The organism is Pseudothioclava arenosa (assembly GCF_002358085.1).
Lineage (GTDB): Bacteria > Pseudomonadota > Alphaproteobacteria > Rhodobacterales > Rhodobacteraceae > Pseudothioclava > Pseudothioclava arenosa.
On sequence record NZ_NTJD01000004.1, the window covers coordinates 223,556 to 279,285 of the forward strand.

Here is a 55,730-nt window from a genome sequence, read left to right on the forward strand (position 1 = left end):
CGCAGCCCGACAAAGACGCGCCCCTTTTCGGTGTAGCGGATCGCGTTGGAGATCAGGTTTTGCAGGATGCGGCGCAGATAGGCGCGGTCCGAGAGCACGCTGGCCTCGACCGGGCGGATCACCAGCTCCAGCCCCTTGAGCGCGGCCAGCGGGGTGAATTCATCGCGCAATTGCCGGAACAAGGGTCCGAGCGCAATCGCCTCGACCGTGACCGAGGCATTGCCGGATTCGAGCCGTGAAATATCAAGGAGCGCGCCCAGGATCGCCTCGACCGAGCCAAGCGCGCTTTGCGCCTTGTCGAGCGTGCGCGCCGAAGATCCGCTCTCGATCTCGTCCGAGAGCGAGGCGAGGTAGAGCTTGGCCGCCGAGAGCGGTTGCAACAGGTCATGGCTGGCGGCTGCCACGAACCGCGCGCGCGAAGCATTGGCGCGCTCCGCCTGCGAAAGCGCGTCTTCGAGTTCGAGCGTGCGCTCCATCACCCGCGCCTCCAAGGTCTCATTCGCGCGCGACAGCGCCGCCAGCGCCGAACGCTCGGCCGAGACATCGTCGAGCGACATCACGAACCCGCCGTCTGGCAGTTCCTGCGCAAAGATCGCGTAGATCTGCGCGCCGCCTTCGCGTGTCACCTCGATCGAGAAATTCTCTTTCCGGCGCACCGAGCGCACCCAATCCGCCAGCCGATAGGCCGAAAGCCCGGGCGGGAACACAAACTGCCCCTGCACCTGTTCCAGAAGATGGTCGAAATGCATGCCTTCGCGCAGCCGCGTGCGCGGCAGCGTCAGCATCTCGGAAAGCCGCCCGTTCCACCCCAGAAGGTGCAGCCGCGCGTCGAAAATGCACACGCCCAGCCGCAGATGTTCGAGCGTCGCGCGCAGGATCTGCGCCTGATCGTCCAGCATCCGCCCGCGCGCGGCGCGCTCGGCCCGGATCAGGTCGGTCACCTCGGTCTGCAAGATCACCGTGCCGCCGTCGCGGGTGCGGTGTTCAGAAACCTGCACCCAGCGGTCGCGGCCCATCTTCTGGGTCAGGATGAAGTGATGCTCTTCATGGCGCCGCCGCCGCATCGCGATCCAGTCGGCGGGCGTCATCCCGTCGGCCATGCCCAGATGCATCGAGCCTGCCGCAAGGTCGAGATAGGATTCGAACGTCAGCCCCGGCACGAGATGGTCGCGAATATCGGGCAAGAGCGCGTTGAACCGCGAGTTGCACATCACCAGCACATCCTGCGCATCAAAGAGCGCAAAGCCCTCCTGCACGGTCTCGATCGCGGCGGCGAGGTTCTGGCGCGCGGCCTCTTTCTCGCGCGTGGCGTCAGCGAGCTGCGCGTTCGAGGCATTGAGCAGATCGAGCGCGCGTTCGAGGTCGCGGGTGCGCGCGCGCACCTGATCCTCGAGCATCGCGGCGCGCTGGAACTGCGCATAGGCCGCGCCGCGATCCTCGGTCATTTCCTCGGCATGGCGGATCAGCACCTCGGCGATGCGCAGCAATTTCTCGTTCTGGCGCGCGACGCTGTCGCCGGGCGCGATCAGCGCGCTGAGCGCGGGGGGCAACGGGCCGTTCATGCGACGCTCTCGGGCGGGTAGAAGGCGACGCCGGTCAGGGTCTGGTTGACATGCATCGCGCCGATCTGCTCGCCATAGGTCGAGAAGCCCGCGACCTGGTGGCGCGCGAGGATGCGCGAGACCTCGCCGGTCTTTTGCCGCCCCTCGGCCTCGATCCGGCGAAAGATGCAGTCAAACCCCAGGATCGCCGAGGGCGCGCGTTGCTGCGAGAGCCGCGCAAGCTCGGCCTCGAGATGGGTGGCGATGTCTTCGGGCTCGGCCAGTGTCAGCACCACGCCCTCGTCGATCGCGGCGAAGAAACACAGCGAATGATCGTCGCCCGCATGCTGGATCGCGCGCACATGGTGGCGCCCGCCCGCCCGCACCAGCACCGGATGCGCGGCGAAGACGACGCTCGAAAGCTGGTCGGCCGGCACGCCGACGAGGCGCGCATATTCCAGCGCGGCCGGCTCGTCATTGATCCGCGCGACGATGCGGTTGGCCGGATCGGCCGAGGTCACCACCATCCGCGCCTCGGAGGCATGCATGTGATCGAAGGAGAAGGACCGCGCCTCGCAGGCGCTGCGCAACAGGCAGAGCACAGCGGCATTTTCCAGAATGCGCCCGTCGCAGAACAGGAGCGTGCGCTCGAACGCGCCGCCATCGCCCGCCGAGCCCCCGACCATCGGCACCGGCCCAAGCCCGCCCGACAGCGCCGCGACCAGCGCGTCCTCCTGCCCCGACAGACCATCGACCAGAAGGATCGCGAGTTCATTGCGATGCTGCTCGGCGCGACGCGCGAGCGCCTGACGCGCGGTCAGCAGATCGGCGATCAGCGCACGGGTATCAAGCCGGTCGAGCCCCTCGATCACCAGCGTCTCGACCGCGAAGCCCGGCGCCGGGAAGGCGAAGGCCACGATCCGCCCCTGCACATAGCCCTCGCCGGTGATCTCGCCCGAGGTGGTGCAGCCGCAGATCGCCGCGCGCGGAAACCGCGCGCCCGCCTCGGACACCAGCGGCTCCAGCGGCAGCGCGGGCGTCACGAACAACAGCACCAGCGAAAACGGCCCCGGCCCCAGCGTCTCGGACAAGGCGCCCAGCGGGTCCGCGACATCGGCAGGCACGCAAGCGCGGCGCGGACAGAACGCCCGCGCCGTTTCCGAGTAACTCCCGGTGTCGGCTCTCTCCCTTTCGGTCACGCATTCCTCCTCTGAGTGACCCCCGGCTATCCTATCCCTCGCGCAGCCCCTCCGGCAATGGCCCCATCGCCTGCGCCTCGCGCGCGATCAGCACGGCCTGAGTGCGCGAATAGACCCCGAGCTTGCGCATGATCGCGGTGACATGCGCCTTTACGGTGGTTTCCGCGATCGACAGATCATAGGCGATCTGCTTGTTCATCTTGCCTTCGCAGATCTGCTCGAGGATCTTGGCCTGCTGCCGCGTTAGCTGGCTGACGCGCCGGATCGCCTCGTCCTGCGGGCTCATGCCATTGCCCTCGGCCAGCGCGTCGCCGGTGGATTCGGGCACGAAGATCTCGCCCCGCGCGATCACCGAAAAGGCAGTGCGGAACAGCTCGCGGCGCGAGTGCTTGGGCACGAAGCCCGCCGCCCCCGCCATGATCACCGAGCGGATCACCCGCGGCTCGTCGATCGACGAGACCACCACGATCGGGCGCTCGGGCGCGGCCTGCCGTAGCCGCATCAGCCCGTCGAGCCCGTTCACATCGGGCAGGTTCAGGTCGAGAATGATGACGTCGGGCGTGGCGCCTTCTTCGAGCCGGTCAAGCGCGACCTGAAGCCGGTCGGCATGCTCAACCGTCTCGATCCCGGCCACCGCCTGAAGCGTCATCGCCAGCGCATCGCAGAACAGCGGATGGTCCTCGACGATCAGCGCCGAGTGGAACTCCGCCTTGGTGCCGCTGAAGAGGGGCCGGTCTTGCATCTGCGTCCTCGTGAGGTTGATCTTTCTGTTCTCATGCTACTCCGGGCGGGGCTTGGGGCGATACTGTCCATAAGTCTAAGACCAGGAATTTCCGCCCATCGGCCTGCCGGAAACGAAAACAGGGCGCGGGTTTCCCCACGCCCTGTCCTGTCGCGCCGGTTGGAGGATCAGTTGGCCGAGGCCAGCTGGCGCGGGAGTTTGAAGGTCCAGACGGTGGCGCCCTGGTTCAGGTAGTTAACCTTCTTGGCCACTTCGCCACCCCAGAGCGGCACAGCGCCACCCCAGCCCGAGACCACCGAGACATATTGCTCGCCGTCCTGTTCCCAGGTGATCGGCTGGCCGACGATGCCCGAGCCGGTCTGGAACGACCACAGCTTTTCGCCGGTCTCGTCGTCGAAGGCGATGAACTCACCCTCGGGGGTGCCGGTGAACACAAGCCCGCCCGCGGTGGTCATCACGCCGCCCCAGAGCGGAGCCTCGTTCTTGAACTCCCATTTCACCTCGCCGGTCATCGGGTCCATCGCCTTCAGCGAGCCGATGTAATCCTCGAAAAGCGGCTTGATGGTGAAGCCCGCGCCCAGATAGGCCGCGCCCTTCTTGTAGGAGATCGGCTCGTTCCAGATGTCCATGCCCCATTCGTTCGAGGGCACGTAGAACAGGCCGGTCTTCTGGCTGTGCGCCATCGGCATCCAGTTCTTGCCGCCGAGGAACGAGGGCACCGCAAAGACCTGCTGGCCCTTGCCGCCTTCGGCCGCGGCATCGGGCGCGCCCGGACGGTTCTCTTCGTTGTAGATCGGGCGGCCGTTTTCATCGATGCCTTGCGCCCAGGTGATGTTCTTCACGAAGGGATGGGCCGAGATGAACTTGCCGTCTTCACGGTTGAGCACGTAGAAAAAGCCGTTGCGGTCGGCGGTGGCGAAGCGCTTGTTGCCGTCCTTGTCGACAAAGGCCACGACCTCGTTCACGCCGTCAAAGTCCCAGCCCTCGCGCGGCGTGGTCTGGAAGTGCCATTTGATCTCGCCGTTCTCGGGGTCGATACCGAGACGCGAGGCGGCATAGAGGTTGTCACCCGTGTTGCCTTCGACGGGCGTGCCCGCGTTGCGCAGATGCGAGTTCCAGGGTGCGGGGTTGCCCGCGCCAAAGACCAGCGTGTTGGTGTCGGCGTCATAGGAGCCGCCCAGCCAGGTCGCGCCGCCGCCGGTTTTCCACATATCGCCCGGCCAGGTCGCGTTCAGCGTGCCGGTCATCGTCGAGGGCTCGCCCTTGTAGGTGCCGACATGGCCTTCGATCACCGGACGGGTCCAGACCAGCTCGCCGGTCTCGGCGTCACGTGCCGCCACTTCACCGACGATGCCAAACTCACCGCCCGAGTTGCCGGTGATGACCAGACCGTTCACGATCAGGGGCGCCGCCGTGTAGGAATAGCCTTCCTTGTAATCGGCGATCTTCTTGTTCCATTTCACGTCGCCCGTCTTCAGGTCGAGAGCCACGATGCGCGCATCGAGCGTGCCGAAATAGATGTTGTCGCCATAGATCGCGCCGCCACGGTTGATCACGTCGCAGCAGGGCAGGATGCCCTCGGGCAGACGAGCATCGTATTGCCACAGCTCCTTGCCCGACTTCAGGTCGATCGCGAACATCCGCGAATAGGACCCGGTGACATACATCACCCCGTCATGCACCAGCGGCTGGCTTTCCTGGCCGCGCTGTTTTTCGCCGCCCATCGAGAAGGCCCAGGCCGGGACCAGGTTCTGGACGTTGTCCTTGTTCAGGATTTCGAGCGGGCTGAAGCGCTGCAGATCGCGCCCCATACCATTGGTCAGCACGTTCTCGGTGCTGGTCTGATCAGTGAGCAGGTCCTGCTCGGTCACACCGGCCTGAGCAACACTGCCCAGAGCGGTCATTGCCACGACAGTGGCCAAAACGAAACGGTTCATCGCTTCCTCCCCTTGTTCGGGCCACCGGCGGCAAAGGCCATGCCGGGGCTGTCCAAGAAGTATCGGCGCCGCGCCGCGGGCGTATATTGTCCATTGGTCTTACGACCCTGCCGGGGCGCCCTGACACGCGCCGGGCAGGCATGCGAAAGGGCGGCACGAAAGGTGCCGCCCTTGTCGAATGCCGGGGCCTTTTCGGAGACCCGCGCCTTACTTGAGGGTCGAGAGATAGGAGGTGATGAAATCCTGCACCGTCGGATCGGTGATGCCCACGTGGCGCATCTTGGTGCCCGGCACGAAGGCGTCGTTATCTTCCATCCAGGCCCGCAGCGCGCCCGTGGTCCAGACGAACCCCGCCCCGCCAAGCGCCTCGGAATAGTCATAGCCCTCGAAGACGCCCGCCTTGCGCCCGACGATCCCGTCAAGCAGCGGGCCATAGCTCGGGTCGGTCGCATCGACCGCGTGGCAGCGGCGGCATTGCGCGTCGAACAACGCCTCGCCCGCCTCCGCCTTCACCCGTTCGAAAGTGTCAGCCATCGCCGGCGCCGCCGCCAGCATCGCCAGAATTGCCGGTGCAATCAGTTTCTTCATCGCTCGTTCTCCTGTCGCTGAAGCTCGGCGCCAAGATCGCGCCCATCGCCCGCACCTTGCTTGACCTGCATCAACGGCGCCTTACGACTTTAGTCGCGAAACCCCCGAAATCAGGCCGATTTACGACCTATGGACAAGGCCCGCGCGGCTCAGGACAGCGGGATATAGCGCCATTCATCGGCGTCGGGCGTCACCTCGTCGAGGTCATAGCCCGCGCCCTGCAGCCGCCGCGCGACCGGCAACCCCGCCTCGGCCGCCCGGTCGATCAGCGCGCGCCCGGCCTCCTCGTCGCGCATCACGCCGCGCCCGCGCATCAGGTCGAGCCCGAAGTTGAACTGCCCGACCGGATCGCCCGCCTCGGCCGCGCGCCGATCCCATTCGGCGGCGGCTTTCGGGTTCATCGGCGCGCCAAGCCCGTTTTCATCGAGCTGGCTCATCCAGGTCATCGCCGCCGTCCAACCGTCATCGGCGCATTCCAGAAACAGATCGCGCGCCATCTCATGGCGGCCCGATTTGGTGATGAAATAGCCCGTTGCGCAGATCGCCATCGAGGTCTCGCCGCGCTCGATATTTTCCATCATGCGGTTGAGCGAAAGCTCCTCGCGGTTCAGATCGCCCAGTTGAGACAGATCCTCTTCGGCCATGGCGGGGCCGGCAAGCCCTGCGCAAAGGCATAGAAACATCAGCTGACGCATGATCTCCTCCCTCGATACGCGTTTCACAAAGCCTAGCACGGACCGGCTGGATTGCCGCGCAAGCTGTGGTCGCAAGGGGTGTTAGACATAGGTCGTATTGCGCCTGCGACCCCGCCCGCGCAGCATGGTTTTGCAGGGCTTTGCGCGCCCCGCAGCGGGAGGAATTATGCGCAAAATCACGATCTTCAGCGCCGTTCTTGCGGCATGTGCGGGCGTGGCGCAGGCCGAAGCCCTGCGCATCGACTGGCTGGAGCGGCTGGTAACGCCGCCGCCGGTTCTGTCGAATATGCAGGCCACACCCGATGATCTGGGCCACGCGGGCGTGGTGCTGGGGCTTGGCGATATCGCGACGACGGGGCGGTTTACCGGGCAGGACTATGAGCTGAGCAGCACGCGCATCGCCCCCGAGGATGATTTCCTGCCAGCCGCGCGCGCGCTTCTGGCGGATGGGGCGCGGGTGCTGATCGTGAAGGCCCCCGCCGAGGACCTGCTGGCGCTGGCCGATCTGCCCGAGGCCTCAGGCGCGCTGATCTTCAACACCGCCGCCCCCGAGGACGCGCTGCGCGGCACCGACTGCCGCGCGAACCTGTTGCACACGCTGCCCAGCCACGCCATGCGCGCCGATGCGCTCGCGCAGTTCATCGTACTCAAGCGCTGGGGCAAGCTGGTGCTGATCGCGGGCACGCATCCCGAGGATCAGGGCTTTGCCGCCGCACTCCGGAATTCGCTGGCGAAATTCGGGCTGACGCTCGGGGCCGAGAAGACCTGGGCCTATGACGCGAACATGCGCCGCGCGGCCGCCGCCGAGGTGCCGCTCTTCACGCAGGACCTGCCCGAGCACGACCTGTTGCTGGTGGCCGATGAGCTGGGCGATTTCGCGCGCTACATCGCCTATAACACCTGGTTGCCGCGCCCGCTCGCAGGCTCCGAAGGCGCGCAGCCCGTGGGCTGGGCGGGCGTTGTCGAGCAAAACGGCGCGGCACAGTTGCAAAACCGGTTTCGTGAATTGGCCGGGCGCGAGATGGCGCCCGAAGATTACGCCGCCTGGGCCGCGATCGCCGCGCTTGGCGAGGCCGCGACACGCGCAGGCGCCACCGATTCTGAGGCCCTGCGCGCCTATCTTCTGTCGGACCGGGCGCGGATCGGCGGCTTCCTAGGCCGCCCGCTGAGCTTTCGCGACTGGAACGGCCAGATGCGCCAGCCGATCCCGATCGTGACCGAACGCGCGGTGGTGGCGCTCGCCCCCTTCGAGGGGTTCCTGCACCCCGGGAGCGAGCTGGACACGCTCGGCAGCGACCGCCCCGAAACCGACTGCACCGCCTTTGGAGACCCGAAATGATCCGCGCGCTTTTGCTGACCACATTGCTGGCAGGCCCCGCCCTTGCTGACGAGATCTGGGTGACCAACGAGATGGACGACACCGTCAGCGTGATCGACGCAGAAAGCCTTGATGTAATCGCCACCTACCCGACCGGTGAACGCCCGCGCGGGGTGACCTTTTCGCGCGATTTCAGCCGGCTCTACATCTGCGCCTCCGACAGCGATGCGGTGCAGGTGATGGACCCGGCGACGGGCAAGATCCTGCACGAGCTGCCCTCGGGCGAGGACCCCGAGCAATTCGTCGTCGCCCCCGACGACCGGCTTTTGTACATCGCCAACGAGGATGACGCGATCACCACCGTGGTCGATACGCAAAGCCGCAAGGTGGTCGCGCAGATCGACGTCGGCGTCGAGCCCGAGGGCATGGGCATCTCGCCCGACGGGCGGCTGCAGGTGACGACCTCGGAAACCACCAACATGGCGCATTGGATCGACACCGAGACCCACAAGATCGTCGCCAATTCGCTGGTCGATCCGCGCCCTCGCCACGCCGAGTTCAGCCCCGACGGGCGCCAGCTTTGGGTGAGTTCCGAGATCGGCGGCACGGTCACGGTCTTCGACACCGAAACCAAGGCCGAAATTGGCAAGATCGGGTTCGCGCTGCCCAATATCCGCGCCGAAAAGCTGCAACCCGTGGGCATGGTGTTTTCGCCCGATGCGACCCGCGTCTTTGTCGCGCTGGGCCCGGCGAACCATCTGGCCGTGGTCGATGCGCAAAGCTTCGAGGTCGAGCGCTACATCCTCGTCGGGCGGCGCGTCTGGCACATGGCGATCTCGCCCGACCAGACCCGGCTTTTTACCACCAATGGCGTCTCGGGCGATGTGACGGTGATCGACCTCGCCACGCTCGAGCCGCTCAAAACCATCAAGGTCGGCCGCTTCCCCTGGGGCGCCGCCGCCCGCCCGACCCCGTGAGGCCCCTATGAAACACGCCATCCTTTGCGCCGCCCTTCTGTCCGCCCTGCCCGCCCTCGCCGACGATCACGCCGCCGCCCCAGCGGGGCTTCTGGCGGGCTCGAACAAGACTGATCTGCCCGAGGTGATCCTGTCTGTGGGCGAGCCTTTGGGTGGCCCCTGGACGCTGAACTCGGGGCAGTATTACGAGGTTGAAATCACCGCCGACGGATCGGGCGAAATCGGGCTGGAGGGCGCCGGGTTCTTTCGCGCGATCTGGGTCGATGAGGTGGTGATCGAGGGGCTGGAGGTTCGCCCCTACGGGCTGCATTCGATCGAATTCGACCGTGCGGGCACGATGGAGATCGGTTTTGTCGCAGTGAAACCCGGCCGTTACAGCCTCGCCCTGCCGGGCGCCAGCGGCCCCGACCAGCGGCTGGAGATCGTCATTGAATGAGGTGCTGCGCATCCGGGGTCTGAGCCATGACTGGGGCGCAAAACCCGCCTTGCGCGACATTTCGTTCACGCTCGAACGCGGGCGCTTCACCGCGCTGCTTGGCCCGAATGGCGCGGGCAAATCCACGCTGATTTCGGTGCTGACCGGGCTGATCCGGCCCGCGCCCGGCGTCGTTACCGTGATGGGCCATGACATGAGCCGCCACGCGCGCCTCGCACTTGCGCGGATGGGCGTGGTGTTTCAGCAACCGACGCTCGACCTCGACCTGAGCCTGCGCGCGAACTTGCGGCTCTTCGCGGCGCTGCACGGGCTGTCGCGGCGGGCGGCGGATAGGCGTATCGACGAGGTGCTGGAGATCCTCGACATCGGCGCGCGGGCCGAGGAAAAGCTGCGCGCGATGAATGGCGGGCATCGGCGACGGATGGAGTTGGCGCGCGCGCTGATTCCCGCGCCCGAGCTGCTGGTGCTGGATGAACCGACGGTGGGGCTCGATGCAGCGGCGCGCGCGGCGATCACGGCGCATGCGCATCGGTTGGCGCAGGCGGGCACGGCGGTGTTTTGGGCCACCCATCTTGCCGATGAAATCGCGCCCGAGGATGACGTGATCTTGCTCGATCGCGGCCGGCTTCGGGCCAATGGCCAGGCCACTGAGCTGGCGGGCGATACCCCCCTGGCCGAGTGGTTCCTGCGCGAGACCGGAGGCGCCCCATGCCCCGCCTGAGCCACGCCCTGCGCGCACTTGCCGCCATCGTCTGGCGCGAGATCCTGCGCTTTGCGCTGCAACGCGGGCGGTTTCTGTCGGCGCTGGTGCGCCCGCTGGTCTGGCTCTTCGTCTTTGCTGCCGGGTTTCGCGCGGCGCTGGGCCTCTCGATCATCCCGCCCTATCAGACCTACATCACCTACGAGACCTATATCCTGCCCGGGCTCTGCGCGATGATCTTGCTGTTCTCGGGGATGCAAAGCTCGCTCTCGCTGGTGCATGAGCGAGAAAACGGCGCGATGCGGCTGATGCTGACGGCGCCCTTACCGCGTTGGTTTTTGCTGGCGGCAAAGCTGATCGCAAGCGCGGTGACCGGGCTCTTGCAGGTTTTCGCTTTTCTTGTGATTGCGTGGGCTTACGGGATAAAGCTCACGCTGACAGGCTACCTTCTGGCGCTGCCCGCGCTGGCGCTTGCGGCGCTGATGCTGGGGGCGCTGGGACTGTTTCTGTCGGCGACGATCCGGCAACTGGAAAACTTCGCCGGCGTGATGAATTTCGTCATTTTCCCGATGTTTTTCCTGTCTTCCGCGCTCTATCCGCTGTGGAAGATGCAGGAAAGCTCGCCCTTGCTGGCCGATATCTGCCGGGTGAACCCGTTCACCCATGCGGTCGAGCTGATCCGCTTTGCGCTTTACGGCCAGTTCAACGCCGCGGCGCTGGGTTGGGTCGTGCTGGCGCTGATCGTGTTTTTCGCTGGCGCGCTTTGGGGTTACGAGCCGACTCGCAGCCGCGCTTCGGGCTGAACCAGCCGCGCCGGACGGCCCTCAAGATGCAGGCGCCGCGTCGAGAGCGCCGCAAGCTCCTCTTCGCTATGCGAGGCAAAGATCACCGCCGGGCGGGTCTCGGCGATCAGCGCGCCGGTCAGCGTGATCAGCTCTTCGACGCGCTCGCGATCGAGCGATGCAAAGGGCTCGTCCAAAATCAGCACCTCGGGGCGGCCGACGAAGGCGCGCGCGATCGCCACGCGCCGCGCCTGCCCAAGCGAAAGCTGCCCCGGCCAGGCCCGCGCCTTGCCTTCAAGCCCGACACGCTCAAGCATCGCCTCGGCCACCTCGGGGCGGCATTGCGTGGGAATGGTGATGTTGTCGATCACGCGGCGCCAGGGCATCAGCGTCGGCGACTGGAACACCATCGCGCGGTTCTGCGGCGCCTCCAGTCGCCCGTTGAAGCGCGGGTCCAGCCCCGCCAGAATGCGCAAAAGCGTGCTCTTGCCGACCCCGGACGCACCCGACAGGCCCAGCACCTCGCCCGGCTCGATCCAGAGCCGCATCTGGCCGAGGACAAGCTGCGCGCCGAAGGTCTTTTCCTGCAAGTCGAGCGAAATCATGTCTGCCTCCAGGCCGCGACGCGCCGTGACAGCGGCGCCAGCACCAGCCATTCGACGCAGAGCATGACCGCGATGAAAGCCAGCGCATGGGCGATCACGCCAGCGATGTCGAACATTTGAAAATCAAGATGAAGTCTGAACCCGATCCCATTGGAACGGCCCAGGAATTCCACGACAAGAACGATCTTCCAGATCAATGATATCCCGCTGCGCGCGGCCGCCATGAGATGCGGCGCAAGCTGCGGCAAGATGATGTGACGCAGCCGCGCCATGCGGCCCATCCGGTGCACGCGCGCCATCTCGGAGAGCCCCGGATCGAGCACGCGGACACCCTCGCGCAGCATCACCGCCACCAGCGGGATCTTGTTCAAGGCAACCGCCGCGATCGCCGCCGTCTCGTTCAACCCGATCCAGAGATAGCACAGCACGATCGTCACCAGCGCGGGCACGTTCAGCGCCACCGTCAGCCAAGGGTCGAACCAGCGATCCGCGCGGCGCCAGAGGCCAAGCGCAAGGCCAAGCGCCACGCCCGCCCCCATCGCCAGCGCAAACGACAGGGCCACCCGCCCCAGCGTCGCGCGCAGATCGGGCAGCATCGCGCCGCCGACGATCCCGTCCCAGAGCCGGGGCAGCACGAGGCCCGGCCCCGGCGCGCGCAGCGGATCACCGACGAAATGGGAAGCCAGAGCCCAGAGCCCCACCAGCGCCGCAAGCGAGGCGGCCCCGCGCAGGACATCCGCGCGCGAGCGCAGGCTGAGCGCGGGCCAGGGCTTGCGGGCGGGGCGCGATGCGACCGGCGCAGCGAAAAGACCGCCCCGGGGGGGCGATCCATCGCAACCGGTGCTATCCGCGCCCCCGCCCATCGTCTCAGAACGACAGGAAGGTGCCCGAGGGCAGCGTCGGATCGGCGCCGACCAGATCGGCCCCGCCCAGCTCGGCCATCAGCGCGAGCATCTTGGCGGCGGCGGCCTCGTCAACCGGAGTCGCAGCCGGAATGCCGGCGACATAGCCCGCCTTCAGCGCCTCGAACTGGGCCTCAGACTTGGCGTTCATCATCGGGCGCAGGCGCTCGAAGGCGGCGGGGTCATTCGCCAGCATCTCCTTGGCGGCGCGCGACGCCCGCGCAAAACCCGCGACCAGATCGGGGTTTTCCTCGACCAGCTTGCCGGGCAGCACATAGCCCAGGAGCGGCGTTTCCGGGTCAAGCCCCAGCGCCTGCGAGGCCTCGGCCACGGGCAAGAGCGTCTGCATCCCGGCGGCTTCCATCTTGGCCATGAAATGCCAGAAGTTGATCGCCGCATCGACCTCGCCCGACAGCGCCGCCTGCATGATCAGGGGCGGCGCGCCAAAGACCTGCTCGGTCTCGGCGGCAAGATCAAAGCCGTCGCGCGCAGCATAGGCGCGCAGGATCAGCCAGCTTTTATCGAGCGGTCCGCCCGCGATGCCGATTTTCTTGCCCTTGAGGTCCGCAAGCCCCGAAATCCCCGCTTCGGGGCGCACCATCAGCCCGCCCACCGATTTCGAATAGGGGATAAAGCGGTAATCCTGCCCCTGCGCACGCATCCGCGCGACCCAGACCCAATCGTTCACGATCGCATCGACCGCCCCGGCCTCAAGCGCCACCGACGAGCCCGATTTACCGGCGACCGGCGTCACCTCGAGGGTGAAGCCCTCGGCCGCGTCCAGCCCGTAATGGCGGATCGTGTCGAGCTCCCAATTCACAGTGCCGCCTTCCAGCGCGGCAATCTTGATGACCGGCGTTTCAGCGCGCGCGGCGCCCGCGAAAAACGCCCCAATCGCCAATGCGGCCAGCGCATTGCTCCAGAACTTTCCCATGGTTTCCTCCCTTGGCGGGCCAGACCGGCCCTTGCCTCAGCCTAAGCCGCGCCCGCCCCGCCCGCCTATTCGACTAAAGGCCAATAAGCGGGGGGCCGACCCGCGACCAAGGTCGAATGGCGAGGCAAGACGCCCCCGCGTTAAGCAAGAGGCAAGCGATGAATTCAGGGAGGAAACCATGCCCAAGACCCGTCACACTCGCCTTCTCGGCACCGCTCTGATCGGGCTCATGCTGCCGCTGCAGGCGCTGGCCCATGGCGATGTCTCGCCGCAGCCGATCAACACCGACGCCCTGCCCGACGTGGGCGAGGAATGGCTGACCGAAAACCCCTATCGCGCCGCAGCTGTCGGCGATGAGGTCTGGGCCGCGGCGGTTCAGATCGGGGATTCGGGCTTCAACCAGAACTGTGCGCGTTGCCACGGTCTGGGCGCGGTTTCGGGCGGCCTGGCCCCCGACCTGCGCTATCTCGAAGCCGAGGAATATGGCGACGAGTGGTTCATGGAACGCTTCCAGCACGGCTACACTCAGGACGGCACTACCAAGATGCCCGCCTTCGGCGAGGTTCTGGGCCAGAAGGCTGGCTGGGCGATCCGCACCTATATCGAGACCCGCCCCGATGACGGCGCGCTCGACGATCACGCGACCCGGCTCAAGGCGATCCTGACCGAGCTGGAATCGGGTTCGGGCGATGGCGCGGCGCTGAAGGCCGAACTGACCGAGATTGCCGCGACGATCCCGACCGCCTCGGGCGCGCCGGTGGCCGATAGCGCGGTGTCGCGCGCGGCCCATGCCCTGAGCGAAGACAACGCCAGCTTCAAGCATGCGGCCGAACTGCTGACCATCGGCCTCTCGGCGGCGGAATAAACCATGGCGGGGCGCGGCTGGCAGATCGCGGCGCTTACAACGGCAGGGTGGCTTGCTGCCCTGCCCGCCTTTGCCGCCTGCGAAGACGTGCCCCCCGAACAACGCCTGCAAAATACCGCGCCGCGCGACATCGGGCGCTCGCTCGACCGGATCCGCGAAGAGGGCTGGATCGAGATCGCCGTCTATGAGGATTTTCGCCCCTGGTCCTGGGAAGAGGCCGGCAAGCCGCGCGGTATCGACGTCGAGCTTGGTCGCCTGATTGCCGAAGATCTGGGCGTCACGCCGCGATTTCGTTTCGTGCAGGCGGGCGAGACGCTGGATCAGGATCTGCTGAACTATGTCTACAAGGGCGCGACGGTGGGCGGGCATGTCTCGAACCTGTTTTTGCACGTGCCCTATGACGTCGATTACGCCTGCCGCTTCGATCAGGTCACCTTCACCGGGCTTTATGGCGAAGAGCATCTGGCGATTGCCTATCGCAGCGACGATTACCCCGAAAAGGGCCCCGTGCCGGCTTATTTCCGCTATGACACGGTGGGGGTCGAGAATGACTCGATCTCGGATTTCTACCTGACCGGCTTTGCGCGCGGCCAGACTGCCGACAAGATCAACCGTTACACCACGACCGGCGCGGCGATGGCGGGGCTCGCGGCGGGTGAGGTGATGGCGGTGATGGGCCCGCGCGCCGAGCTGGAGGCCGCGCTGGCGCCGGGGCTCACGCTGCACGAGCCACCCCTGCCCGGGCTTGCGCGCTCGAAATGGACGCTGGGGCTCGCGCTGTCGTTCCAGCATCGCCCGCTGGGCTATGCCGTCGATGACGCGATCGCGGCGGGGCTGGCGGATGGGCGGATCGCGGCGATCTTCGCCGATTATGGCGTGAGCTTCACCCCGCCGCTGCGCTAGGGTTACAGCCGCCCGAGGTTGCCCTCGAAATCCACGAGCCAGACCCGGCCAAGCCCCAAGGCCCGCGCCGCGCGCCGCATCGCGGGCCGTTCCAGCAGAATAAACCCCGTCGCCGCCGCATCAGCGAGCGCCGCGCTTTCGGCCTCGACCGTCACGCTCGACCAAAGCGGGCGCTGCCCACGCGGGCCGAGGATATGGCTCTGCCCGTTCGGGAAAATCAGCGCCCCGGGCGAGGAGGTTGCCAGCGCCCGGCCCGGCCCGAGGCTGATCTGCCCAAGCCCGCCCGCCGCAGGGTCCTCAAGCCCCAGCCGGAACGCGCCACCAAGGGCCTTTTGCTCGCCGATATCGACCAGCATCTCGCCCAGACCCGCGCGCGCCAGAAGCGCAGCAATCCGATCTGTCGCCAGGCCCTGCGCCAGCCCGTTGAAGGTCAGGGCGCCGCCTGTGGACAACTCTATTTCCCGCCCGATCTGAATGTCTTGAACGCAGCAAGTCATCCTCGATTCGCGCAGCATTGCACCTGCAGCATTTTCCGCCCAGAGCGGCTGCACGCCGGGCTCGAACGCGCCCTCGGTCGCGCGGTTCACACGCTGCGCCAAAGCCAGCGCGTCGCGCAGCATTTCCGAGCCCGAAACGACCCCGTCACGGTTCAGACGCGTCAGCTCGGAGTCGCGCTGAAGCGAGAACACCGCCTCGATCCGCGCGATTTCGGCGCGCACAGAGGCGATGACCTCGGCGGGCGCCGCATGGCCCCGGATCGCGATCCGCGCTTCGGCGCCAAAGGCGCGCCCGCGCCACTCGCTTGCGCGGGTAGCCGCTGGCAGCATCGCCCCGGCCACCGCGCCCGCGAGAATATTCAGAAACCGCCGCCGCTTCATGCCCGCCCCTTTTCGCGTTTTGCCTTGAGCACGAGCGGCACGCATTGCGCCGGGTCATCATGGATCGTCACGCAATCAAGACATTGGAAACATTCGGAATATCGGATTTCACCGCTACGCGCGATCGCGTCATAGCGACAGCGCACGCGGCACAGCTGACAGGGGCTGCCGCACTCGGCGCGGCGCGGAATCCAGCGGCGCAGGCGCAGCATGCCTCCGATCCGCATCAACGCGCCTAGCGGGCAGAGCGAGCGGCAGAACCCCTTGAACCAAACCGCCGAGGCCAAGACCCACGCCGCCGCCCAAAGCGCATAGGGCCAGGGCCGCGCGAATTGCATGGTGATCGCGGTCTTGAAGGGCTCGATCTCGGCCATCGCTTCGGCCTGTTCGGGGGCGACAAAAGCCGTCGCGATCAGCCCGATCAGCGCCACCGGCCCCGACCATAACAGCGCGCGCCGCAGCCGTGGCGGCGGCTCCCATTCGGGCAGGCGCAGGAGGCGGCCGAGATGATGGGAGAACTCCTGCAAGGCACCAAAGGGGCAGAGCCAGCCACAGAAGAACCCGCGCCCCCAGAGCACAAAACCGACAATCGCCGCCGCCCAAAGCACCAGCGAGAACGGGTCATAAAGCAGCACTTCGAGCCCGCCGCCCTGCACCACCCCCCGGATCACCGCCAGCGGCGTCACGATCGAGAGCTGCCCCTGCCCCCAGAACCCGACAAACCCCGTCATCACCGCCAGAATGCCGAGCCGGATCGGCGTGAACCAACGCAACCCCGCCAGCCACGACTGCCGTGCCAAAAGCGCGAACAGCAGCACCAGAGCACAGCCAAGCGCGATCAGGTCGGTGCGGCGATTAACCAGCGCGTCGGCCCAGGGCGGGCGCTGCACGGGGGCCTCGGGGCGCAGGAAGAACCGCTCGGGCAGGCCCATCGCAAGGGAGAAATGCTGCGAGCCGATCTCGGGCTGGAACATGCCATGGGCGCGCACGGCCTGCAGGCTCAGCTCCCAGTCGCGGGCGGGGTCGAAGCCCAGCCGCCGGTCGAGCCGCAAGATCATCTGCCGCGCGTCCTGCAGCTCGGCGGGCAAGGCAGGCGACAGCTCGGGAAGGATGTCGGCGTCGCGCAGCGCCAGCGGCAGCCCGTCTTGCGCGGCCGCCACCCGGTCGGGCGCGGTATTGCGCACGAAATCCTCCGACACCAACCCATGCCGCCCCGCCTCGATCAGCAAGATCAGCTCGTCATCGGGGGCGCGGGTCGCAAACCGCGCGATCTCGGCCTGCGTGTCGGGCGCGAGCACCAGCCGCGCCAGCGCCGGCGGGCCGATGTCGATCGCATAGAGGTCGAGATAGGGCGCCTCGGGGTCGGCACGGGCCTCGGGGTCGTCATCCGCCCATTTCGTGCCCGCGAAGGCCGCGTCCAGCTCGGCATTGGTCACGCGCAGATGCCGCACGAGGCCCTGCGCCAGCGCGCCTTGCCAATCGAGCGCCTCGTCGTGATCGGGATCGGGGCGCGCGGGCGGCCCCGCGCTGATGCCTTGCAGCTTTTCGCGCGCGACCGTAAGCGTCGCCGCCAGAATGCTTTCATGCGCGATCCGCACGCTCGCCGTCGCCTTGGTCACCCCGTCCAGATAGACCAGATCCGAGCCATCCCCGCCCGCGCCATAGGGCGTGCCCACGACCAGCGGCTCGTTGATCGAATGGCCGCGATACTGGCCGAGAAAGTCGCGCAGCGGTGCCTCACCCAGCCCCGAGACGAAGATCGGTTCATGCTGCGCCAGAAGCCGGGTGTCGATGAATCGGCCTTCGAGGTCGAGCAGCACGAGAATGTCGATCGGCTGGCCGGAAAACCCCGGCAAGGGCGCGAGCGGGCCAGTTTCAAACACATAGCCCGCCTCGCCACCGCCCGAATTCAAAAGCTGCCAGACGCCCTTGTCATTCACCGCCTCCCCCAGTGCGTAGGGCGCGACGATCAAGGGCTCGATCTGGTCGCGCGGCAAGGGCTCCGCCCGCAGCGGAGACACCAAGGCCAGAACAAGAAGAACCACGCGCAACATGCGCCCAGAGTAGCGCGCGCGTTTTGGGGCGATATTCGACCTAAGTCGCGGTCAGGTAATCACATCCGGGCCCGCGCGGCCGGTGCGCGCGCGAATGCCGACGATCTCTTCGGTGGCCACGATGATCGGGTCGAGCGCGGCCTGCGGGTCTTCGTCCAGACCCTCCGGACCCGGCACGTAGCGTTCGAGATAGACACGCAGCGTCGCGCCTTCGGTGCCCGTGCCCGAAAGCCGCAACACCACGCGCGAGCCGCCCTCGAACAGGATGCGGAACCCCTGCCGCGCCGAGACCGAGCCATCGACCGGGTCGGTATAGGTGAACTCGTCAGCCCCGGCGATCACCAGCCCCGAGACCGCCCGGCCCAGCAAGCCGGAAAGCCGGTCGCGCAGGTCGTCGAGCATCGCAGTCGCGACATCGGTGGGCAGCGCCTCGTAATCGTGGCGCGAGTAGTAGTTGCGCCCGAACCGCGCCCAGTGATCGGCGAGGATCTCGGCCACGCCCTGCCCCCGCGCGGCGATGATATTGAGCCACATCAGCACCGCCCAAAGCCCGTCCTTTTCGCGCACATGGTCCGAGCCCGTGCCGAAGCTTTCCTCGCCACAGAGGCTCACGCGGCCCGCATCCATCAGGTTGCCAAAGAATTTCCAGCCCGTGGGCGTCTCGTAGCAGTCGATCCCGAGCGCCTCGGCCACACGGTCCACCGCCGCCGAGGTCGGCATCGAGCGCGCAACGCCCTTGAGCCCGCCGGCATAGCCCGGCACCAGATGCGCGTTGGCGGCAATCACCGCGAGGCTGTCGGAGGGCGAGACATAGCACCCCGGCCCGAGGATCATGTTGCGATCGCCGTCGCCATCCGAGGCCGCACCGAAGTCGGGCGCGCCCTCGCCCATCAGCTCGGCCATCAGCTCATGCGCCCAGGTCGGGTTCGGATCGGGATGCATGCCGCCGAAATCCGGCAAGGGCGTTTCATGCACGACCGTGCCGGGCGCGGCACCCAGCCGGTTTTCAAAGATCTCGACCGCATAGGGGCCGGTGATCGCGCACATCGCATCCATGCGCATCGTGAAACCTTCGTGGAAAAGCCCGCGCAGGGCCTTGAAATCAAAGAGTGTCTCCATGAGATCGGCATAGGCCAGAACCGGATCGACAACCTCGACCACCATCGCGTCCAGATGGCTCTCGCCGATCGCGGTCAGGTTCACATCGGGCGCCTCAAGCTTGCGATATTCGGCGATCTCCTGCGTGCGGGCATAGATCGCCTCGGTCACCGCCTCGGGCGCGGGGCCGCCATTGGCCATGTTGTATTTAACGCCGAAATCCTCGTTCGGGCCGCCCGGATTATGGCTGGCCGAGAGGATCAGCCCGCCGTCGGCGCCGCGCGCGCGGATCAGGTTCGAGGCCGCCGGCGTCGAGAGCCAGGCACCCTGCCCCACGATCACCCGCGCAGCCCCATTCGCTGCCGCCATCTTCAGGATCACCTGTGCGGCTTCGGCGCCGAAATAGCGCCCGTCGCCGCCCAGAACCAATGTCTTGCCCGACACGCCACCGATCGCGTCGAAGGTCGCCTGCACGAAGTTTTCAAGGTAGTTCGGCCCCATGAACACGGGGGTTTTCTTGCGCAGGCCCGAAGTGCCGGGCTTCTGGCCGCCGATCGGCGCGGTGGAATAGGTTGTCATGATCCGTCCCAAGGGAAATTTGCCCGAGACTCCGATGGATTGCGGCGAAACGCAAGGACCGGCGCAGCGCCCGCTCCCTAGCCGCGCGGTAATATGACCGTGAAACGCGAGCCCTGACCCTTTTCGCTTTCGATCTTCATGCGCCCGCGGTGGCGGTTGATGATGTGCTTGACGATCGCCAGCCCCAGCCCCGTCCCGCCTTTCTCGCGCGAGCGGTGGGTGTCGACGCGGTAGAAACGCTCGGTCAGGCGCGGCAGGTGGATCGGGTCGATGCCCTCGCCCTTGTCCGCGACAGTGATGCGCAGCGCCGGGCCGCGCAGCACCGGCTCGTGGGCGACCTCTTCGATGGCGACGCTGACCTCGCCGCCCGAGCCGCCGTATTTGATCGCGTTCTCGATCAGGTTCGAGAACACCTGCGTGAGCTGGTCGGCATCGCCCTTGACGCGCAGCGGCCCCGGCACGCCAAGCCGTTTCAGCTCAACCTGCGCGGCTTCGGCGGCGGGTGCAAGCGACTGGAACGCTCCGGCGATCACCGCCGAGATATCCACTTCAGCAGCGGGACGGCGGCGCTCTTCGGCCTCGACACGGCTCAGCGACAACAGATCCGCGACCAGCCGCGTCATCCGCTTGGCCTCGCGCTCCATGATCCCCAGAAAGCGTTCGCGCGCGACCGGGTCATCCTTGGCCGAGGCCTGCAGCGTTTCGATGAAGCCGATCAGCGCCGTCAGCGGCGTGCGCAGCTCGTGGCTGACATTGGCGACGAAATCGCGCCGCATCGCGCCGGCATCTTCCAGCGCCGAGATATCCTCGATCGCCATGAGCGCGCGGCCCTCATAGGGGCTGACATGCACAAGCGCCGAAATCTCGCGGTCGCGCGCGGTGATGCGCACCGAAGCGGGCTCCGGACGCTCGCCCGCCAGCGCCGCCTCCAGCGCAAGCCCCAGCGCGGGCTGGCGCAGCCGCGTGACCAGCGGGCGACCTTCGAGGTCGGGCCCCAACAGCGCCAGCGCCAGCGCATTCGCCAGTTCGAACCGCTCGTTCCGGTCGACCAGCAGCACCGGCAGCGGCAGGGCCTCGATCAGGGCGCGAATATCGTCATGCATCATCGGGTTTCTCCTTGCGCCCAGAATGCGCAAACGCCCGGCACTGTAAAGCGGCGGCGTTCGGCGCGGATCGTTGCATCCTGCAAGACCGGAACGTTTGGTTCAGATTGCATCTTGAGAGCGACACAAAGTCGCGCTAAACTTTTACGTGTATTGCGAATGCGCCAATTCACGTCAACACGAACCCGAGAACGCAAAGAACATCTGTATGAGCCTTTTCCCCCGCGCTCCCTCTGCCGCAGAGGCCAGCCCGCGCTCTCGCGTTCAGACGGCTCTACAGGGGCGGCGTGTTCTTGCGCTTGATCCGACTCAGTCAATTCCTCGCCTTTTGAAGGATGTGCAAGGCATTCTTCTGAGTGTCGGCCAGTATGAGACGCTCACCGCCGAGGCATTGCGCCGCCTCGATCCCGAGGTGATCCTCGCGCCCCTCGTCGCGCCGCATTACGATATTCTCGATCTCGTGCGCGACCTGCGCGAGATGGATTACCGCGGCGCGATCCGCGCCTATTGCAATCCGCTCCCGAGCCTCAAGATGGTTCGCGCCGAGGTTGAACAGATCTGGGCAGAATGCGATTTCGAGATTTTCGAAGTGCCTCAGATGGGGGACAACCTGAATTAGCCGGGTGCCCTCAGGGCAGGAAAAGACGGCGGAAGGCGAAGCCTCCGGCAAGGCCGAAGATCACGCCAAGCGGCACGGAGCCCTGATCGAAACTCGCCGCCGAGGCGATCAGCGGAATCGCCACGATCACGCAGCGGATCCAGAGCGGGCGCAGGCGGGGGTGTTGCGGGTCCAGAAACATCTCAGAGCGCCTTCAGCCCGGCCGCATAGCGCGCGGCATTCGCGCGGTAATGCTCAGCCGATTTCAAGAGCCGCGCCTGCGCCTCGGCGTCGAGTTGGCGCACCACCTTGCCCGGCGCGCCCATCACCAGACTGCCATCCGGGATCTCCTTGCCTTCGGTAATCAGCGCCCCCGCGCCAATCAGGCAGCCCTTGCCGATCTTCGCGCCATTCAGCACCGTCGCGCCCATGCCAATCAGGCTGCCCTCGCCGATGATGCAGCCATGCAGCATCGCCTTGTGGCCGATCGTGCAATTCGCGCCGATCACCAGCGGATAGCCCATGTCAGTGTGGCAGATCACGTTTTCCTGCACGTTCGAGCCGCGGCCGACGCGGATTTCCTCGTTATCGCCGCGCAGCGTGCAGCCGAACCAGACCGAGGCCTCGTCCTCCAGCACCACCTTGCCGATCAGGTTGGCATCGGGCGCGACCCAGGCGCGCGCGCCCAGCACCGGGGCAATTCCGTCCAGCTCATAGATCATCTTGCGTCAAACTCCCTGTTCAGCCCGCGCACGAATTCAGTCAGCCCCGGCTGGCGGTCGGCGCGGGCGCGCTCGGCCTTCACGATCGTCACCAGCTCCTCGGTCGCCTGATCGGCGTCGTGGTTGATGATGACGTAATCATACTCGCCCCAATGGCTGATTTCATCGCGGCTTTTTGCCATCCGGCCCGCGATCACCTCGTCGCTGTCTTGCCCGCGCCCGCGCAAACGGCGTTCCAGCTCGTCGATCGAGGGCGGCAGGATGAAGATCGAGATCACGTCTTTCGCCAGAACCGAGCGGCGCACCTGCTGCCCGCCCTGCCAGTCGATATCCAGAAGCACGTCATTGCCGACGGCCAGCTGCGCCTCGACCGGCCCGCGCGGCGTGCCATAGAAATTTCCGAAGACCTCGGCATGCTCGAGCATCTGGTCGGTCACCGTCAGTTCGGCGAAATCGTCGCGGGACTTGAAGTAATACTCGCGCCCGTCCACCTCGCCCGGGCGCGGCGCGCGGGTCGTGGCCGAGACCGAAAAGCTCAGGCTCGGGTCCCAGGCCATCAGCCGCTTCGCCAGCGTCGATTTGCCCGCCCCCGAGGGCGACGAGAGGATGATCAGGAGCCCGCGTCTCTGGATCTCGCGCATCGGCTTACTCCACATTCATGATCTGCTCACGCATCTGGTCGATGACGTGTTTCAGCTCTAGCCCGGTCGCGGTCAAGGCCGCATTGCCCGCCTTCGAGCAGAGCGTATTGGCCTCGCGCACGAATTCCTGCGTGAGGAATTCGAACTTGCGCCCGACCGGGCCGTCATCGGCCAGAAGCGCGCGCGCGGCCTTGATATGGGCGCGCAGGCGGTCGAGTTCCTCGGTGACATCGGCTTTGACGGCGAGCATCGCAAGCTCTTGCGCGATGCGGGCGGGGTCGGCGCCGGGCGCGCCCTCCATCACTCGCGCAAGCGCCGCGTTCAACGCGGCAGCTGCCTCGGGGCGGCGCGCCTCGGCCTGTTCGGCGGCGGTCTCGGTCAGCTCGGCGATGCGCGCAAGCTGTGCAGCGACCACGGCCCCGATCTCGGCGCCCTCACCCGCGCGCATCTGCGCGAAAGCGGCGAGCCCCGCGCCCAGATCAGCAAGGATCAGGCCCACCAGTTCGGCCGGATCGGCGATCTCGGGCGCGCTCTGGTCGATCACGCCGCGCAGCGTCAGGATATCGACCGGCGTCGGCTCAGCCAGCGCCATGCCCTGCGCCTCGGCCGCGCGCCGCACCTGCCCAAGCGCGGCCAGCGCCGCCTCGAGGCCCGGCCCGCTCAGCCGCATCGCCTCGTCGCCCTGGCTGCGCGCGAGCTTCAGCGACAGCGAGATATTGCCCCGCCGCGCGACCTCGGCCACCGCCTTGCGCAGGCCCTGTTCCAGCCCCTCCAACTCGGGCAGCCGCAGCCGCAGATCGAAGGTCTTGCCATTGACCGAGCGGATATCCCAGCTCCAGTCATGGCCCGCACCCGAGCCCTGCCCCGCGGCAAAGCCGGTCATCGAGACCGTGCGGATCGCGTCGTGGTTGTTAACCATTTAAGACTTTATTTCCCACATTTGAGGCAAATCAGCGTATTAAGAGTTCAGTAAGCATTTCGCTCTCGGGGTCAACCGAAAGACCCGCATCCGCCAAAGGCAGAGGAGCTTTTCTGAAATCCCGCGGGGGAGCCCGCGCCGTGATGGAGGCCGGAATGGAACGCGAAACAGAGCCCCGCGACGAGGTGATCGCGCTGCGTGCGCCCGCGCCGCAGGCGCGTCAGGTCCTGAGCGAGCTGCGCGGCTATTGGGAGGGGCTGCGCAACGGTCGGCTGGTGCCTGCGCGCGCCGATGTGGACCCGCGCGGGATCGAACGCGCGCTGGAATATGCCTTTGTGCTTGAGCGCGTCGCGCCGGGAATGGGGCGGTTCCGGCTGTCGGGGATGCATCTGAACGACCTGATGGGGATGGAGGTGCGCGGCATGCCGCTGACCGCGCTGTTCACCGCCCCCGCCCGCCAGCGCATCGCCGAGCTGACCGAAACGATGTTCCACGACCCCGCCGTGGTCGAGATCACGCTGCGCGCCGAAGCCGGGATCGGCAAGCCGCCGCTCGGCGCGAAACTTTTGATGCTGCCGCTGACGTCCGATCTTGGCGATATCAGCCGCGCGCTCGGCTGCCTGATCGCCGAAGGCGCGATCGGCCGCGCGCCGCGCCGCTTCGAGGTCGCGGGCGCCGAGGTCGCCCCGATCCTGCAAGACCTGCCGATGCAGCGCGGCACCCGGCCCGAGCCGCAAGCCCCAAACCCGACGCTGGTCGCCACGCCCGAGTCATCCGCTCTGCAAGCGCTCAGCCCGGAAGAGCGGCGCGCGATGTTCCGCATCGTCAAAACCGGCGCGTAAACCACGCCCCGCAAAGCAAAAGGCCCGGCGCTGACGCCGGGCCTCTGGTCTTTCACTGCGCAACCGATCAGAGGCTGCTGACCGCCGCAAGCTGCTCGCGACGGCGGGCCTGAAGCTCTTCAGCCACGAGGAACGCCAGTTCCAGCGATTGCGAAGCATTCAGACGCGGGTCGCAGGCGGTGTGGTAGCGCGAGGACAGGTCTTCGTCCGACACCGCGCGCACGCCACCGGTGCATTCGGTCACGTCCTTGCCGGTCATCTCGAAATGCACGCCGCCCGGCACGGTGCCTTCCGAGGCATGGACGCCGAAGAAATCGCGAACCTCTTGCAGCACCGACTCGAAGGGGCGGGTCTTGTAGCCCGAGGCCGATTTGATCGTGTTGCCATGCATCGGGTCGCAGGACCAGACGACATTGGCGCCCTCTTCCTTGACCGCGCGGATGAGGCGCGGCAGGTGCTCGGCGACCTTGCCGGCGCCGAAACGCGCGATCAGCGTCAGCCGCCCGGCCTCATTGGTCGGGTTGAGCTTGGCCATCAGCACCTTCAGATCGTCCGCCGTGGTCGAGGGGCCGCATTTCAGGCCGATCGGGTTCTGCACGCCGCGGCAGAATTCGACATGCGCGCCATCGGGCTGACGGGTGCGGTCGCCGATCCAGATCATGTGGCCCGAGCCCGCGACCGGCAGGCCCGAGGTGGTATCGGTCCGGCACAGCGCCTCTTCGTATTCCAGAAGCAGCGCCTCGTGCGAGGTGTAGAAATCGACCGTCGACAGCTCATGCGCGGTGTCCGACGTCACGCCCGCCGCCGCCATGAAGGCCATCGCCTCCGAGATCTGGCCAGCGACCTTGCGGTAACGCTCGGCCTCCTCGGCATCGGTGAAGCCGGTGATCCAGCTTTGCACGCGGTGGATATCGGCGAAACCGCCGGTCGAGAACGCGCGCAGCAGGTTCAGCGAGGCCGCGGCCTGGGTATAGGCCTGCAGCATGCGCGACGGATCGGGCAGGCGCGCCTCCATCGTGGCGTCGAAACCGTTGATGATGTCGCCGCGATAGCTCGGGTATTCGACGCCGCCGACCATCTCGGTGGGCGCCGAACGCGGCTTCGCGAATTGCCCGGCCATGCGCCCGACCTTGATCACCGGCACTTTCGCGCCCCAGGTCAGCACGATCGCCATCTGCAACATCACCTTGAAGGTGTCGCGGATGTTGTCGGCCGAAAACTCCGAGAAGCTCTCGGCGCAGTCGCCGCCTTGCAGCAGGAAGGCCTCGCCGCGCGCGGCCTTGGCCAGGTCACGCTTCAGCCGGCGCGCCTCGCCGGCGAAGACCAGCGGCGGCATCTTGCCCAGCTGCGCCTCGACCGCCTGCAACGCAGCCTGATCGGGATAGTCCGGCATCTGCACCCGCGGTTTCGCGCGCCAGTCCGACTTCGTCCATCCCTTGCTCATAGTTCCCTCCAGAGCCGTCTCAAACGTTAGAGGGCGCTTATACGCGGGCGCGCGTGCATTCACAAACCCGTTTTTCGTGGCAATCGCGCCCCCGCGAGTGGAACAGCGCGGAAATCGCGCGAAGGGTGAGGCCCGTCGAAGCCCTCTTGCGGCAGGCGCAATTCCCTGCTTCTGTCGAAAGAAACCGTCATGTGAGTGTCGCAAATGCGCCCTGCAAAACCCGCCCGCAAAACGCCTCGCCCCGCGTCTTCGCAGGGCTCGCTGCGCGTCAATGTCCCAGCGCAACCGCGCCGCTTCGTGTTCCTGCTGCTTGAGCGGTTCACGATGATGGCCTTCACCTCGGCGGTGGAACCCTTGCGTCTGGCCAACCAGGTCTCGGGCGCGAAGCTTTACGACTGGAAACTGGCCTCGGAGGATGGCGCCGAGGCGCGCGCCTCGAACGGCGTGCGGCTGGCGGTGGACATGGGGTTGAGCGATGTCGGGCGGGACGATACCGTGCTGGTCTGCGGCGGTATCGACGTGGTCGAGGCCACCACCAAGCCGATCCTGAACTGGCTGCGCCGCGAGGCGCGGATCGGCGCGGGCGTGGGCGGGCTTTGCACCGGCGCCTGGGCAGTGGCCAAGGCCGGGCTTCTGGACGGCAAGCGCGCCACCATCCACTGGGAAAACCAGGACAGTTTTGCCGAGGATTTCGACGAGGTTCTGCTGACCAAATCGGTTTTCGTGATCGACGGCAACCGGCTGACCACGGCGGGGGGCATGGCCTCGCTGGACCTGATGCTGCGGCTGATCGCGCGCGAACATGGCGAGGCGCTGGCCAATACCGTCGCCGACCAGTTGATCTACAACGCGATCCGCACCGATCAGGACAGCCAGCGGCTCTCGATCCCGACGCGGATCGGGGTGCGCCATCCCAAGCTCGCGCAGGTCGTGCAGCAGATGGAGGCCAATCTTGAGGAACCGATCAGCCCGGCGCGCCTCGCCGAAGAAGCCGGCATGTCGACGCGTCAGCTGGAACGGCTGTTCCGGCGCTACCTGAACCGCTCGCCCAAGCGCTATTACATGGAGATCCGCCTGCAGAAGGCGCGCAACCTGCTGATGCAGACCGAGATGAGCGTGATCAACGTCGCGCTGGCCTGCGGGTTTTCCTCGCCCTCGCATTTCTCGAAATGCTACCGCGCCCATTACCAGACCACGCCCTATCGCGAGCGCGGCACCTCGGGAGGCCCGCATGACGAGGGCGCCCTGCCCGAGGACCTCCTGGAAATCGGGTTCCCGGCCGATTTCGACGATCTGGAGTAAGGCGGTGCCGCGTCGCGACGTCAGCCTGTTTTCGCAATATTCTTCGAGATATCTTGAAAAACGGATAGTTTTCTTCGAACAAACCGCGCGATCCGCCTCAAGGAAGCAAGCCTGTGCTATTTTCTTTTTACACAGCGCGCACTAACCTTGCGCGTCAGATAACATCTGCCAACACGGGAGTGAAACATATGAAAAAAATGCTGCTGACCACCACCGCCGCCCTGCTCGTCGCAGGCAGCGCCATGGCGGAGGACGTCAAGATCGGCGTTTCGCTGGCCTTCACCGGCCCGCTCGAATCGATGGCGCCGCACATGGCTGCGGGCGCGGAACTCGCGATGAAAGAGGTCACCGAGTCCGGCAAGCTGCTGGGCGGGGTCACCGTCGTTCCGGTTCGCGGCGACACCACCTGCATCGACGCCGCCGCCGCCACCGCGACTGCCGAGCGTCTGATCACCGTGGAAGGCGTGAAAGGGATCGTCGGCGGCATGTGCTCGGGCGAAACCGGTGCGCAGCTTGAGAACGTCGCGATGCCGAACGGCATGGTGATGATCTCGCCCTCGGCCACCTCGCCGGCACTGACCAGCAAGGAAGACAACGGCCTGTTCTTCCGCACCGCGCCTTCGGATGCGCGCCAGTCGGAAGTGATGGCGGATATCATCCTTGAAAAAGGTATCTCCTCGGTCGCCGTGACCTACACCAACAACGACTACGGCAAGGGTCTGGCCGATGCGTTCGAGGCCGCCTACACCGCCAAGGGCGGCAAGGTGACGATCAACGCGCCGCATGAAGACGGCAAGGCCGATTACGCCGCCGAGATCGGCGCGCTGGCCGCGGCCGGTGGCGACGCGCTCGTGGTGGCGGGCTATGTCGACCAGGGTGGCTCGGCGATCATCCGTGGCGCGCTCGATCAGGGCGCCTTCTCGACCTTCGTGCTGCCCGATGGCATGGTCGGCGCCAAGCTCGAAGAGAACTTCGGCTCGGAAATCGACGGCTCCTTCGGCCAGCTCCCGGACTCGATGGGCGACGGCAAGGCGAAATTCGCCGCCATGGCCGATGGCTTCGACCCGACCGGCGCCTATTCCGGCGAGGCCTATGACGCCGCCGCGCTGATCATGCTGGCCATGCAGGCCGCTGGCACCACCGACGCCAATGTCTACAAGGACAAGGTGATGGACGTCGCCAACGCTCCGGGCGAGCCGATCCTGCCGGGTGAACTGGGCAAGGCGCTCGAACTGCTCGCCGCTGGTCAGGACATCGACTATCAGGGCGCGTCCTCGGTCGAGCTGATCGGGCCCGGTGAATCGGCCGGCACCTTCCGCGAGATCGAGATGAAGGACGGCAAAGTGGATACGGTCGGCTACCGCTGATCGCATAACGAAGCGGAAACAGCCCGAGGAAACTCGGGCTGTTTCTTCATTATAACAATGCCATAAAGGCCAGACTTCATGCAAAACGCATGATCAAATAACGCTTGGGGACTGCATGATACGGGTCGAGAACCTGCACAAGCATTTCGGCGGATTTCGTGCCGTGGATGGCGCGTCGCTGGAAATCGCCACTGGCTCCATCACCGGGCTGATCGGCCCGAACGGGGCCGGAAAATCCACGCTTTTCAACGTGATCGCGGGCGTTCATAAGCCGACGTCCGGGCGTGTCACGATGGATGGCGAGGATATCACCGGCCTGCCGCCGCATGAGCTGTTCCACAAGGGGCTGCTGCGCACCTTCCAGATCGCGCATGAATTCCCCACGATGACCGTGCGCGAGAACCTGATGATGGTGCCCGGCGGCCAATCGGGCGAGACGCTCTGGAACGCCTGGTTCAACCGTGGCCAGATCGCGCGCGAGGAAGAGGCGCTTCGCAAGAAGGCCGACGAAGTCCTTGAATTCCTGACGATTACCCATCTGGCGGATGAATATGCGGGCAACCTCTCGGGTGGCCAGAAAAAGCTGCTGGAACTGGGCCGCACGATGATGGTCGAGGCCAAGATCGTGTTTCTCGACGAGGTCGGCGCGGGCGTGAACCGGACGCTTCTGAACACGATCGGCGATGCGATCGTGCGCCTCAACAAGGAGCGCGGCTATACCTTCTGCGTGATCGAGCATGACATGGATTTCATCGGGCGGCTTTGCAACCCGGTCATCGTGATGGCCGAGGGCAAGGTGCTGGCCGAGGGCTCGCCCGAAGAGGTGCTGGCCAATGAGGCGGTGATCGAGGCCTATCTGGGCACCGGCCTCAAGAACAAGATCAAGGCCGAGGAGGCGCTGGAAAGCCAGCGCCACGAAACCCACGGCGCGCAACCCGGACTGGGCGACGAAGCCGGCAAAGGGGGCGCGGCATGAGCTATCTCGACGCATCCGGCATGACCGGCGGCTATGGCGGGGCCGATATCCTGCACGACTGCACGCTCAAGGTCGATCTGGGCCAGATCGCGGTGATCGTGGGCCCGAACGGCGCAGGCAAATCCACCGCGATGAAGGCGGTGTTCGGCATGCTGAACCTGCGCGAAGGCAAGGTCCTGTTCGACGGCGAGGACATCACCGCGCTCTCGCCGCAGGACCGCGTGCGCAAGGGCATGGGGTTCGTGCCGCAGGTCAACAACGTCTTCCCGACGATGTCGGTCGAGGAAAACCTCGAGATGGGCGCCTTCATCCGCGAGGACGATTTCCGCGAGACGATGGAGCAGGTCTATGACCTGTTCCCGATCCTGCGCGAAAAACGCCACCAGAACGCAGGCGAATTGTCGGGCGGACAGCGCCAGCAGGTGGCCGTGGGCCGCGCGCTGATGACGAAGCCCAAGCTCCTGATGCTGGACGAGCCCACCGCAGGCGTCAGCCCGATCGTGATGGACGAGCTGTTCGATCGCATCATCGAGGTGGCGCGCACAGGCATCTCGATCCTGATGGTCGAACAGAACGCCCGCCAGGCGCTGGAGATCGCCGATATCGGCTATGTTCTGGTGCAGGGCGCGAACCGTTACACCGACACCGGCGCGGCGCTTCTGGCCGACCCGGATGTGCGACGCACTTTCCTGGGGGGCTGAGAGATGGATTTCCTGAACGCTCTGGTGGCTCTCACCAATTACATCATCATTCCCGCCTCGACCTATGGCGCGCAGCTGGCGCTGGGGGCGCTCGGCGTGACGCTGATCTACGGCATCCTGCGGTTCTCGAACTTCGCCCATGGCGACACCATGGCCTTTGGCACCGGGCTTGCGATCATCGTGACCTGGGGGCTGCAGGCGATGGGTGTCTCGCTCGGGCCGCTGCCGACGGCAATGCTGGCCCTGCCCTTTGCGATTGCGGGCACAGCGGTGCTGGTGCTGGTGACCGACCGGCTGGTCTATGCCCATTACCGGCGGGTCAAGGCCAAGCCCGTGACGCTGGTGATGGTCTCGGTCGGCGTGATGTTCGTGATGAACGCGGTGACGCGTTTCATGATCGGGGTCGATGACATCAAATTCGCCGATGGTGCGCGTTTCGTGATCTCGGCGCGCGGCTTCAAGGAGGCGACGGGGCTCGCCGAGCCCCTGGCCTTCCGCACCACGCAACTGCTGACGCTGGTGACGGCGGCGATCATGGTGGCGGCGCTGTTCTGGTTCCTGAACCGCACCCGCACCGGCAAGTCGATGCGCGCCTTCTCCGACAACGAGGATCTGGCGCTTCTGTCGGGGATCAACCCGAACCAGGTCGTGCGCGTGACCTGGATCATCGCGGCGGGGCTGGCGGTGACCGCGGGCACGCTTTACGGCCTTGATAAAAGCTTCAAGGCTTTCAACTACTTCCACCTGCTGCTGCCGATCTTCGCGGCGGCGATCCTGGGCGGGCTTGGCAGCCCCCTGGGCGCGATCGCGGGCGGCTTCATCATCGCCTTTTCCGAGGTCGGCGTGACCTATGCCTGGAAAAAGGTGGCAACCTACATGATCCCGGGCTTCGAGGCCGAGGGGCTGCTGCAGCTCCTCTCGACCGAATACAAGTTCGCAGTGAGCTTCGTGATCCTGATCGCGGTGCTCCTGTTCAAACCCACGGGTCTTTTCAAGGGGAAAGCGGTATGAGCGGCAACCGGACCTCGGCCTCGCAGAACATGGGGCTGCGTTACACGCTGGTGGCGCTGGTGCTGCCGGCGCTGTTCATCATCGAGTGGATCAATGGCGGGCCGAATGCGGCACTGGGGATCCTGAACATGGGGCTGATCTCGGCGATCCTGGCGCTTGGCGTGAACCTGCAATGGGGCTACGCGGGGCTGTTCAACGTGGGGATCGTGGGCTTCATCGCGCTTGGCGGGCTGGCGCCCGTGCTGGTGGCGATGCCGCCGACCGAGGGCGCAATGTCGGCGGGCGGCGGGCGCATCGCGCTGGCGCTTCTGGCCGGGATCGCGGCGATTGCGCTGGCGATTGCGGTCAACCGCAAGGCGCCGGGCAAGACCCGGATCATCGCCGTTCCCACCGTGCTGATCGCGGGCTTCGCGATCTTCCGGATGATCTTCGATCCGGGCGTCGAGGCGGTGCAGGCGATCAACCCCTCGGCCACCGGTTTCCTCGGAGGCATGGGGCTGCCGACGCTGCTGGCCTGGCCGCTGGGCGCCGCGCTGGCCGCCGGGGCCGCCTGGGCCATCGGCAAGACCGCGCTCGGGTTGCGCTCGGATTACCTTGCGATTGCCACGCTCGGCATCGGCGAGATCATCGTCGCGGTGCTGAAGAACGAGGAATGGCTCTCGCGCGGCGTGATGAACGTGAACGGCATCCCGCGCCCCTGGCCCGTGCCCTACGAGATCGACATCCAGGCCGATGCGGCCTTTATCGAGCGCGCGGCGGGGCTTGGGCTCGATCCGGTCACGGCCTCGACGGTGCTGGTCAAGCTGCTTTACACGGGGCTCTTCGGCGCCGTGCTGCTGGCGCTGATCTGGCTGTCGCAGCGCGCGCTGAATTCGCCCTGGGGCCGGATGATGCGCGCGATCCGCGACAATGAGATCTCCGCCGCTGCGATGGGCAAGGATGTGACCCGCCGCCACCTGCAGATCTTCATCCTCGGCTCGGCGGTCTGCGGGCTTGCTGGCGCGATGCTGATCTCGCTCGACGGGCAGATGATTCCTTCGGGCTACAACCCGCTGCGCTACACCTTCCTGATCTGGGTGATGGTGATCGTGGGCGGGTCTGGCAACAACTGGGGCTCGGTCGTGGGCGGCGTGCTGATCTGGTATCTCTGGATCAAGGCCGAGGTCTGGGGCCCGCAGATCATGGACCTCGTCACCGCCTCGATGCCGCCGGGCGACCTGAAATCGCATCTGCTTGATTCGGCGGCGCATATGCGGCTTCTGGTGATGGGTCTCGTGCTGATCCTGATGCTGCGTTTCTCGCCCTCGGGGCTCCTGCCCGAGCGCTGAGGCCGCAGCGCCACCGAAAATGCCATCAGAGCCCGGGGGCAGCGCCGCCGGGCTCTTGCTTTTGGCCCCCTGCCCGCCTATTCCCCGCACATGACCCAGCATCAACGCCTCCTCATCATCGACTTCGGTTCTCAGGTCACGCAGCTGATTGCGCGCCGCCTGCGCGAGCTGAACGTCTATTGCGAAATCCACCCCTATCAGAACGTCACCGACGCGTTCCTGCAGGATTTCGCCCCCCAAGCGATCATCTTCTCGGGCGGTCCGGATTCGGTGACCCGTGAAGGCTCCCCCCGCCCGCCGAAATCCGCCTATACGCTTGGCGTGCCGATCCTCGGCATCTGCTATGGCCAGCAGGTGATGATGCAGGATTTGGGCGGGTTGGTCGAAGCCGGCCAAAGCCACACCGCCGAGTTCGGCCGCGCCTATGTGACGCCCGGCGCCGAGCGGATCGACCTGTTGAACGGCTGGTTCATGGAAGGCACCGGCCGCGAGCAGGTCTGGATGAGCCATGGCGACCATGTCAGCCGCCTCGCGCCCGGCTTTGAGGTCTATGGCACCTCGCCCGGCGCGCCCTTCGCGATCACCGCGGATCTCGCGCGCAATTTCTACGCCGTGCAGTTCCACCCCGAGGTGCACCACACCCCGAACGGCAAGACGCTTTACGAAAACTTCATCCGCATGGCGGGCTTCACCGGCGACTGGACGATGGCGGGCTATCGCCAGCAGGCGATTGACGCGATCCGCGCGCAGGTGGGCGACTCGCATGTGATCTGCGGGCTTTCGGGCGGCGTCGACAGCTCGGTCACCGCGATCTTGCTGCACGAGGCGATCGGCGATCAGCTGACCTGCGTCTTCGTCGACCACGGGCTGTTGCGGCTGAACGAAGCCGAAGAGGTCGTGAAAATGTTCCGCGACCATTACAACATCAAGCTGATCCATGCCGACGAGAGCGATCTGTTCCTCGGCGCGCTCGAAGGCGTTTCCGACCCCGAGGTCAAGCGCAAGACGATCGGCAGGCTCTTCATCGACGTGTTCCAGAAATACGCCAATGACATCAAGGATGCCGAATTCCTGGCGCAGGGCACGCTTTACCCTGACGTGATTGAATCGGTCAGCTTCTCGGGCGGGCCCTCGGTCACGATCAAGTCGCACCACAATGTGGGCGGGCTGCCAGAAAAGATGGGGCTCAAGCTGGTCGAGCCGCTGCGCGAACTGTTCAAGGACGAGGTGCGCGCGCTGGGTCATGAACTGGGCCTGCCGGCGTCCTTCATCGGCCGCCACCCCTTCCCGGGGCCGGGCCTTGCCATTCGCTGCCCCGGCGAGATCACCCGCGAGAAGCTGGAAATCCTGCGCAAGGCGGATGCGGTCTATATCGACCAGATCCGCAAGCACGGGCTGTATGATGACATCTGGCAGGCTTTCGTGGCGATCCTTCCCGTGCGCACCGTGGGCGTGATGGGCGACGGGCGCACCTATGACTACGCCTGCGCGCTGCGCGCAGTGACGAGCGTGGACGGCATGACCGCCGATTACTACCCGTTCAGCCATGAATTCCTCGGCGAGACCGCGACGCGGATCATCAACGAGGTGAAGGGCATCAACCGGGTGACCTACGACATCACCTCGAAGCCCCCGGGCACGATTGAATGGGAGTGAGCGGCGGCGCCCCTCGGGGCCGCAAAATCCTTCCAGTGGAAGGATTTTAGCCGCGAACGCCTGAGGGCCAGGCCCGAAGGCTGCGGCCCGCGCACCCAAAGGTGCACCCAAATCCAAGCGGCGCGGATCTCTCCGCGCCGTTTTCGTTTAGTTGCTGTGCATCGGCGCGTGCTCGCAGGTGACGTTCGGGTTGAACGGCAAGAGCGGATCGCTCGGATGGTCGCGGAACAGCCAGACATGCTGGTCGTAATGCGGCATGAACCCATGCGCCTCATCGCCGGGCGTGTCGGGATTATCCGCCATATGGTCCCACATCCGCCCGCTCGTCATCGGCGGCCCGTCATTCCCTTCGGCTTTCCAGGCTGCCTCGAACACGAGGTTCTCGATCCCGACCAGCACCATCGACCCATCCGCCTGCGGTTCATAAAGAAGGATCGCGGGCTGCATGAAATCGGTATGCGTGCTCGCGCCATCGACACGCCCGCCGGGCGGAGCGAGCTTCAGCAGATCGGGGCGCAGATAGTGGATACCCATGCCGCCCCATTCGGGCGGAAGCCCCTCGGCGGCGGCATAAACGCACATCCCCGACGGGTCGGGAATATAGCCCTCGGCCAGGGCCACATTCACATCCTGATATTTCTCGGCATTGGCGCGCAATTCTTCAAGGTCATACTCAGCACTCAGAACCGGGCTCGCGGCCAACCCGAACAAGCATCCAAGCGCCGCGCCGAAAGCGCGCCGCATCGTTGATTTTCGTGGCATGTCTATTCTCCCTGTTCGCGGACAAACGCGTTGCCCTAAGGGAAAGTATCCGCCCGAAATCGCTGTTCACAAACAGTTTTCTTCACGCGCGCCAAAGCGTCCGCCCCGCACTTCGTCATGGAACGCGCCCGAGGGGGTATCGTGTGCCCTCTGTCAAATCCGCGCTGCGCGCATATGTCACATGTCACAGAAACACAACAAACCATTTAAATTCAATGTCTTGTCTGGCACCAAATTGCAGACTCAATGCCCGCGTGTTAACCTTCGTAAATAGGACATTAATGCATTTCTGGAGGGAAACATGAAACGCTCACTCACTCTGCTTGCCGCCCTGTCGCTCAGCGCGGCGCCCTTTGCGGCCGCCTATGCCCAAGACATCACCGGTGGCGCGACCCTCGGCTACGGGTTCTCGGACATCTCCGATCTTGACCTCGATGTCGACACCCTGACCTTCGACGGTCGCATCAAGGTTGATGTCGGCAATGGCATCAGCTTCGGCGCGCGTCTTGACGCTGCCCGCATCGACATCGACGGTGCCCCCGACACGATCGGCGCCTCGGTCATCGGTGCCGATGTGGCCTATGCCTTCGGCAACGGCTTCTCGTTCGGTGTCTATGCCGAACAGGGCAAGATCACGACCGACATGCTGCCCCTCGACATCACGCTGACCTCTTACGGCGTGAGCGGCGGCTATGCCTTTGCCAAGGGCGATGTCAGCGCCTTCGTCGGCGTCTCCGACACCAGCCCCGACCTGCCGGGCAACGTTGACATCCACGACTTCGGGATCGCGGGCAAATATGCGCCGATGCAGAACCTGGTTCTGGCCGGTGCTTTCACCCGCACCACGGTCAGCATCCCGGGCGACGATATGGATCTCGACTTCCTCGGCGTCGCGGCGGCCTATGATATGACCCCGAACTGGACGGTCTTCGCGGGCTATGCCAACAGCTCGATCGACTTCGGCGGGCTTGATGCGGATCTCGACAGCTACGGCATCGGTGTTAGCTATGACACCTCGGCGCTGATCAAGGTGAACTCGTTCGCCTCGCTCGAACTGGCCCGCACCGACCTGTCGGTGGACGGCATGGGCGATGGCGACATGGATACCGTGCGCATCGGCCTGACCTTCCCGATCGGCGGCATGGGCACCAAGGTTCCGATGAACAGCGTTGCCGACGCGATCATGAACCCGGCCCATAGCGCCGTGTCGCAAACGGTTCTGGCCGCTTTCTGATCGGTCTGTCCTGACGAAAACGGGCGTCGGCCAGTCCTTGGCCGACGCCCTTTTCTTTTGCTCTGCCGGGTTTTACGGACCGTTTCTGCCGCGCTTTAGCCGCGCGCGGCCAGCGCCTCGACCAGCACCGTTTTCAGCACGTCACGCGGCACGTCCGAGGTCACAAAAGCCTCGCCGATCCCGCGCGCAAGGATGAAGCGCAGCTTGCCATCGAGCACTTTCTTGTCTTGTCCCATGAGCTCGATCAATGCGTCGGCATCCGGCAATTCCCCGGGAATATCAGACAGATCCACCTTCATCTTCATGTCGCGCAAATGGGCGCGCACGCGGCTCGGCGCCTCCTGGCTGCACAGGCCGAGACGCTGGCTCAGTTCAAAGGCCAGCGCGCAGCCGATCGCCACGCCCTCACCATGCAACAGCCGGTCGGAATAGCCCGTGGCCTTTTCCAGCGCGTGGCAGAAAGTGTGGCCGAGGTTCAAAAGCGCGCGGTCGCCCTCTTCGGTTTCGTCGCGCGCGACGATCTCGGCCTTCATCTGCACCGAGCGCGTCACCGCATAAAGCCGCGCGTCCTTGTCACCCGCCGCCATCGCCGGCGCATTCGCCTCGAGCCAGTCGAAGAAAGCCGTATCACCCAGAAGCCCGTATTTCACCACCTCGCCATAGCCCGCGAGGAAATCGCGCTCGGGCAGCGTGTCGAGAATGCCGATATCGGCCAGCACGAGGCTCGGCTGATGGAAGGCGCCGATCAGGTTCTTGCCTTGGGGCGCATTGATCCCGGTCTTGCCGCCGACCGAGCTGTCGACCTGCGCCAGAAGCGAGGTCGGGATCTGCACGAAACGCACGCCCCGGCGCAGCACGGCAGCCGCGAACCCCACGAGGTCACCAATCACGCCGCCACCGAAGGCCACGACGATATCCTTGCGCTCGACCTTCTGTTCCAGCAGCCATTCGACCGCGCGGGTGAACTGCGGCCAGCCCTTGGTGGCCTCGCCCGCGGGCAGCGCGAGGCTGACCATCTCGATGTCGCCCAGCCCCTTGCGCAGCGCCTCCAGATGCAGCGCGCCGACGGTCTCGTCGGTGATCACCGCGACGCGCGGGCGGCGCAGCAGGGGCGCGATCTCGGCGCCTGCGGTCTCCAGCAGCCCGGTGCCGATGCGCACCTCATACGAGCGTTCGCCCAGTTCCACCCCGACCGTGTTGCGCATCATGCTTTCTCCTCGAACAGTCCCGGCGCGGCGGCCAGCGCGCGCGCCACCTTTTGCGCCATATCCAGCACGCTCAGCCCCTCTTCCGCCTCCACCGCGATCTGCGCCTGCGCATAGGCGGGCTCGCGTTGGGCCAGCAATTCATTCAACGTCCGGCGCGGATCGGCGGTGCGCAAAAGCGGGCGCGTGTTCTTGTGGCGCACGCGCTGCCAGAGCAGATCGGCATCGACCTTGAGCCAGACCGAAACCCCCATGCGCGCGATCATCTCGCGGTTCTCGGGCGAGATGAAGGCCCCGCCGCCGGTCGAGACGATCGCGGGCGGGCCAGACAGAAGCCGCTCGATCACCTCGCGCTCGCGGGCACGGAAAAACGGCTCGCCGTCACGCTCAAAAATCTCGGCAACCGACATCTGCGCGGCGCGCACGATTTCTTCGTCACTGTCCAGAAACGGCACACCCAGAAGCCGCGCGAGCGCCGTACCAACGGCGGTCTTGCCCGAGCCCATCATCCCCACCAGAACCACCGTCCGGTTGAGCTGCCCGTAGCGCTCCGTCTCGACTTGCTCCTGCCCTGTCACCGCATCGGCCCCCTCGCCGCCCCGCGCAAGGAACCGCCGATCGGCGGGCGCTTGCGCAATCGTGATCACCGGGCCCTTCAATGGCGTGAACTTCGGGGAATTGCCATATATAATCGACCCGATTACATCGAAGAGGCCGCGTCAGCGCGGTCAAATCAGGCAAGCGGCGCAAACCGCAAGACAGAGCAGAACCGAAAGAGAGATTATGGGGCGCATCCTCAAGGCCGTTTTCCTCCTCCTCCTTCTCGCCGCGATCGGGACGGTGATCTACGCCTATATCGGCAACATGGCGCCGGTGACCTCCGAGCAACGCATCGAGGTCGATCTGACGGGGGCCAAGAGTGGCGGCTGATCCGCGCCTGCGCCTGCGCGGCCTGTGGCTGAGCGCGGCGCTTTTGCTTGGCGTGCCTGCCGCCGCGCAGGACAATCCGCTTTCCGCGATCGACTGGCTGTCGAACTCGGTGCTGACCGGCACGACCTATCGCGACCAGCCCAATGCCTCGCGCCCGGTGCTGCCGCCGGTGATCGGCGAGGCACCGGTGTCTTCGGGGCTGCGCCTCGAGGATGTGGCGGTGTTTTCGCTTGATGCGCCGACGCCGGATGCGATCGGCTTGCTGAGCGCCCGCCGCACGGGTCTGCCGCGCGATCTTTGGGGCAGCTCGCCCGAGGCCGAACTGGCCGCGATGCTGCGCAAGGAGCGCGCCGATACCCTGCCCGCGATCCAGGGCCTGTTGATGGAGCTATTGCTGGCCGAGCTGGCGCCGCCCGAGCAATCGGACAAACGCGCCAGCGGGCTGCTGTTCCTCGCGCGGGTCGACAAGCTGCTGGACCTTGGCGCGCTGGAACCGGCGCTGGCGATGCTGGCCGAGGCGCCTGCGAACCATCCCGAGATTTTCCGCCGCCGGTTCGACGCGGCGCTATTGATCGGTGAAGAGGATCGCGCCTGCGAGGCGATGGCCGAAAGCCCGCTGATCGCGCCCTCGCTACAGGCGCGGGTGTTCTGCCTTGCGCGCGGCGGCGACTGGGAGGCGGCGGCGCTTCTGTTCGGCACCGGGCGCGTGCTGGAGCCGCTGCCGCCCGAAACCGACGCGCTGCTGGAACGCTTCCTTGAACCCGAGCTGGACGACGCCGGCCCCCTGCCGCCGCCCTCGCGCCCCTCGCCGCTGGTGTTCCGCATGATGGAGGCGATCGGCGAGCCCCTGCCCACGAACGACCTGCCGGTGGCTTTCGCGCAGTCCGACCTGCGCGCGAATAACGGCTGGAAGGCGCGGCTTGAGGCCGGCGAACGGCTGGCACGCACGGGCGTTCTGGATGCCAACCAGATGCTCGGGCTTTATACCGAGAATGACTCGGGCCCCTCGGGGGCGCTCTGGGACCGGGTGCGCGCGATGAGCCGCCTCGATGCCGCGATGCGCGCGGGCGAAACCGAGACCGTCGCCGAGATCCTGCCCGAAGCCTATGCGCTGATGGAAACGGTCGAGTTGGAGCCGCTCCTTGGGCGGCTCTGGGGCGAGGATCTGGCCAAGCTCGAACTGCCGCCCGAAACCCGCGCGCTGGCCTTCCGGATCGGGCTTCTGTCGCCCGCCTATGAAAAGATCGCGCAGGCCCATACCCCCACCGATCTCGACGAGCGGCTCCTGATCGGGCTCGCGCGCGGCTCGACCGCAGGCATCCCCGCGCAGGATCAGCTTGGGCTCTTGCTGAAGCGCGTCTTCGACCGCAACGCCACCAACCTTCCCGACGCCTATCGCGATCTCGTGCCCGGTCAGTTGGGCCTCGCGCTGTTGCGCGCGCTCGACGATGTGACCGAGGGCGCCAAGGGCGATTACACGCGGCTCGAAGCCGGGTTGCGGCTGTTGCGGATGTCGGGCCTTGAAGACGAGGCGCGGCGCGCGGCGCTGGAACTGCTGATCCTGGAGCGGCGCGGATGAGCGCGCCGCCCAACCTGCGCTGGGTCGCCACCTTCCTTGAGGCACAGGTCGCCGAGGTCGGAGCCTCGCCCAACACAGTCCTTGGATATGGTCGCGATCTCGCTAACTTCCTTGGCTTTGTTGAAGCAAAGAACCTGCAACTGGAAACGCTGGAACGCGGCGATATCGAGACCTATCTGATCCGCTGCGAGGCCGAGGGGCTGGCCAAATCGACCCGCGCCCGCAGGCTCTCGGCGATCCGGCAATTGTTCCGGTTCGCCTATGACGAGGGTTGGCGCGCCGACAACCCGGCGATCCGGATTTCGGGGCCGGGGCGCGCGCAGCGCCTGCCCAAGACGCTGACCATCGACGAGGTCGAAAGCCTTCTGGAGGCCGCGCGCGATCATGGCCGCACCGTCTCGGACCAGCTGCGCAACCGCTGCCTGATGGAGTTGCTCTACGCCACCGGCATGCGGGTGAGCGAGCTGGTCAGCCTGCCCGTCGCCGCCGCCCGTGGGCGTCCCGAGATGCTGCTCATTCGCGGCAAGGGCGGGAAAGAGCGGATGGTGCCGCTGTCGCCGCCCGCGCAGGCCGCGCTGGCCGATTGGCTCGCCTGCCGCGACGCCGCCGAGGAAGAGGCGCGGGTCCGTCACCGCACCCCGCCCTCGCGCTTCCTGTTTCCCTCCTCGGGCAAGGACGGCCACCTGACCCGCCAGAGCTTTTTCCGCCTGATCAAGGACTTCGCGGTCGAGGCGGGTGTACCCCCCGCACGCGTCACGCCGCATGTGCTGCGCCATGCCTTCGCGACCCATCTTCTGCAAGGCGGTGCCGACCTGCGCGCGATTCAGACGCTCTTGGGCCACGCCGACCTTTCCACCACCGAGATTTACACCCATGTCCTCGACGAACGGCTGAAATCTCTGGTGCTGGAGCATCACCCGCTGGCAAAGCCATCCAAGTCCTCTTGAACGGACCCGCAGGCGGCCCCATAACTCGCTCATGGATCAGATCATTCCCCTCCTCGACAGCGCCTTCTGGCTGACCGCGGGCGCCATCGCGCTGCTCTTGCTGATGTCGGCCTTCTTCTCGGGCTCGGAAACCGCCCTGACGGCGGCCAGCCGCGCCAAGCTGCGCGCGCGCGCCGACAAGGGCGACGCGGGCGCCGAAAAGGCGATGCAGGTCACCGAAGACAGCGAGCGCCTGATCGGCGCGATCTTGCTGGGCAACAACGTCGTCAACATCCTCTCGGCCTCGCTGGCGACCGCGCTGTTCACGCGGCTCTTCGGCGACTCGGGCGTGGCGCTGGCGACGCTGGTGATGACGGCGCTGGTGCTGGTCTTTGCCGAGGTGCTGCCGAAAACCTACGCGATCACCCTGCCCGAGCAGGTCGCCTCGCGCGTGGCCGCGCCGATCCGGCTGGTGACGCTGCTGCTCGCCCCGATCGTGAGCATCGTGCGCCAGATCGTGCGCGGCATTCTCTTTGCCTTTGGCGTGCGCACCGATGCCGACCAGCACATGTTCTCGGTGCAGGAGGAGATCGCCGGCGCGCTCGCGATCGGTGCCTCCGAGGGCAATATCGACAAGGAAGACCGCAACCGCCTTCTGGGCGCGCTGGATCTGGGCGAGCGCACGGTCGACGAGATCATGCTCCACCGCAGCCAGATCGAGATGGTCGATGCCGATGCCGACCCGGATGAAATCCTGAGCGTGGTTCTGGCCTCGTCGCATACGCGCCTGCCGCTCTATCGCGGCGAGCGCGAGAATGTCGTGGGCGTCATCCACGCCAAGGACCTCCTGCGCGCGGTCGAAAAGATCATGCGCGGCGGCGATGGCACGCTCAAAAGCATCGCCGATCTGAATGTGATGAAAGTGGCGATGAAGCCCTATTTCATCCCCGAAACCACGCCGCTTGATGAACAGATGCGCGAATTCCTCAAGCGCCACACGCATTTCGCGCTGGTGGTCGATGAATATGGCGACCTGCGCGGGCTGTTGACGCTCGAGGACATCCTTGAGGAAATCGTCGGCGAGATCGCGGATGAATTCGACCCCAAGGCCGAAAACCGCCTCAAGCCCACCGAAAGCGGCGATTATATCGTCGAGGGCGCGATGACGATCCGCGACCTCAACCGTGAGACCGACTGGTCGCTGCCCGATGATGAGGCAAACACGGTCGCGGGGCTGGTGATCCACGAAGCACAGACCATTCCCTATGAGGGCCAGGTCTTTGCCTTCCACGGCTTCCGTTTCGAGGTGAGCGAGCGCAAGGAAAACCGGATCACCCAGCTCAAGATCCGGCCCCTGATCCGCGCCGACTAGGGGCGCTGCCCCTCTGGCCTGACGGCCATTCACCCCGGCGTATTTCAGGCTCAGTGAAAGCCTGTTTCATCGAGCGGTAAATACTCTGGGGGGGCGCGAAAGCGCGGGGGGGCAACGCCCCCCTCCGCTCGTCTTGTTAGTCTGTTCAGAGGAAGGCGTCCGGAACGGCCGCCTTCTTGCGCGCGACATAGTCGGCCAATGCCTCGGCGATGCCGGGGTCAATGTCGGGCGCCTGATAGGTCTCGAGCATCTTGCGCACGCGTGCATGGGCCAGCGCATAGGTGTCGCGCGCGCCCTCTTCTTCCCAGGTTTCGAAGGGCTTGTAATCCAGCACCTCGGTTTTCCAGAAAGCGTCCTTGAAATTGGCCTGGGTGTGATCGCAGCCAAGGTAATGCCCACCCGGGCCGACCTCGCGGATCGCCTCCATCGCCTGACCGTTCGCGCTCACGTCGACGCCAGCGGCGAGACGATGCAGGTAGCCCAGCTGGTCGGCATCCATCACGAATTTCTCGTAAGACGACACCAGCCCGCCTTCCAGCCAACCACAGGCGTGGAGCATGAAGTTCACCCCCGCCAGGAGCCCGGTATTGAGCGTGTTCGAGGTTTCATAGGCGGCCTGCGCGTCGGGCAGTTTCGAGCCAGTGAAGCCGCCGGCCGAGCGATAGGGCAGCCCGAGGCGCCGGGCCAGTTGCCCCGCGCCCAGCGTGATCTGCGCGGCTTCGGGCGTCCCGAAAGTCGGCGCGCCCGAGTTCATGTCGATCGAAGTCACAAACGCGCCGAAAATCACCGGGGCGCCGGGGCGGATCAGCTGGCTATAGGCCACGCCCGCCAGCACTTCGGCCAGCACCTGCGTGAGCGTGCCAGCCACCGAGACCGGCGCCATCGCGCCGCCCACGATGAAGGGCGAGATGATGCAGGCCTGGTTCGCCCGGGCATAGACCTCCAGCGCGCCCATCATCGTCGCGTCAAAGGTCAGCGGCGAGTTGATATTGACCAGCGAGGTCATCACCGTATTCTGGTCGACGAACGCGTCGCCGAACAGGATCTTGGCCATCTCGACACTGTCGGCCGCCCGCGAAGGCTCGGTCACCGAGCCCATGAAGGGCTTGTCCGAGAGCGTCATATGCGCGTGCAGCATATCGAGGTGGCGCTTGTTCACCGCGACATCGGTCGGCTCGCAGACGGTTCCGCCCGAATGGTGCAGCCATTTCGACATCTGGCCGAGCTTCACGAAATTGCGGAAATCCTCGATCGTGGCATAGCGGCGCCCACCGTTCAGGTCACGCACGAAGGGCGGGCCATAAACCGGCGCAAGCACCAGGTTGCGCCCGCCGATCACCACGTTGCGCGCGGGATTGCGGGCGTGCTGGGTGAATTCATGCGGCGCGGTGGCGCACAGCTTGCGCGCAAGGCCGCGCGGGATGCGCACGCGCTCGCCGTCAACCTCGGCCCCCGCCTCGCGCCACAGATCCAGCGCGGCGGGGTTTTCAACGAAATTCACGCCGATCTCGGCCAGCACCGTCTCGGCATTGGCCTCGATGATCTCGAGTGCCTCTTCGTTCAGGATTTCGAGGTTCGGGATGTTGCGCTCGATATAGCGCGCGAATTCGACGCGCACCGCCGTGCGCTCTGCCCGCCGTGCAGCTCCGCCACCGCCACGACGTCCCCGACGATCAACCACTTCTTCCATTGCGCCCTCCGCAAGCGTTCCCTGATCCTTTTGTAGCCCGCCCCAAGGCACCACCATGCGCGGATTCCGACCTCCGAGGTTGAGAAGCGACCCTGCGGGCGTCAAGCCTATCTTAACGGCTTGCCGCTAAGGCTCATGGATCGAAGCATGAAAGGGCGCTGGCGATGCGGGTTTCACTTTCTTCTCTGGCGGAGGGCGCACGATGGTAGAGTTGATGCTTGCCCCCCGTCTGGACATGGCCGCGGCGCGCCCCCTGGCCGAGGCATTGCGGGGCCACCGGGGCGGCGCCTTGACCCTCGACGCAGGCGGCGTGCAGTTCGTCGGGGGCCTTTGCCTGCAGCTTTTGTTGGCCGGGGCGCAAGATTGGCGTGACGCCGGCCTGCCCCTTACCTTCTCGGCCCGCAGCACCGCCTTCGACGCGGCGATCGCCCTCTTCGGCCTCTCTCTCGATCAGTTGCAAACCAAGGAAGCGTCATGAGCCTGACCGTTCTCGCCGTCGATGACAGCCGCACCATCCGCGACATGCTGCGGCTTGCCCTGACCAAAGCCGGGGTCGAGCTGCATCTGGCCGAGGATGGGGTGCACGGGCTTGAGGTTCTGGAAGGGCTGCGCCCCGACGCAATCATCTCCGACATCAACATGCCGCGGCTCGACGGTTTCGGCTTCATCGAGGCGGTGCGGCGGCAAGACCAGTATCGCGGCACGCCGATCCTTGTCCTGACGACGGAATCCGCGCCCGAGCTGAAGGCGCGCGCCCGCGCCGCCGGCGCCACCGGATGGATCGTCAAGCCCTTCGACCCCGAGAAACTGCTCAAAGCCCTGCATATGGTCGCCGGCTGAGCGGAGGGAGAGATGAGCAACGACCCGATGACCGAGATTCGCGCCTCCTTCTTCATCGAATGCGAGGAGTTGCTGGAAAGCCTGCAGGACGCGCTGGCCGATATGGAAAACGGCGCCAAGGACAGCGAGACAATCAACGTCGTCTTTCGCGCCGTGCATTCGATCAAGGGCGGCGCCGGGGCCTTCGGGCTGGATGCGCTGGTCGGTTTTGCCCACCGGTTTGAAACCGTCATGGACGAGCTGCGCGCGGGGCGCCTCGACGCGAGCCCCGAGGCGATCAAGCTGTTCTTCCACGCCGCCGACCTTCTGCAAGATCACGTCCGCGCAGCGCGCGACAACCAGGCCCCGCCCTCCGAGAGCGAGCCCTGCCTGCACGCCCTCGAAGCCTTGATCGACGCCCCTACGGGCACCGAGGAAGAGGTCTCCGATTTCCAGCCCATGGGGCTTGGATTTGATCTCGACAGCTTCGGCGCCGAACCGGACGCCACGAGCTACCTGATCCGTTTTCGGCCCCTCGACGGCCTCTATCAATCGGGAAACGAGCCGGGCTATATACTGCGCGCACTGGCCGCATTGGGCGAGACCGAGATCACCTGCGACAGCGATGATCTGCCGGACCTGCTCACGCTCGACCCCGAACGGCCCTATCTGTCATGGACGATCCGGCTGACGGGCACTGTCAGCGAAGCCGAGGTCCGCGAGGTCTTCGATTTCGTCGAGGACCTGTCCGAGCTCGAGATTTCGCTGGACGACCTGCCTGTTCTTGACCTGCCGGAGCCTGCCCCCGAGCCGCCCCCGTTCATGCCGCCCCCGCCCTCCGAACCAGAGGCGGTTCCTGCGCCGGTCACGACCCAAAGCGTGCCCGCAGCCACCGCCGAAAAGGCGACCGCCCCCCCCACAAGCGAGGCGAAATCGCCAACCGTCCGCGTGGATCTCGAACGCATCGACCGGCTCGTCAACCTCGTCGGAGAACTTGTCATCAACCAGGCCATGCTCGCGCAAAGTGTCAACGAGGCCGGCCTCGCCCCGAATTCGGCGGTGATGACCGGGCTCGAGGCCTTCATGATGCTCACGCGCGACATCCAGGACAGCGTGATGATGATCCGCGCGCAACCCGTCAAACCCCTGTTCCAACGCATGGCCCGGATCGTGCGCGAAGCCGCCGCGAGCACCGGCAAAGACGTTCGCTTCCGCACCGACGGCGAGACGACGGAAGTCGACAAGACCGTGATCGAGCGACTGGCCGACCCGCTCACCCACATGATCCGCAATGCGGTCGATCACGGGCTTGAAACGCCGCAGGCGCGGCTCGCGGCGGGGAAGCCTGCAGAGGGCAGCATTACGCTCTCCGCCCAGCACCGCTCCGGCCGCGTGATCATCGAGATCCGCGACGACGGCGCGGGCATCGACCGCGACCGTGTGCGGGCGATCGCCACCTCCAAGGGCTTGATCCCGCCCGAAGCCCAGCTTTCCGACAGCGAAATCGACAACCTGCTATTCTTGCCCGGGTTCTCAACCGCGACCGAGGTTTCCAACCTGTCGGGCCGAGGCGTTGGCATGGATGTCGTGCGCTCGGCGATCATCGCCCTTGGCGGGCGGATCGCGATCAGCTCCGAACGTGGCAAGGGCAGTTGCTTCTCGATCTCGCTACCGCTCACCCTCGCGGTTCTCGACGGGATGGTGATTTCGGTCGCAAACGAGACCCTCGTCATCCCGCTTTCTTCGATTCTCGAAACCGCGACCCTCACGCCGGACGACATCCGCATGCTGCACCCGGGCACGCATGTGGTTCATATGCGCGGTGACTTCATCCGCCTGCTCGATCTCGGGGCCGAGCTGGGCTACCGCGCCCCGAAACAGAGCTACGTGGGCGACATCGTCCTGTTCACCTCGAAAGAAGACGGAACCCGCTCCGCCCTGGTCGTCGATGCAATTATCGAGCAACGACAAGTGGTTATAAAAGGGCTCGAACGAAGCTACGGCCACATTCCCGGCATCGCCGCCGCAACGATCCTCGGCGATGGACAAATCGCCCTGATCCTCGATCCGGCAGACCTGGCCTCGCAAAGCAGCACCCGCCACAAACGTAATGATCTCTCTCTCGCAGGATGACTTCATGACCGACGACCTCAGCAAAACGACCAAAGCAGAAGTCGAGCTTCTTTCCTTCCGCCTCGGCGGAGAAGAATACAGCGTCGACATCATGTCGGTCCGCGAAATCAGGGGGTGGACCCGTGCAACCCCGCTGCCGCATGCACCCGAATACGTGCGCGGGGTGATCAACCTGCGCGCCACGGTGCTGCCGGTCGTCGACCTCTCGGTCAGGCTCGGCATGCCGCCGATCACAGGCGACGCCCGAAACGTCATCATCGTGGTGCAGAACAGAACCCATACCGCCGGCCTGCTGGTGGACGCGGTCTCCGACATTCTCGCGGTCAGCAACGAAGCCCTTCAGGCCCCGCCCGAAATTGCAGACGATCGCGCGGCCTGTTTCATCTCGGCTCTGACGATCGTCGAGAACCGCATGATCCGCGTGCTTGATCTTGGGGCGGTTCTTCCCGGAGAGAATTCGGAGGCCGCCGCATGAGTGGCATCACTCAAACCTCCGGACCTCCCCCCGCGCTAGATGCATCGGAATTCGCGGCAATCTCCGATCTCATCCAGCGGTCGGCCGGTATTGTGATTGCTCCTGGCAAGGCATCGATGGTTCAGTCACGCCTCGCCAAGAGGCTGCGAGCCCGCGGCCTTCGTGACTACGCCAGCTATATTGACCTGATCCGTTCGCCATCTGGGTCCGATGAGCTTCGCGAGATGATCTCGGCGCTCACCACGAACGTCACGCAATTCTTTCGCGAAAGCCATCACTTCAACTTTCTGAAGGACACCGCGTTGCTGCCCCTGATCGCGAAGGCCAAGCGCGGTGGCCGCCTTCGGATTTGGTCAGCGGGATGCTCCAGCGGGCAAGAGGCCTATTCGATCGCCATGGTTCTGGCCGAACTCGAGCCGGAATTTGCAAAGCTCGACATCCGCATTCTGGCAACCGACATTGATGCGTCCGTCATCCACGAGGCCAGAGCCGGTCTTTATGACCGCGCCGCCATCGAAGGCATCCCCGCCCCCTATCAGCACAAATACTTGATGCCCGAAGGGACAAATTTCAGGATCTGCGAACCGCTGCGCAGGCTGGTAAGCTACAGAGAGCTGAATCTTCACGAAACCTGGCCGATGAAAGGCAGGTTCGAGATCATCTTTTGCCGAAATGTCGTGATCTATTTCGCAGCGGAGGCCCAAAACCGGCTCTGGCACCGGTTCGAGGAGTCCCTCACGGAGGGCGGCTGGCTTTTTGTCGGGCATTCCGAACGTGTCCCCCAACGACCGGACAGCCGACTCCACACAGCCGGAATCACCACCTACAGACTTAGGGCCTCGCGGCCCGAAGGGAGCCAACCATGGCACTGAGAGACCAGTTGCGCATCATGGTGGTCGATGACATGTCGACCAGCCGCGGACTACTAACACAAGCCCTTGATTCTATGGGAATTCGACAAATCAGCAATGCCTCCAACGGCCCTGAGGCACTGGGCCTGATGTCCAAATCTCCGGTCCATCTGGTCATCTCAGATTACAACATGCCGGGGATGGACGGCTTGCAACTGTTGCACGCGCTGCGCAGCACTCCAAAGCTCAACCGCACCGGTTTCATTCTGATCACCGGGAGAGCAGAGAAGTCGATTATCGATCACGGGCGCAGCCTTGGAATGAACAATTTCCTGAAGAAACCCTTTACGCCGAACGAACTCCGCAGCTGCATCGAGGCCGTCGTAGGTCGCCTATGAAACGCCTCATGAACAAAGACAGCGACCCCGCCGAAACCATCGAATTGCGTGCGACACTGGAGCGCCTTGCAGAGGAACTGAACCGAATGGCGGCGTCCGCAGCACAGGTACAAGACGCACTGTCATTCGGGAGGCCAACAATTCAGCTATCGCCGCAATCGGTACGCGACATTCAGGCTCTCGATACAATCACCCAAAAGCTGGAAGATCTCGCGCACTTCAGTCTCGCGGCCGCGCACGCGATCCCATCGGCCATCTTGCTGGAGAAAACCGCAGTGTTTGGCGGGTTGCGCCTCCACGAACTGGTCAATACCCTAGATCCTTACGTCAACCTCTGCAAGAGCCATGCCGATCAGGGCGGGGTCGAATGGTTATAACTGTGTCGAAAGTCCTCTGGCGATTTCCACCTACTGGGCAACAGGCTCCCTACGGAAATTCCCCGATACGAGCGACCGCAAGGACAGTCAAAACAGTTCAATCTCGGGAATCTCTAGAGCCGGGGAAATGATTGGAACCAGCGGCTCCTGCTCCAGGAGTTTTTGGCGAACCCTGCCGCTTTCTGGCCAAAAGATGATCTTTCGCGCGGTCGTCCCGCCAAGACTGTGACTGACACAATCGATCGCTTCGCGTGCTAGGAACTCCTGAATAAATCGTGCGTTGCGCCGTCCGACATCCGATGCCGAAGAAATCATCCGCGCACCACCAAATACTTTGGCCCGCAAATTGCGTCGTTCGGCCCCGGCTTTGATGAGTTCGTTGATCAGGAGTTCCATGGCATGCGCCCCGAAACTCGCGGCGGACACGCTGCCTTTCGGCTGTTCTGGAAGCAGGAAATGGTTCATCCCCCCGACCCCGCGCACCGGATCGAACAGACAGGCCGAAACGCAGGACCCCAAGATTGTGGTCAGAGGGGTTGCTCTTGCGTCGCCTATCGCAAACTCGCCTTGCGACAGATAGCGGGGCGCCTGTTCGAAACCGTTCTTCTCAGGCCGCATTTCCTGCTCCAGAAAGTCGCGCTTGGCCAAAACTCCCGCATTCGGCCAAGACATGTTCGGCGACCCGCTCAAGAGGCAACACGACCTCGGCCGCGCCGCGCTCCTTGGCAACGCGCGGCATCCCGTAGACGATCGAGGTCGCTTTATCCTGTGCCGCACAATGGCCGCCAGCCTCTCGGAGCCGAAGGAGGCCCTCGGCGCCATCGCGGCCCATCCCGGTCAACAACACAGCCACCGCGCGCGCGGCATGCGGAATCGCAGACTTGAACAGAACATCGACCGAGGGCCTGTGACCGGACACTTTGTCTCCCGAGACAAGGCAGCACTGCAATGGCCCGCCTTGGCTGAGCGCGAGGTGATACGCTCCCCCGGGCGCGAGGTAGACGGTGCCGGGGGTTAACTGAGCACAATGCGTTCCCAAGCACACTCGGGGCCTGAAACGCTTATCAAGCCGCCCGGCAAAGCTCGCCAGGAAACTCGCCGGCATATGCTGCGTGATCAAGGTCGGAGGGCAGTTTTCCGGAAACGCCCCGAGAATGGTTTCAAGCGCGTCGACTCCTCCGGTCGAAGACCCCAGAAGCAGGAATTTTCCATTCGGCACATACCCGTTTTCGGGGGGGTAATGCTGCGGTCGCTCCCTGTCCCGGAATTTCACCTCCGACGCCGCAACCAAGAGTTCGGGAAGCTGTGCGAATGTGGATGGGGTCACCCCGCCAGCAGGCTTGCCGATGCACTCAATAGCGCCAAGGGATAGCGCCTCCAAAGCCGCGGCAGACCCTCGATGCGTTTCGGTGGAGATCATCACAACTGGCATCGGGCGCAGCCGCATCAGCTTTTCCAGAAACGCGAGACCACTCATCCTCGGCATTTCGACATCGAGCGTCAGGACATCGGGATTCAGAGCCTTGATCAGATCACGCGCCTGATACGGGTCCTCCGCCTCTCCGACGACCACCAAACGAGGGTCGGGCGCGAGGCGGGCCCGAATGAGCCGACGGATCGTTGGCGAGTCATCGACGATCAAAACCCGAACTCTAGGCATCACTGCTCCCACCTCGTCAGAAGTCCTGCCAATCGTCGGCTTCAACCTTGCGAAGCGTGTTTCCATCGGCAATCGCAGCTCGCGACGAGGCAAAATCGACGCGCGCCGGCGCGCTCGCCCTCCACTGGCTGTCCTGCTCCTCTTCGCGCGTCCGGCTGGTTGCGGCCTCTTCGCCACGCGGGGTTCGGAACTGGCGGGTGGTCGCGCGCAGGTTCTCTGCGCCTCGGCTCAGGGAATGGCTCGCGGCCGTGGTTTCCTCGAACATGGCGACGTTCTGCTGCGTCACCTGATCGAGCTGGTTCATCGCGTGGTTGATCTCCGAGAGGCCGGCAGCCTGCTCTCGCGAACTCGCGGCGATCTCTGAGACGCGCGTTGCGACGTCGGTCACCGCATTCAGGATGCCCTTCAAGGCCTGCCCCGTCTGATCGACAAGGTTAACCCCCCTGTAAACATGATTGCTGGAAGCGGTGATCAGCGTCGCGATCTCTTGCGCCGCGTCGGAGGAGCGCTGCGCGAGGGCCCGCACCTCGGAGGCGACGACGGCAAAGCCGCGCCCCGCCTCGCCCGCCCGCGCGGCCTCCACCCCGGCGTTGAGCGCAAGCAGATTGGTCTGGAACGCGATTTCGTCGATCACACTGATGATCTTGGATATCTGCTTCGAAGAGTCTTCGATTTCGCTCATGGCCGCAACGGCCTGCGACACAACCTCACCCGAAGCTTCAGCGCTCGCACGGGCCTCGGCAACGACCCGATCGGCCTCGATCACGCCCTCCGTGGCCGAATTCACCGAGGAGGTCAGCTCATCGACAGCCGCCGCAGTCTCTTCAAGCGTGGCGGCCTGCTGCTCGGTCCGGCGGCTGAGGTCCTCGGCCGCTTTCGAGATTTCCTGCGCCTCGCAGTCGATCGAGGCGGCATTGTCGATCACGGCCTGCATCGCCGCGCAAAGCTTTTCCACCGCTCCGTTGAAGTCCGCGCGCAGTTCTTCATATTGTTCCGGAAAACGCGTGTCGATCTGGGACGACAGATCACCATCCGAAAGTGCCGAAAGGCCAACCTGCAAGGCTTCGACGACCTTGCGCTGCTCGGCAATCATGGCCTCGTTGCGCTCGCGGGCCTGTGCGAGCGCCCCTTGCGCCTCGGTCACGTCGCTGCCGATCATAACAATCTTGAAGATCCGATTGTTCCGATCGGGAACCGGCGTGATCGAGCCTTCAAGGATGATCTCCGCACCGTCATGACGCGTAAAGTGGAAGCAGCCGATAACCGGCTCGCAGGCTGAAATTTTCTCGCGAAAGGCTCCGTCACCATCTACCATCCGGATCGACTCCAGAAGTCGGCGACCGATGATCGCATCCTCATCCTGCGCCCAGGCCCTGCGGAAATTCTCATTGCAGCGCATGACGCGGTTGTCGGGCGAAAACTCACAGACGCATTGCGTGGTGTCGAGTGCGTCGATCAGGGCGCGTTGCATGCGCAGCTCGGTGACATCACGCCACTCGATCACGTAGCCGATCATCTGCCCGTCCGCGCCATGAATTGCGCTGACATCGAGGCCGAAGCGCCCTTGGCCGACGATGATATCCGTCCGAAACGGCAGGTTGGCGGGGTCGGTCAGGACGCTTCGCGCATGGGCGGGCACACGGTGGAACACATCCATGTTCATCCCGATGATACGATCGGGATCCAGCTCTTTGTAGACCGTCTGGAAATCATCGAGATGGGTCGAGATCAGCTTGATCACCGACTTGTTGCAGTAGAGAATCTCAAAGTTCATGTTGACCATCATCATCGCCGCTGACGACGCGTTGAAGGCGGTGCTCTGCATCATGGTCTCGACCTGCGCGACATCGGCCTGCACCAGTTCGCTACGCAGATGATCGAGCGCGCGCGCGATGTCGCCCACCTCATCCCCGCGCTTAAGACCGGTCACCTCGATATCGCGCTGGCCTTCCGTGATCTGGATAATGCTGCGCACGAGGCGGCGCAGTGGTTCCGAAACCGTCCGTGCCATCAGTGAGGCCATCACCACCAGGACGGCGAGGTTCCAGCCGCCATGGAACAGCATGGACCCTGCAAGCCCTTTTGCCGGCGCGAAAACCTCGGCCGCGTTCTGCTCGGCAACGGCCGCGAAATGCTGGCCGTGAAAATCCATCGGGCGATAGGCCGCAACGGCCTCGACGCCGGAAAGCCCGGTCAACTCCAGAAAGCCGCTGTCCCCCGAAAGCGCCGCCTTGACCGCCGCATTGGTCGGCACGTCTTGCTGGACCGTGCCCCCGTCAGCAAAGCGCAACTGATTGGCGAGCTTGCCCGCAGCATCGACAAGATAGGCCTGCCCGGTCTCGCCCAATCCACGGGCCCGCGCCAGCACCTCGTTGATCCGGTCGCTGGAGACCCGGGCCACGACGACGCCGGATTGCGCTTTCGCCTTCAGTTCCATCGGGGCCGCGAGATAAAAAACACCATGCGCAGCCGACGCCTCGGCCACGAGCGGCGAGGCGAACACTTCGCCAGAACCGGCCCCCAGCGCAGCCAGAGCGGTCTGGGCAAGCGGCGAACCGGCAAGCGGCCCGGCCTTCAGGTCCTGAGCAAAGGCATCGCCCTTGCGCAGCGAATAGACCACCTGGCCCAGTTCATCGACCAGCAGCAGATCGTCAAACCCCATCTGCTCGGCCTGCGCGACGAGGCTGCGATTGAGCCGCGCATGGGTCATCGCGTAGCCATCGCGCAGATCCGCGCTTTCGGTCTTGCCGCGCTGCTCATCCGAGAACGGGTCCACCGGCGGATAGGCCCGGCGCAACGCCTCGCCCACACCCTCGCCCTTCATCCGCCAGGCCAGCCGGAATTCGCGCAGCGCCTGCAGGCTGCCATCACTCGCGGCGAAAGCGCGCAGATTGGCATCGACCTGATCCGACCATGTCTCAATCTCTTGCAGACGGGTGGCCAGCGTGCGTTCGAGCCGGGCCGATCCCTCATTGGCGAGCAACTCACGCGCATCGCGATAGGCCGTGCCCCCCATGATCGTCAGCGCGACCAGCGAGATCGCCACGAGCATCAGCGGCAGCTTCAGGGACAGCTTCAGGTTTCCGAAAAAATTCATTCCACAACTCCGGACCGGGATTCGCAGCCCCGGGCCGCAGACGGGGCCGCGGTGGGGCTTTGGTCAGGATCGTGGCGTGAACCTTTGAAGATTCACTTAAATGGAGAATTTTTCAGATCCGCCAGAAAACCGCCCGCAAAAGCGCGGCGCGGCGGGCGAATTCGGAGCCGTCAAGCTGCCCTTCGGCAACGCGCGACGGGTCCTGCGCGGCGCGCTTCAGCCGTGACGGCGCAAGATAGCCCGGCAAGAAGGCCGCCTGCAGCGCCGGATCCCTGCCTCCGCGTGCGCGGGCAATCCGCGCAAGCCCCTCTTGCGCAAGCCGCGCGACGGTTTCGGGGCGCCCGTCGGGCAAGGGCAGCCGCCCGCGCGCCTCAAGCTGGGGCACGGCCGAGAACAGAGCCGCAAGCCCCGCCGCCGCGCCGAAATCACGCGCGCGCGCCTCAAGCCCGGGCGCCGCACCAAGCGCCGATGCGGCGGCCCAGATCAGGTTGCCCGAGGTCTGGTCGAGATAGGCCCAGAGCGCGGCCTCGTCCTCGAAAGGCTCGCGCCAACAATCCCAGCGGCGCGCCTCGGCGATGGCCGAGATCAGCGGCGCCTGCGCGCGCAAGGGGAGCAGTGCCGGACCCAGCTCATGCTGCGGCTCGCGCCCGGTTTCCGCCAGCGCGTCAAAGGCATCGACCCACCATTGCAGGCGCATCTCGGCGACCATCGGCTCGGCCGAGGCCCAGGGCGCGCGCGCGATTTCGAGGTTCGCGGCATAGAGCGCCCAGAGCGGGCCGCGTTGCGCGGGCGCGCAGGCCATGGTCGCGGCAAACCGCTCGGGGTCGCCCTTTTGCACGGCCTCGGCGGCGGCCTGAAGGGCGTGATCGCTCATACCGGCTTGGCCCCGTCGCGGATCAGCTTCCACTGCACCGCCTCCAAGAGCGCCTCAAAAGACGCGTCGACGATATTGGCCGAAACCCCCACCGTCGACCAGCGCTGGCCCGAGCCATCCTCGCTGTCGATGATGACGCGGGTCACGGCCTCGGTGCCGCCCTGAGTGATGCGGACGCGGAAATCGACCAGTTTCATGTCGTCGATGCAGGCCTGATAGGGCCCGAGGTCTTTCGCCAGCGCCTTGGACAGCGCGTTCACCGGCCCGCGGTCACAACCCTGCGCATCGAAGCTTTCGGACACCGACAGCTTTTTCTCGCCGCCGATTTTCACGACGACCACCGCCTCGGAGGAGTTCACCATCTTGTCGTAGCGGTTCTTGCGCCGCTCGACGGTGACGCGGTAGCGCTTGACCTCGAAGAAATTCGGCATCAGCCCCAGTTCGCGCCGCGCGACCAGCTCAAAACTCGCCTGCGCGCCGTCATAGGCATAGCCCTGATCCTCGCGCTCCTTGATCGTATCAAGGATGCGCGCGAGCGCCGGGTCTTTCGGGTCGACCTCGATACCCATCCCGGAAAGCCGCGCGCGCAGGTTCGACTGACCCGCCTGATTGGACATCGGGATGAGCCGCGAATTGCCGACCAGCGCCGGGTCGATATGTTCGTAGGTAGACGGGTCCTTCAGGATCGCCGAGGCATGCAGCCCCGCCTTATGCGCGAAGGCCGAGGCCCCCACGTAGGGCGCCGAGCGCAGCGGCACGCGGTTCAGGATGTCGTCGAGCTTGCGCGAGAGTTTGGTCAGGCCCGCCAGTTGCTCGGCACCCACGCCGATCTCGAATTGCGAGCGGAACGGCTCTTTCAGCAGGAGCGTCGGGATCAGCGAGGTCAGGTTCGCATTACCGCAACGCTCGCCCAGACCATTGAGCGTGCCCTGAATCTGCCGCGCCCCCGCCAGCACCGCCGCAAGGCTTGCCGCCACCGCCATGCCGGTGTCGTCATGGCAATGA

General features: G+C 65.4%; 55 protein-coding genes (2 of these 55 running past the window's edge). 28 read left to right on the forward strand and 27 right to left on the reverse strand.

Annotated elements, in window-relative coordinates; all coding sequences use genetic code 11:
- The 6 genes from CLN94_RS07275 to CLN94_RS07300 all read right to left on the reverse strand — a co-directional run.
- On the reverse strand, positions 1–1,562 hold the 5' portion of the coding sequence (locus CLN94_RS07275; protein WP_096432655.1) for a PAS-domain containing protein. Its footprint begins 670 nt before the window's first position; 1,562 of the gene's 2,232 nt are visible here — the first part of the coding sequence; its start codon is at positions 1,560–1,562; its stop codon lies beyond the left edge, outside the window.
- On the reverse strand, positions 1,559–2,740 hold the full coding sequence (locus CLN94_RS07280; RefSeq protein WP_096432657.1) for an FIST N-terminal domain-containing protein: 1,182 nt from the start codon (positions 2,738–2,740) through the stop codon (positions 1,559–1,561). Before CLN94_RS07280 ends, CLN94_RS07275 begins: the two co-directional genes overlap by 4 nt.
- Positions 2,741–2,771: 31 nt before the next feature.
- Entirely contained in the window at positions 2,772–3,482 is a 711-nt protein-coding gene (locus CLN94_RS07285; RefSeq protein WP_096432659.1) for a response regulator, read from the reverse strand.
- Between the two features lie 167 nt (positions 3,483–3,649).
- Positions 3,650–5,419: a PQQ-dependent methanol/ethanol family dehydrogenase gene (locus CLN94_RS07290; RefSeq protein ID WP_096432661.1), complete on the reverse strand. Its 1,770-nt coding sequence runs from the start codon at positions 5,417–5,419 to the stop codon at positions 3,650–3,652.
- A gap of 207 nt (positions 5,420–5,626) precedes the next feature.
- Complete coding sequence (locus CLN94_RS07295) at positions 5,627–6,007, reverse strand: c-type cytochrome (protein WP_096432663.1); 381 nt, start codon at positions 6,005–6,007, stop codon at positions 5,627–5,629.
- 149 nt (positions 6,008–6,156) lie between these two features.
- Positions 6,157–6,702: a tetratricopeptide repeat protein gene (locus CLN94_RS07300; protein ID WP_096432665.1), complete on the reverse strand. Its 546-nt coding sequence runs from the start codon at positions 6,700–6,702 to the stop codon at positions 6,157–6,159.
- A gap of 166 nt (positions 6,703–6,868) precedes the next feature.
- Between CLN94_RS07300 and CLN94_RS07305 the strand changes: the two genes are divergently transcribed.
- Genes CLN94_RS07305 through CLN94_RS07325 form a run of 5 tightly spaced genes read left to right on the forward strand, consistent with a single transcriptional unit; the run spans position 6,869 to position 10,936 of the window.
- Positions 6,869–8,041 carry an ABC transporter substrate-binding protein gene (locus CLN94_RS07305; protein WP_096432667.1) on the forward strand — a complete coding sequence of 391 codons (1,173 nt, stop codon included), beginning with the start codon at positions 6,869–6,871 and terminating at the stop codon, positions 8,039–8,041.
- Positions 8,038–8,997, forward strand: a complete 960-nt coding sequence (locus CLN94_RS07310) for a YVTN family beta-propeller repeat protein (protein ID WP_096432669.1) — start codon at positions 8,038–8,040, stop codon at positions 8,995–8,997. The genes CLN94_RS07305 and CLN94_RS07310 overlap by 4 nt, the downstream gene beginning before the upstream one ends.
- A 7-nt stretch (positions 8,998–9,004) precedes the next feature.
- The gene (locus CLN94_RS07315; RefSeq protein WP_096432671.1) at positions 9,005–9,433 is read left to right on the forward strand and encodes a hypothetical protein; all 429 of its coding nucleotides are present in this window, start codon (positions 9,005–9,007) and stop codon (positions 9,431–9,433) included.
- 1 nt (position 9,434) lies between these two features.
- Positions 9,435–10,154 carry an ATP-binding cassette domain-containing protein gene (locus CLN94_RS07320; protein WP_342744536.1) on the forward strand — a complete coding sequence of 240 codons (720 nt, stop codon included), beginning with the start codon at positions 9,435–9,437 and terminating at the stop codon, positions 10,152–10,154.
- Positions 10,142–10,936 (forward strand): ABC transporter permease, encoded by a 795-nt coding sequence (locus CLN94_RS07325; protein WP_096432675.1) that lies wholly within the window; start codon positions 10,142–10,144, stop codon positions 10,934–10,936. Before CLN94_RS07320 ends, CLN94_RS07325 begins: the two co-directional genes overlap by 13 nt.
- Here the strand turns inward: CLN94_RS07325 and CLN94_RS07330 are convergent.
- From CLN94_RS07330 to CLN94_RS07340, 3 genes are read right to left on the reverse strand one after another with little or no spacing between them, the layout of a single operon-like run.
- Positions 10,903–11,520: an ABC transporter ATP-binding protein gene (locus tag CLN94_RS07330; protein ID WP_096432840.1), complete on the reverse strand. Its 618-nt coding sequence runs from the start codon at positions 11,518–11,520 to the stop codon at positions 10,903–10,905. The genes CLN94_RS07325 and CLN94_RS07330 overlap by 34 nt on opposite strands.
- Positions 11,517–12,383 carry an ABC transporter permease gene (locus CLN94_RS07335; RefSeq protein ID WP_096432677.1) on the reverse strand — a complete coding sequence of 289 codons (867 nt, stop codon included), beginning with the start codon at positions 12,381–12,383 and terminating at the stop codon, positions 11,517–11,519. The genes CLN94_RS07330 and CLN94_RS07335 overlap by 4 nt, the downstream gene beginning before the upstream one ends.
- A 4-nt stretch (positions 12,384–12,387) precedes the next feature.
- Positions 12,388–13,356 (reverse strand): ABC transporter substrate-binding protein, encoded by a 969-nt coding sequence (locus CLN94_RS07340; protein ID WP_096432679.1) that lies wholly within the window; start codon positions 13,354–13,356, stop codon positions 12,388–12,390.
- Positions 13,357–13,534: 178 nt separating this feature from the next.
- Between CLN94_RS07340 and pedF the strand changes: the two genes are divergently transcribed.
- A complete protein-coding gene (pedF, locus tag CLN94_RS07345; RefSeq protein WP_096432681.1) occupies positions 13,535–14,221 on the forward strand; it encodes a cytochrome c-550 PedF in 687 nt (228 codons plus the stop codon).
- 3 nt (positions 14,222–14,224) lie between these two features.
- On the forward strand, positions 14,225–15,124 hold the full coding sequence (locus CLN94_RS07350; RefSeq protein ID WP_096432683.1) for a substrate-binding periplasmic protein: 900 nt from the start codon (positions 14,225–14,227) through the stop codon (positions 15,122–15,124).
- Between the two features lie 2 nt (positions 15,125–15,126).
- Here the strand turns inward: CLN94_RS07350 and CLN94_RS07355 are convergent, their stop codons facing one another.
- The 4 genes from CLN94_RS07355 to CLN94_RS07370 all read right to left on the reverse strand — a co-directional run bounded on the left by CLN94_RS07355 (position 15,127) and on the right by CLN94_RS07370 (position 20,839).
- Complete coding sequence (locus tag CLN94_RS07355; RefSeq protein WP_096432685.1) at positions 15,127–16,002, reverse strand: FAD:protein FMN transferase; 876 nt, start codon at positions 16,000–16,002, stop codon at positions 15,127–15,129.
- The gene (locus CLN94_RS07360) at positions 15,999–18,056 is read right to left on the reverse strand and encodes a 4Fe-4S binding protein (protein ID WP_096432687.1); all 2,058 of its coding nucleotides are present in this window, start codon (positions 18,054–18,056) and stop codon (positions 15,999–16,001) included. Before CLN94_RS07360 ends, CLN94_RS07355 begins: the two co-directional genes overlap by 4 nt.
- Positions 18,057–18,107: 51 nt before the next feature.
- Complete coding sequence (locus CLN94_RS07365; protein ID WP_096432689.1) at positions 18,108–19,733, reverse strand: alpha-D-glucose phosphate-specific phosphoglucomutase; 1,626 nt, start codon at positions 19,731–19,733, stop codon at positions 18,108–18,110.
- Between the two features lie 77 nt (positions 19,734–19,810).
- Positions 19,811–20,839 (reverse strand): ATP-binding protein, encoded by a 1,029-nt coding sequence (locus tag CLN94_RS07370; RefSeq protein WP_096432691.1) that lies wholly within the window; start codon positions 20,837–20,839, stop codon positions 19,811–19,813.
- A gap of 334 nt (positions 20,840–21,173) precedes the next feature.
- On the opposite strand from CLN94_RS07370, the gene CLN94_RS07375 reads away from it, so the two are divergent.
- On the forward strand, positions 21,174–21,455 hold the full coding sequence (locus tag CLN94_RS07375) for a hypothetical protein (RefSeq protein WP_143598888.1): 282 nt from the start codon (positions 21,174–21,176) through the stop codon (positions 21,453–21,455).
- 10 nt (positions 21,456–21,465) lie between these two features.
- On the opposite strand, the gene CLN94_RS13975 is transcribed toward CLN94_RS07375, so the two are convergent.
- The 4 genes from CLN94_RS13975 to CLN94_RS07390 are packed head-to-tail and all read right to left on the reverse strand — an operon-like array spanning position 21,466 to position 23,716.
- Positions 21,466–21,636 (reverse strand): hypothetical protein, encoded by a 171-nt coding sequence (locus tag CLN94_RS13975; protein ID WP_179300261.1) that lies wholly within the window; start codon positions 21,634–21,636, stop codon positions 21,466–21,468.
- 1 nt (position 21,637) lies between these two features.
- The gene (locus CLN94_RS07380; protein ID WP_096432695.1) at positions 21,638–22,156 is read right to left on the reverse strand and encodes a gamma carbonic anhydrase family protein; all 519 of its coding nucleotides are present in this window, start codon (positions 22,154–22,156) and stop codon (positions 21,638–21,640) included.
- Positions 22,153–22,788: a guanylate kinase gene (gene gmk, locus CLN94_RS07385; protein WP_179300268.1), complete on the reverse strand. Its 636-nt coding sequence runs from the start codon at positions 22,786–22,788 to the stop codon at positions 22,153–22,155. Before gmk ends, CLN94_RS07380 begins: the two co-directional genes overlap by 4 nt.
- 13 nt (positions 22,789–22,801) lie before the next feature.
- A complete protein-coding gene (locus CLN94_RS07390; RefSeq protein ID WP_245845139.1) occupies positions 22,802–23,716 on the reverse strand; it encodes a YicC/YloC family endoribonuclease in 915 nt (304 codons plus the stop codon).
- Between the two features lie 155 nt (positions 23,717–23,871).
- Between CLN94_RS07390 and CLN94_RS07395 the strand changes: the two genes are divergently transcribed.
- Positions 23,872–24,558, forward strand: coding sequence for a PAS domain-containing protein (locus CLN94_RS07395; RefSeq protein WP_096432699.1), 687 nt, complete (start codon positions 23,872–23,874; stop codon positions 24,556–24,558).
- 67 nt (positions 24,559–24,625) lie between these two features.
- Here the strand turns inward: CLN94_RS07395 and CLN94_RS07400 are convergent, their stop codons facing one another.
- Complete coding sequence (locus CLN94_RS07400; protein ID WP_096432701.1) at positions 24,626–26,002, reverse strand: class II 3-deoxy-7-phosphoheptulonate synthase; 1,377 nt, start codon at positions 26,000–26,002, stop codon at positions 24,626–24,628.
- 204 nt (positions 26,003–26,206) lie between these two features.
- On the opposite strand from CLN94_RS07400, the gene CLN94_RS07405 reads away from it, so the two are divergent.
- The 7 genes from CLN94_RS07405 to guaA all read left to right on the forward strand — a co-directional run bounded on the left by CLN94_RS07405 (position 26,207) and on the right by guaA (position 34,343).
- Positions 26,207–27,304: a GlxA family transcriptional regulator gene (locus CLN94_RS07405; RefSeq protein WP_096432844.1), complete on the forward strand. Its 1,098-nt coding sequence runs from the start codon at positions 26,207–26,209 to the stop codon at positions 27,302–27,304.
- Positions 27,305–27,492: 188 nt separating this feature from the next.
- Positions 27,493–28,671: an ABC transporter substrate-binding protein gene (locus CLN94_RS07410; RefSeq protein WP_096432703.1), complete on the forward strand. Its 1,179-nt coding sequence runs from the start codon at positions 27,493–27,495 to the stop codon at positions 28,669–28,671.
- A gap of 115 nt (positions 28,672–28,786) precedes the next feature.
- On the forward strand, positions 28,787–29,647 hold the full coding sequence (locus CLN94_RS07415) for an ABC transporter ATP-binding protein (protein ID WP_096432705.1): 861 nt from the start codon (positions 28,787–28,789) through the stop codon (positions 29,645–29,647).
- Positions 29,644–30,348 (forward strand): ABC transporter ATP-binding protein, encoded by a 705-nt coding sequence (locus CLN94_RS07420; protein WP_096432707.1) that lies wholly within the window; start codon positions 29,644–29,646, stop codon positions 30,346–30,348. The genes CLN94_RS07415 and CLN94_RS07420 overlap by 4 nt, the downstream gene beginning before the upstream one ends.
- A 3-nt stretch (positions 30,349–30,351) precedes the next feature.
- Positions 30,352–31,359, forward strand: coding sequence for a branched-chain amino acid ABC transporter permease (locus tag CLN94_RS07425; protein WP_096432709.1), 1,008 nt, complete (start codon positions 30,352–30,354; stop codon positions 31,357–31,359).
- Positions 31,356–32,687, forward strand: a complete 1,332-nt coding sequence (locus tag CLN94_RS07430; RefSeq protein ID WP_096432711.1) for a branched-chain amino acid ABC transporter permease — start codon at positions 31,356–31,358, stop codon at positions 32,685–32,687. Before CLN94_RS07425 ends, CLN94_RS07430 begins: the two co-directional genes overlap by 4 nt.
- Positions 32,688–32,777: 90 nt before the next feature.
- Positions 32,778–34,343 carry a glutamine-hydrolyzing GMP synthase gene (guaA, locus tag CLN94_RS07435; protein WP_096432713.1) on the forward strand — a complete coding sequence of 522 codons (1,566 nt, stop codon included), beginning with the start codon at positions 32,778–32,780 and terminating at the stop codon, positions 34,341–34,343.
- A gap of 147 nt (positions 34,344–34,490) precedes the next feature.
- On the opposite strand, the gene CLN94_RS07440 is transcribed toward guaA, so the two are convergent.
- Positions 34,491–35,105, reverse strand: coding sequence for a hypothetical protein (locus tag CLN94_RS07440; RefSeq protein WP_245845141.1), 615 nt, complete (start codon positions 35,103–35,105; stop codon positions 34,491–34,493).
- A 301-nt stretch (positions 35,106–35,406) separates the two neighbouring features.
- Between CLN94_RS07440 and CLN94_RS07445 the strand changes: the two genes are divergently transcribed.
- Positions 35,407–36,339, forward strand: coding sequence for an outer membrane beta-barrel protein (locus tag CLN94_RS07445; RefSeq protein WP_096432715.1), 933 nt, complete (start codon positions 35,407–35,409; stop codon positions 36,337–36,339).
- A 95-nt stretch (positions 36,340–36,434) separates the two neighbouring features.
- Here CLN94_RS07445 and aroB read toward each other — a convergent pair whose 3' ends face one another.
- On the reverse strand, positions 36,435–37,544 hold the full coding sequence (gene aroB / locus CLN94_RS07450) for a 3-dehydroquinate synthase (protein WP_096432848.1): 1,110 nt from the start codon (positions 37,542–37,544) through the stop codon (positions 36,435–36,437).
- Positions 37,544–38,122 (reverse strand): shikimate kinase, encoded by a 579-nt coding sequence (locus CLN94_RS07455; RefSeq protein ID WP_096432850.1) that lies wholly within the window; start codon positions 38,120–38,122, stop codon positions 37,544–37,546. The genes aroB and CLN94_RS07455 overlap by 1 nt, the downstream gene beginning before the upstream one ends.
- Positions 38,123–38,327: 205 nt before the next feature.
- On the opposite strand from CLN94_RS07455, the gene CLN94_RS13980 reads away from it, so the two are divergent.
- From CLN94_RS13980 to CLN94_RS07470, 4 genes are read left to right on the forward strand one after another with little or no spacing between them, the layout of a single operon-like run.
- Positions 38,328–38,474: a hypothetical protein gene (locus CLN94_RS13980; RefSeq protein WP_179300263.1), complete on the forward strand. Its 147-nt coding sequence runs from the start codon at positions 38,328–38,330 to the stop codon at positions 38,472–38,474.
- Complete coding sequence (locus tag CLN94_RS07460) at positions 38,464–40,053, forward strand: hypothetical protein (protein ID WP_245845143.1); 1,590 nt, start codon at positions 38,464–38,466, stop codon at positions 40,051–40,053. The genes CLN94_RS13980 and CLN94_RS07460 overlap by 11 nt, the downstream gene beginning before the upstream one ends.
- Positions 40,050–41,000, forward strand: coding sequence for a site-specific tyrosine recombinase XerD (locus CLN94_RS07465; protein ID WP_096432717.1), 951 nt, complete (start codon positions 40,050–40,052; stop codon positions 40,998–41,000). The genes CLN94_RS07460 and CLN94_RS07465 overlap by 4 nt, the downstream gene beginning before the upstream one ends.
- Before the next feature lie 31 nt (positions 41,001–41,031).
- Positions 41,032–42,351 (forward strand): HlyC/CorC family transporter, encoded by a 1,320-nt coding sequence (locus CLN94_RS07470; protein WP_096432719.1) that lies wholly within the window; start codon positions 41,032–41,034, stop codon positions 42,349–42,351.
- 145 nt (positions 42,352–42,496) lie between these two features.
- Here CLN94_RS07470 and CLN94_RS07475 read toward each other — a convergent pair whose 3' ends face one another.
- Positions 42,497–44,041 carry a trimethylamine methyltransferase family protein gene (locus CLN94_RS07475; protein WP_096432721.1) on the reverse strand — a complete coding sequence of 515 codons (1,545 nt, stop codon included), beginning with the start codon at positions 44,039–44,041 and terminating at the stop codon, positions 42,497–42,499.
- 202 nt (positions 44,042–44,243) lie between these two features.
- On the opposite strand from CLN94_RS07475, the gene CLN94_RS07480 reads away from it, so the two are divergent.
- Genes CLN94_RS07480 through CLN94_RS07510 form a run of 7 tightly spaced genes read left to right on the forward strand, consistent with a single transcriptional unit; the run spans position 44,244 to position 49,094 of the window.
- Positions 44,244–44,519 carry an STAS domain-containing protein gene (locus CLN94_RS07480; RefSeq protein ID WP_096432723.1) on the forward strand — a complete coding sequence of 92 codons (276 nt, stop codon included), beginning with the start codon at positions 44,244–44,246 and terminating at the stop codon, positions 44,517–44,519.
- On the forward strand, positions 44,516–44,881 hold the full coding sequence (locus CLN94_RS07485) for a response regulator (protein WP_096432725.1): 366 nt from the start codon (positions 44,516–44,518) through the stop codon (positions 44,879–44,881). Before CLN94_RS07480 ends, CLN94_RS07485 begins: the two co-directional genes overlap by 4 nt.
- Positions 44,882–44,893: 12 nt before the next feature.
- Positions 44,894–46,993: a chemotaxis protein CheA gene (locus tag CLN94_RS07490; RefSeq protein WP_096432727.1), complete on the forward strand. Its 2,100-nt coding sequence runs from the start codon at positions 44,894–44,896 to the stop codon at positions 46,991–46,993.
- Positions 46,994–46,997: 4 nt separating this feature from the next.
- Positions 46,998–47,468 carry a chemotaxis protein CheW gene (locus tag CLN94_RS07495; protein ID WP_096432854.1) on the forward strand — a complete coding sequence of 157 codons (471 nt, stop codon included), beginning with the start codon at positions 46,998–47,000 and terminating at the stop codon, positions 47,466–47,468.
- Positions 47,465–48,340 (forward strand): CheR family methyltransferase, encoded by an 876-nt coding sequence (locus CLN94_RS07500; RefSeq protein ID WP_096432729.1) that lies wholly within the window; start codon positions 47,465–47,467, stop codon positions 48,338–48,340. Before CLN94_RS07495 ends, CLN94_RS07500 begins: the two co-directional genes overlap by 4 nt.
- Positions 48,331–48,717, forward strand: coding sequence for a response regulator (locus CLN94_RS07505; RefSeq protein ID WP_096432731.1), 387 nt, complete (start codon positions 48,331–48,333; stop codon positions 48,715–48,717). Before CLN94_RS07500 ends, CLN94_RS07505 begins: the two co-directional genes overlap by 10 nt.
- An 8-nt stretch (positions 48,718–48,725) precedes the next feature.
- The gene (locus tag CLN94_RS07510; RefSeq protein WP_143598889.1) at positions 48,726–49,094 is read left to right on the forward strand and encodes a hypothetical protein; all 369 of its coding nucleotides are present in this window, start codon (positions 48,726–48,728) and stop codon (positions 49,092–49,094) included.
- Between the two features lie 87 nt (positions 49,095–49,181).
- On the opposite strand, the gene CLN94_RS07515 is transcribed toward CLN94_RS07510, so the two are convergent.
- The 5 genes from CLN94_RS07515 to cimA form a co-directional block, all read right to left on the reverse strand.
- Positions 49,182–49,742 carry a chemotaxis protein CheD gene (locus CLN94_RS07515; RefSeq protein ID WP_179300264.1) on the reverse strand — a complete coding sequence of 187 codons (561 nt, stop codon included), beginning with the start codon at positions 49,740–49,742 and terminating at the stop codon, positions 49,182–49,184.
- Positions 49,702–50,736: a protein-glutamate methylesterase/protein-glutamine glutaminase gene (locus CLN94_RS07520; protein ID WP_245845145.1), complete on the reverse strand. Its 1,035-nt coding sequence runs from the start codon at positions 50,734–50,736 to the stop codon at positions 49,702–49,704. Before CLN94_RS07520 ends, CLN94_RS07515 begins: the two co-directional genes overlap by 41 nt.
- A 34-nt stretch (positions 50,737–50,770) precedes the next feature.
- The gene (locus CLN94_RS07525; RefSeq protein ID WP_096432739.1) at positions 50,771–53,851 is read right to left on the reverse strand and encodes a methyl-accepting chemotaxis protein; all 3,081 of its coding nucleotides are present in this window, start codon (positions 53,849–53,851) and stop codon (positions 50,771–50,773) included.
- Positions 53,852–53,963: 112 nt separating this feature from the next.
- On the reverse strand, positions 53,964–54,725 hold the full coding sequence (locus CLN94_RS07530) for a squalene/phytoene synthase family protein (protein ID WP_096432741.1): 762 nt from the start codon (positions 54,723–54,725) through the stop codon (positions 53,964–53,966).
- Positions 54,722–55,730, reverse strand: the 3' portion of a protein-coding gene (gene cimA, locus CLN94_RS07535) for a citramalate synthase (protein WP_096432743.1). Its footprint extends 614 nt past the window's final position; 1,009 of the gene's 1,623 nt are visible here — the last part of the coding sequence; its start codon lies beyond the right edge, outside the window; it ends in the stop codon at positions 54,722–54,724. Before cimA ends, CLN94_RS07530 begins: the two co-directional genes overlap by 4 nt.

Excerpts from the sequence above, each read along its gene's own strand:
- CLN94_RS07285 (WP_096432659.1), bottom strand. The coding sequence starts at position 3,482 with ATGCAAGACCGGCCCCTCTTCAGCGGCACCAAGGCGGAGTTCCACTCG.
- CLN94_RS07290 (WP_096432661.1), bottom strand. The coding sequence starts at position 5,419 with ATGAACCGTTTCGTTTTGGCCACTGTCGTGGCAATGACCGCTCTGGGC.
- CLN94_RS07295 (WP_096432663.1), bottom strand. The coding sequence starts at position 6,007 with ATGAAGAAACTGATTGCACCGGCAATTCTGGCGATGCTGGCGGCGGCG.
- CLN94_RS07300 (WP_096432665.1), bottom strand. The coding sequence starts at position 6,702 with ATGCGTCAGCTGATGTTTCTATGCCTTTGCGCAGGGCTTGCCGGCCCC.
- CLN94_RS07305 (WP_096432667.1), top strand. The coding sequence starts at position 6,869 with ATGCGCAAAATCACGATCTTCAGCGCCGTTCTTGCGGCATGTGCGGGC.
- CLN94_RS07310 (WP_096432669.1), top strand. The coding sequence starts at position 8,038 with ATGATCCGCGCGCTTTTGCTGACCACATTGCTGGCAGGCCCCGCCCTT.
- CLN94_RS07315 (WP_096432671.1), top strand. The coding sequence starts at position 9,005 with ATGAAACACGCCATCCTTTGCGCCGCCCTTCTGTCCGCCCTGCCCGCC.
- CLN94_RS07325 (WP_096432675.1), top strand. The coding sequence starts at position 10,142 with ATGCCCCGCCTGAGCCACGCCCTGCGCGCACTTGCCGCCATCGTCTGG.
- CLN94_RS07330 (WP_096432840.1), bottom strand. The coding sequence starts at position 11,520 with ATGATTTCGCTCGACTTGCAGGAAAAGACCTTCGGCGCGCAGCTTGTC.
- CLN94_RS07335 (WP_096432677.1), bottom strand. The coding sequence starts at position 12,383 with ATGGGCGGGGGCGCGGATAGCACCGGTTGCGATGGATCGCCCCCCCGG.
- CLN94_RS07340 (WP_096432679.1), bottom strand. The coding sequence starts at position 13,356 with ATGGGAAAGTTCTGGAGCAATGCGCTGGCCGCATTGGCGATTGGGGCG.
- pedF (WP_096432681.1), top strand. The coding sequence starts at position 13,535 with ATGCCCAAGACCCGTCACACTCGCCTTCTCGGCACCGCTCTGATCGGG.
- CLN94_RS07350 (WP_096432683.1), top strand. The coding sequence starts at position 14,225 with ATGGCGGGGCGCGGCTGGCAGATCGCGGCGCTTACAACGGCAGGGTGG.
- CLN94_RS07355 (WP_096432685.1), bottom strand. The coding sequence starts at position 16,002 with ATGAAGCGGCGGCGGTTTCTGAATATTCTCGCGGGCGCGGTGGCCGGG.
- CLN94_RS07360 (WP_096432687.1), bottom strand. The coding sequence starts at position 18,056 with ATGTTGCGCGTGGTTCTTCTTGTTCTGGCCTTGGTGTCTCCGCTGCGG.
- CLN94_RS07365 (WP_096432689.1), bottom strand. The coding sequence starts at position 19,733 with ATGACAACCTATTCCACCGCGCCGATCGGCGGCCAGAAGCCCGGCACT.
- CLN94_RS07370 (WP_096432691.1), bottom strand. The coding sequence starts at position 20,839 with ATGATGCATGACGATATTCGCGCCCTGATCGAGGCCCTGCCGCTGCCG.
- CLN94_RS13975 (WP_179300261.1), bottom strand. The coding sequence starts at position 21,636 with ATGTTTCTGGACCCGCAACACCCCCGCCTGCGCCCGCTCTGGATCCGC.
- CLN94_RS07380 (WP_096432695.1), bottom strand. The coding sequence starts at position 22,156 with ATGATCTATGAGCTGGACGGAATTGCCCCGGTGCTGGGCGCGCGCGCC.
- CLN94_RS07390 (WP_245845139.1), bottom strand. The coding sequence starts at position 23,716 with ATGGTTAACAACCACGACGCGATCCGCACGGTCTCGATGACCGGCTTT.
- CLN94_RS07395 (WP_096432699.1), top strand. The coding sequence starts at position 23,872 with ATGGAACGCGAAACAGAGCCCCGCGACGAGGTGATCGCGCTGCGTGCG.
- CLN94_RS07400 (WP_096432701.1), bottom strand. The coding sequence starts at position 26,002 with ATGAGCAAGGGATGGACGAAGTCGGACTGGCGCGCGAAACCGCGGGTG.
- CLN94_RS07405 (WP_096432844.1), top strand. The coding sequence starts at position 26,207 with ATGCGCCCTGCAAAACCCGCCCGCAAAACGCCTCGCCCCGCGTCTTCG.
- CLN94_RS07410 (WP_096432703.1), top strand. The coding sequence starts at position 27,493 with ATGAAAAAAATGCTGCTGACCACCACCGCCGCCCTGCTCGTCGCAGGC.
- CLN94_RS07415 (WP_096432705.1), top strand. The coding sequence starts at position 28,787 with ATGATACGGGTCGAGAACCTGCACAAGCATTTCGGCGGATTTCGTGCC.
- CLN94_RS07420 (WP_096432707.1), top strand. The coding sequence starts at position 29,644 with ATGAGCTATCTCGACGCATCCGGCATGACCGGCGGCTATGGCGGGGCC.
- CLN94_RS07425 (WP_096432709.1), top strand. The coding sequence starts at position 30,352 with ATGGATTTCCTGAACGCTCTGGTGGCTCTCACCAATTACATCATCATT.
- CLN94_RS07430 (WP_096432711.1), top strand. The coding sequence starts at position 31,356 with ATGAGCGGCAACCGGACCTCGGCCTCGCAGAACATGGGGCTGCGTTAC.
- guaA (WP_096432713.1), top strand. The coding sequence starts at position 32,778 with ATGACCCAGCATCAACGCCTCCTCATCATCGACTTCGGTTCTCAGGTC.
- CLN94_RS07440 (WP_245845141.1), bottom strand. The coding sequence starts at position 35,105 with ATGCCACGAAAATCAACGATGCGGCGCGCTTTCGGCGCGGCGCTTGGA.
- CLN94_RS07445 (WP_096432715.1), top strand. The coding sequence starts at position 35,407 with ATGAAACGCTCACTCACTCTGCTTGCCGCCCTGTCGCTCAGCGCGGCG.
- aroB (WP_096432848.1), bottom strand. The coding sequence starts at position 37,544 with ATGCGCAACACGGTCGGGGTGGAACTGGGCGAACGCTCGTATGAGGTG.
- CLN94_RS13980 (WP_179300263.1), top strand. The coding sequence starts at position 38,328 with ATGGGGCGCATCCTCAAGGCCGTTTTCCTCCTCCTCCTTCTCGCCGCG.
- CLN94_RS07465 (WP_096432717.1), top strand. The coding sequence starts at position 40,050 with ATGAGCGCGCCGCCCAACCTGCGCTGGGTCGCCACCTTCCTTGAGGCA.
- CLN94_RS07470 (WP_096432719.1), top strand. The coding sequence starts at position 41,032 with ATGGATCAGATCATTCCCCTCCTCGACAGCGCCTTCTGGCTGACCGCG.
- CLN94_RS07475 (WP_096432721.1), bottom strand. The coding sequence starts at position 44,041 with ATGGAAGAAGTGGTTGATCGTCGGGGACGTCGTGGCGGTGGCGGAGCT.
- CLN94_RS07480 (WP_096432723.1), top strand. The coding sequence starts at position 44,244 with ATGGTAGAGTTGATGCTTGCCCCCCGTCTGGACATGGCCGCGGCGCGC.
- CLN94_RS07485 (WP_096432725.1), top strand. The coding sequence starts at position 44,516 with ATGAGCCTGACCGTTCTCGCCGTCGATGACAGCCGCACCATCCGCGAC.
- CLN94_RS07490 (WP_096432727.1), top strand. The coding sequence starts at position 44,894 with ATGAGCAACGACCCGATGACCGAGATTCGCGCCTCCTTCTTCATCGAA.
- CLN94_RS07495 (WP_096432854.1), top strand. The coding sequence starts at position 46,998 with ATGACCGACGACCTCAGCAAAACGACCAAAGCAGAAGTCGAGCTTCTT.
- CLN94_RS07500 (WP_096432729.1), top strand. The coding sequence starts at position 47,465 with ATGAGTGGCATCACTCAAACCTCCGGACCTCCCCCCGCGCTAGATGCA.
- CLN94_RS07505 (WP_096432731.1), top strand. The coding sequence starts at position 48,331 with ATGGCACTGAGAGACCAGTTGCGCATCATGGTGGTCGATGACATGTCG.
- CLN94_RS07510 (WP_143598889.1), top strand. The coding sequence starts at position 48,726 with ATGAACAAAGACAGCGACCCCGCCGAAACCATCGAATTGCGTGCGACA.
- CLN94_RS07525 (WP_096432739.1), bottom strand. The coding sequence starts at position 53,851 with ATGAATTTTTTCGGAAACCTGAAGCTGTCCCTGAAGCTGCCGCTGATG.
- CLN94_RS07530 (WP_096432741.1), bottom strand. The coding sequence starts at position 54,725 with ATGAGCGATCACGCCCTTCAGGCCGCCGCCGAGGCCGTGCAAAAGGGC.